This window comes from Streptomyces sp. JH002, from assembly GCF_050916115.1.
Lineage (GTDB): Bacteria > Actinomycetota > Actinomycetes > Streptomycetales > Streptomycetaceae > Streptomyces > Streptomyces xiamenensis.
On sequence record NZ_CP087989.1, the window covers coordinates 4,925,960 to 4,981,982 of the forward strand.

The window sequence follows — 56,023 nt, forward strand, 5'->3', positions numbered from 1 at the left end:
CCCCGCCCGGAGCCCACGGACCCGGCCCTCGCGTTCAAGGAGTCCCGTTGAAGGAGGCCCCCGCGGGCAGCCAGGCCGCCACCGCCCCGTACGACGAACCCGACCTGCTGCGCGACCAGTTCCGGCAACTGCTGCGCTACCGCCTGCTCATCGTCTGCGGCATCGTGCTGGGCCTGGCGGGCGGCGGCTGGCTGGGGCTCACGGCCAACGAGACGTACGTGGCCACCGCCGAGGTCACCGTACGCACCCCCACCGCCGACCCGTTCGCCGGCGGCACCGTCGACCGCGTCGCGATGGGCTCCGAACGCCGCACCGCCGTCAGCGACATCGTCGCCCAGCGCGCCGCCGAGGCACTCGGCGACCCCGACCGCGCCCAGCAGCTCAAGCGCGGACTCCAGGTCACCAACCCGCCCAACACCGAGGTCCTGCGCTTCGCCTACTCGGCCGACGACCCGCATCTGGCCGCCGAGCGCGCCAACGCCTTCGTCCAGGCCTACCTCGGCAACCGGCAGGCCGACGCCGACGCCACCATCGCCGCCGGCGTCGCCTCCCTGGAGAGCCAGCGCGCCCCCCAACTGGAGCGCCGCGACGCGCTGGAGGACGAACTCGGCACCCTCTTCGAGGGCAGCGCCGCCTACGACAACGCCCTCGCCGACCTGTCCGGCGTCACCAGCGCCATCTCCGACCTCAACGCCGCCATCGCCCGCCTCACCTCCCTGGACACCACCGGCGGCCGGGTCATCACCGAAGCCACCCCGCCCGGCAGCCCCTCGGGGCCCGGCCTGCCGCTGCTGCTCGCGCTCGGCTACGTCGTCGGCATCGGCATCGGACTGCTCGCCGCCTGGGTCCGGCTGGTGTTCGACCCGACCGTGCGCTCGCCCGGCGATGTCACCCGGGCGCTGCACGCACCCGTACTCGGCGTGCTGCCCCGGCCCGCGCGCGGCGAGGGCCCGGAGGAACTGCTCGCCCAGGGCCGGCTGGCCGAGGAGTACCGCTCGGTGGCGTTCCGGCTCGCCTACGACGAGGCGTTCGCGCAGCGCCGCCGGCTGCTGGTGGTCGCACCGCGCGGCAGCATAGAGACCCCGCTGGCCGCCGCCGTCAACCTCACCGCCGCCTTCGCCGAGATGGGCATGGACGCCCTGCTGGTGGAGGCCGACCTGCGCACCCCCACCCTGACCGAACAGCTGCGGCACGCGGACGGCGTACGGCCCGGCTGGGCCAGCTCGCCCGGCGGGCGCGGCGAGAGCACCGACTGGCCCAGCGGGCTGCGGGTACCGATCGACGCCGAGGAGTCCGGCATCTTCGACCTGGTGCCCGGCCGCCGCGTGCGCAACGTGCCGCGCGCCCTGACCTCACCGGCCGCCAGCCAGCTGATCAACCACGCCGACGCCAAGGGCGCCGTGGTGGTGGTGCTGGCCCCCGCCGTGCTGCTGTACGCGGACGCCATCGCCCTCACGGACCGGGTGGACGGAGTGCTGGTGGTGTGCGACCCCAGCGAGGTGCACCGCGACGACCTGACCCGGGTACGGGAGTTGGTGGTCGGCGCCGGCGGCCTGCTGCTGGGGGCGGTCCTGCACTCGTGGGGCAGCGGCACCGACCCGCGCGAGGGCGAGGGCGAGGGGGACGGCGCACGTCCGGGGGAACGGACCGGCGAGGCCGAGGGCCGCGAGCGCGAGGGCCGGGCCCTGGCGGTCCGCCCCGTGCCGGGGCAGCCGCACGGGGCACGGCACCGGCAGCCGCCCGGTGGCGTCAACCGGGAGCCCCAGGGGAGCAATTCGGAAACCATGGGACTGCGGATCCTCGATCCCGGCGCGCTGGGTGATCATGAAGGGCACCACTGAGCGACACCAGGGATTCGAGAGAAAGCCGTGAGCAGACCGCAGTGATACGACCCGGGCGCGCCGTCGCCTTCTCCATCGCAGATCAGGGGGTGGCGGCCCTCACCAACATCGCGGTGGTGGTGTTCGCCGCCCGCCAGTCCTCCGCCGGGGCCTTCGCCGATTTCGCCCTCGTCTACGCCGTGTTCGCCGTGCTGCTCGGCGCCTGCACCGCGTACGTCGGCCAATCGCTCGTGCTGCGCGGCGGCGCCGGCCGCGACCCCGCCGAACTGGCCAGGGACTGCCGCTCGGCCGCCCTGTTCGCGCTCGCCGCAGCCACCGCCGTGGGGCTGGTGCTGGCGCTGCCCGCGTACGCGCTGTCGGCCGGGGCGCTGGCGGCGCTGGGCGCGGTGCTGCCGATCGTGCTCACCCAGGACACCCTGCGCTACGCCTTCTCGGTGCTGCGGCGGCCCCAACTCGCGCTGGCGGCCGACGTTCTGCGGCTGGCGGTGGCCGTACCCGCGCTGGCGCTGCTGCCGGCCGGTCCCGGCGCCGCGACGCTCGTGCTGGCCTGGGGTCTTTCGGCACTGCCCGCGCTCGGGCTCGCGAGCTGGCTGCTGTACCGGGCCACCGCGGACGCGGCCGGCCGGCCGCGCCCGGCGGCGCTGCTGGCGCGCGGGCATCTGGGGCAGCGGTTCGTGGTGGAGTTCGGCGTCGGCAACGCCTCCTCGCAGCTGGCGATCATCGGGCTCGGCGCGCTGGCCAACCCGCTGGCCGTCGGCGCGCTGCGCGGCGCCGGTACCGTCTTCGGCCCGCTGAACGTGCTGTTCAACACCGCCACCGGCTTCGGCCCGCCGCTGCTCGGCGAGCAGCGCTCGGGGGCCGGCAAGGCCCGTACGGCGGCGCTCGCGGGCGGTGCGCTCGCGGCGGTGGCGGCGCTGTGGGCGCTGCTGCTGTCCGTGCTGCCGGACAGCTGGGGCCGTCAACTGCTGGGCGATACGTGGCAGTCGGCGTCCGCCCTCATCCCGGCCACCGGCAGCCAGTACGCGGCGATGGCCATGGGTACCTGTGGCCTGCTGGCGCTGCGCGTGCTGAGCCCGCGCGCCACCTTGCCGATCCAGCTGGTGTTCTCGCTGGTCTCGGTGGTGGCTCTGCTGACCGGCTACGCGCTGGGCGGCATCCTGGGCGCCGCCTGGGGCCTGTGCGCGGGCTCGGCGGCGAAGGCGGTGGCGGCCTGGACCCGGGTGGCCTTCGAGGTGCGGGTCGCCGCCGAGCGGGAACCGGAGGCGGAACCGCCGGACGAGGAGCCGGCCCCGGAGCGGGACGGGCGGGTGGCCGGGTAGCCGGCCACCCCCTTGCCGGTCCCGTCGGCTGTCGCTGTCAGCCGAGGATCGGGATCAGGCCGAGCGCGAAGACGACGTAGAAGCCCGCCGTCACCGCCAGCCGCGCCGGGGTCAGCCGGTGCGTCCGCATCGTCAGCAGCAGATAGCCGATCGCGGCCATGGTGATCAGCCCGGACCACAGCAGCGCGCCGTCGAAGTGCCAGCGGGTGAAGATCAGTCCGATCCCGCTGGGCACGGTGGCCTGGATCATCATCGAACCCGAGATGTTGGCGAGCGCCAGCTTGATCTTGCCCTGCCTGACCCAGATCACCGCGTTCATGATCTCCGGCAGTTCGGTGGCGATCGGCGACAGCAGCAGCGCGGTGACCGTCGCGGACAGCCCCAGCATGGGGCCGATGCTGTCGAGCTGACCCACGAACGCGTGGGCGGCGACGAAGATCACCGCGAGGCTTGCCAGGGTCTGGAGCACCACGGCCCAGGTCGCCGGGGAGGCGGCGTGGGGCTGGAGCTTCAGCGGCTCCAGCTCGTCCTCCTCCTCGCCGTCCAGCGAGCCCTCGGCGGCGCGGCTGTTGCGGATCTCGCGCCAGAAGTAGGCGGCGTACGCGGCGAAGAACAGCACGCCCAGCGCGGGCTTGAACGCGAACGCCACCAGGCCGAGTGCCACCTTCACGATGAAGATCGGCAGGAACCACTTCTGGTCCTTGGCCAGCCGCCGCATGTCGCGCTCGTCACCCAGCGCCTCGGACGCGGCGCCCACGCCGCCGGAGCCGGAGCCGCCGGTTGCCACCAGGGCGCGGTCCCGGCGCCGCTTGAGCAGCAGCATCGTGCCGGTCACGCCGTACGCGACGGTCGCCAGCGCGAGCGGGCCGCCCATGGCCGCTCCCACGCCGATGTCCTTGGCCTCGTCGGTGGCGCCGGTCGTCACCGCGACCAGCGTGACCACGGACTCGGGCAGCGCCGTACCGAAGGCGGCGAGGATGGTCCCGACGGCCATCTTCCCCACGTTGAGGCGCTCGCCCAGCCACTCCACGGCATTGACGAACCACTCGCACGAGAGATAGATCGCCACCGCACACAAGATGAGCAGTACGAAATGGATCACGGTTATCGTCCGGCCTTCCCGCGCGACGGCGGGGCATCGAGGACGTCCGGCGCGGGGGAGCGGCGGCAGCTTCGACCCCGCCGACGCCCGCATGACATACGTCGTCGACAAATGGGCCGAAGGTCTCGCCCGCCCGTGCACCGGCCTGGACCGGATGGCGGGCCCGGCCACCGGGAACCCGGGGGTTCCAGTGTGTCGACGACCGGTATCGCGGGGCTACTCCCCTTCGCAGCCGCCCACTGTACCTGACCTGGGCATCCGCTATCCGTGCAGCCAGATCCGCAGCGGGCCCACCGTCTCGAAGCCGTGTGCCAGGGCGGCCGTGAGGTCCTCGCCGTGCTCGTAGCCCACCACCGGCAGGCCGGGGAAGAGGTGGTGCACCGCCTCCAGCACGAACGGCCAGGCGGTATCGGGGGTGGCGTCGTCCAGCCGGAAGACGTTGGAGACGCCGATCACACCGGCGGCGCGGCCGGCCACCGCCCCGGCGACCACCCGGCGGTCACCGGGATGCCGCCCGGCCAGCACGAAGGTGTCCGGGTCGGCGAGCAGCGCGGGCGGGAAGAGTCCGGCGTCCCCGGCGCCGTCGTCCCAGGCCAGTGCCCAGGTACGCAGCGCGTCCGGGTCGCGGACCACCTCCCACCCCAGGCCGGAGGCGGTCTCCGGTGCGCCGGCCGGCCGGTGGATCCACGTCGCCTCGAACAGCACCCGGAAACCCGCCCCGGTCAGGTCCAGGTCCGCGAAGCTGTCCTTGACCGAGGCACCCGGGGTGGCCGTGTCGATCCGGGCCACCACCGCGGCCGGGTCGGCGCCCGGCGTCAGCGTGACCGCGTCCGGGTAGTACGGCGGGGTACGGGTGGGGGCGGTCCAGGAGCGCGGGCCGAAGCCGCCGCCGGTCACGCCGTGGGCGGCGCTCATCACGGCACACCACTCGGCGTTGTTGCGGGCGGCGGCCAGGACCAGGGACGCGGGGATTTCGATCGGTGTCACATCCGCTGATCCTGCTCCGCCCGCCCCCCTTGGTCGAACGGATTTCCGCTCCGGGGAGTCAGGGATACCGGGTCAGGGGTGCCACACTCCCGTGCCCGCCGTCTCGTGGACGTAGTCGGTGATGTCGCGCGGCGCGCGCCCCAGCGCCCGCTGGACGCCGTCCGCCAGGGTGCCGAACCGGCTCTCCGCGATCCAGCCGAACAACTCGTTCAGCAGGTCCGCGTACTCGCCGTCCAGGCCACGGCCGGTGGCGTGGCGCCGGAACTCCTCGGGCGTCAGCGGGCGGTAGCGGAGGTCCCGGCCCGTGGCCCGCGCGATCAGGGCCACCACCTCGCCGGTGCCCAGCGTGCGCGGCCCGGTCAGTTCGTACGCCTGCCCGGCATGGCCGTCCTCGGTCAGCGCGGCGATCGCCACCTCGGCGATGTCCCGGGCGTCGACGTACGGTTCGACGCCCTGCCCGGTGGCCCAGGCGAGCTCGCCGTCCAGGACCTGACTCAGGAAGAACGGATCCTCGCTGAAGTTCTGCGCGAACCAGGCCGGCTTCAGGATGGTCCACTCCGCCCCCGACTCGCGCACCGCGCGCTCGCCCGGCAGCTTCTCCTCGCCCGCCGGCACCACCCAGTCCCGGGCGGACAGGAACACCAGCCGCCGCACGCCGCGTTCGACCGCCAGCTTGCCGAAGGCACGCAGCGGTGTGGCCGCGTCCGCGCGCTGCGAGTCGACCAGATAGGCCGCGCGGACCCCTTCGAGGGCCGGCTCCCAGGTGTTCTCGTCGTACCAGTCGAAGCGGGTCCGCCCGCGGCGCGTCGCCTCCCGGACGGTGTGGCCGCGTTCCCGCAGCCCGGCGGCCACCCGGCGACCGGTCTTGCCGGTGGCGCCCAGGACCAGGACGGGCTGTGCTGTCGTTGTCGCTGTGCTTGTCATGAGGAGAGTCAAACCCGGCAGCGGTGAGCGCGGGAATGGTTCATCGGCTCACTCGGATGTCCGATCGTCCAAACTGGGGAGCATGGACGCACTCGCCCAACTGCTGTACGAGGTACGGTCCGACGGCGCCCTCTTCAGCCGGAACCTGATGACCCCGCCCTGGTCGGTGGGGTTCGCAGCCCGGACCCCGCTGACCCTGGTCACCATGGTTCGCGGCACCGGCCACATCCACCCGGGCGGCGGGGCCGCGCCCGTCGCGGCCGGGCCGGGCGATGTGGCCATCGTGGTGGGGGCCCAGCCGTTCACCGTCGCCGATTCCCCGGATCCCGGCACCGCCCCGCTGTACGTCGTGCACGGCCCCGACCTCTGCACGACGGCGGACGGCGAGGCGATCAGTGACGATCTGCTGCTCTCCCTGCGCACCTGCGGCAACTGCCTGGAGTGCCCGGAGGCGATCCTGCTCACCGGCACCTACCAGGTCGGGGGCCGCGTCTCCGAGCGGCTGCTGCGCGCGCTGCCCCGGGTGCTGGTCGTCCCGCACGGCGACGGACCCCGGCCGATCCTGGACCTCGCCGCGCTGGAGATCAGCCGGGACGACCCCGGCCAGCAGGCCGTTCTTGACCGGCTGCTCGACCTGCTGCTGCTCGCCACCCTGCGCGAGTGGTTCGCCCGTCCCGAGGCCGATCCGCCGGGCTGGTACCGCGCGTTGGGCGATCCGGTGGTGGGCCCGGCGCTGCGGCTCATCCACGACCGGCCCGCCAGGAGCTGGACGGTGGAGGGGCTGGCCGCCGAAGCCGGTGTCTCCCGGGCGACGTTCGCGCGCCGCTTCACCGAACTCGTCGGCGAGCCGCCGATGGCGTACCTGACGGGCTGGCGGCTGGCCCAGGCCGCCGACCTGCTGGCCCGCACCGACGCCACGGTGGAGTCGATCGCCCGGCAGGTCGGCTACGGCAGCGCGTTCGGGCTGAGCGTGGCGTTCCAGCGGGTGTACGGGGTCCGGCCCAGCCACCACCGGCAGGCGGTCAGGGCGTGAGCGGGGCGGCGCTCAGGAACCCAGCTCCCACAGGACGTGCGCCAGCGCATCCGTGTTGAGGTCGAGCGCCGTCTGATCGATGTTGTCGAGGGTGTCGCACGCCCGGTGGTAGCAGGGGTCGAACGCGACGCCCGCCGTACCGTTCCACTGCGCCGCCTGGGCCGCCGTCATCGTGTTGCCCGCCCCGGTGAACAGGCCGCCCACCGGGATGCCGGCGCTGCGGAACGGGACGTGGTCGGAGCTGTTGCGGGCGGCGGTGGCCGGCTCGGTGGGGATGCCGCGCGCCGCGAACCAGTCGTTGAACAGCGCCTCGATCGCCGCGTCGTCGTCGTAGACGAAGTAACCGGCGTTCGGGGAGCCGATCATGTCGAAGTTCAGGTATTCCCCGAAGCGGGCGCGTTCCGTGGCGCTGAGCGAGGCGACGTAGGCGCGCGAGCCGACCATGCCCAGCTCCTCCGCGCCCCACCAGCCGAACCGCAGCTCCTTCTGCGGGCGCAGGTCGGCCCCGGCGACCGCCAGCGCCACCTCCAGGACCGCCGCGGACCCAGAACCGTTGTCGTTGACGCCCGCCCCGGACCGTACCGAGTCCAGGTGGGCCCCGGCCATCAGCACCTCGTCGGTGGCGGCGTGCGGCCAGGTGGCGATGAGGTTCCAGCTGGTGATGCCGGCGTTGGTGAAGGCGTGGCGGCTGGTCTCGTACCCCGCCTCCTCCAGCAGACCCTCGATGTAGTCGAGGGAGGCGGCGTAACCGGGCTGGCCGTGCGCGCGGTTGCCGCCGTGCGCGGCGGCGATGGACTCCAGCTCGGTGAGGTGGCCCAGGACCCGGTCCACCTCGATGTCGGGCGCGGCGGCCGTCGTGGGGGGCGTGGCTCCCGTGGGCGCGGGTGCGGCGGTGGCACCGCCGGCGAGTCCGGCGGCGAGAGCGAGGGAGAGGGCGATGACGGGCACGGCCGGACGGCGGTAGGTCATGGACGCTCCAGAAGCGTGGGGGACTTTTGACGCGTGCACGCTCATCAGACAGATGTGCGGACCGCGCCGTCAAGAGCCCGTCAGCGCAACTGCGTCCGCGGATCCCCCCGCCAACTCGTCACCAGCGCCAGACACAGCAGCGCGATCCCGATCCGCCCCGACGCCTGGAGCAGCGAACCGCGCAGCAGGATGAAGCTGTACCCGGCCAGCACGGGCGCCACCACCGCCAGCACATTGCCCGGCGAGGGATCGTCCAGCGTCCGTGCCACATAGCGGCGGTCCGTGCGCGCCGCCAGGTAGCCCACCGCGACGAAACCCGCCGCCATGCCCAGCGGGCCGAAGTCCAGCCACAGTTCCGCCCACAGCGGCGAGGACAGATTGGCGCTGGAGGTGCCCATCCAGCCGCCCACCAGGAACCCGGTGTCCTCCGGCTTGGACTCCCACACCGTGCGCGGCACGAAGAACAGCGCCGCGCCCACCACCTGGCGGCCCAGCGTGTGCCCGTTGCCGTCCCCCGCGTACGTCACCGTGTTCGCGAACATCCCCACCTGGTCGTAGTCCTTGATGACCAGCGGCTCCATCAGCGACCCGGTCTCCACCGGCTGCCGCCCCTCCTCGTCGTACCGGAACCGGTCGGTGAACGGGAAGACCAGCAGCGCCACCACCAGGCCCAGCGCCAGCGCCGCCCGGTACATCACACTGCTGCGCGGAAAGAGCGTGAACAGCAGCGCGAACAGCACCGTCAGGAACCAGTAACGGGGATTGGAGATCGGGTTGTTGACGATGACGTTGAGGACGAGCAAACCGGCCCAGCACAGCACCAGCCACAGCCGCCGCCGCGCCCGCCGCGAGGTGACCAGCCAGCGGGTGAGGAACAGCAGCGCCAGCAGCGCCGGTACGGTGCCGAAGCCGCGCAGCAGCGCGTTGCCCGCCTCGCCCCCGGCCCCGTCCACGCCGGAGGCCGTCGCCTCGTTCAGCGCGGCGCCCACCTCCTGCCGGCTGCTGAAGAAGACCGCCGGGCCGCCCAGCCGCACGATCAGCAGCCCGCTCGCCACGTACGCCACCGCGACCAGCACGAACAGCCGGCGCCGGTGCACGGTGGCGGCCGGCGCGCGCATGCTGCGCAGCGAGGGCCGGTGCCGGGCCAGCAGCGCCCCGACATCGAAGGCGACCATCCCGGTCAGCACCAGCACGGTCGCCAGCAGCGTGTCCGAGCGCGGGCCCAGCACCGGGGTGGGATCACGGCCGAGCACCGACTGGGCGAGCGGGGCGATGCCCATCGCCAGATAGCAGAACAGCCAGAAAACGCCCTGGACCAGCCGCCGCCGCCCCGACAGCACCATGGTGCACAGCCGTACCCCGGCGTACCCGGCGACCACCAACTGAAGCCAGAACGCGGTGTCCCGCACCCCCTCACCCGGCTGCGCGGCCACCGCGAACGGCAGCAGCCCCACCACCCCGGCCACCAGCGGCACCGACAACGGCCGTGACAGAACGGCCCGTTGTCCGGGCCCGGCCGTCAGGGGAGCCACGCGGCCGTGCCCCCCGGGATCGCCCGGCTCAACGCCCGGCCCCTGCCGGGGTGTTGGTGTGCGATCGTCGGCTCATGGTCCTTGTCGCGGCGCGGCATGGCCTCAGGCTAGCCGCAACTCACCCGCCGTACTCCGAGAAGATCCCGGCCAGTACCCGCCGGGACTCCGCCGCGGACGCCTCGTCGCCCTCCCGGCTCGCGGCCAGCACGATCAGCGCCTTCCACAGCGCCCAGCCGCGCGCCCGGGCCCAGGTCGCGTCGTCCACCCCGAGGACCTCCCGGAAGGCCCGGCGGCTCTCGCCCGTGAACAGCGTCCAGGCGATCACCGCCTCGCACGCCGGGTCCCCGACACCCATGCAGCCGAAGTCGATCACCGCCGACAGCCGGCCGTCCCCGTCGACCAGCAGATTGCCCCACGCGATGTCGCCGTGGAACCACACCGGCGGGCCTGGCCACCCCGCCCCCAGCGCCTTCTCCCAGATCTCGGTGGCGAGCGCGCCGGGCACCTCGCCGTCGCGCAGCGCGTCGATGGCCGTACGGGTGTCCGCGTCGTAGGTCCTCAACGGCCCGCCGCGGAACCCGGTGTGCAGTGCCGGGGCCGGTCCGCCGGTGGGGTCGATCCGCTGGAGCGCGGTGAGGAAGCCCGCCAGATCGACGGCGAAGGCGCGCATGTCGGCGATCCGGTGCTCCCGCGCCGGACGGCCCTCCAGCCAGCGGTTGACCGACCAGGGGAAGGGAAACCCCTCACCGGGCGCGCCCGCGGCCAGCGGCGCCGGGATCGGCAGCGGCAACAGCGGCGCCAGCTCCGGCAGCCAGCGCTGCTCCTTGCGGACCTGCCCCGCGTAGCCGGTGGCGCTCGGCAGCCGTACGGTCATGGTGTCCCCGAGCCGGAACGTGCGGTTGTCGTTGCCTCCGGGCAGCACCTGCTCGACGGGCAGGTGGGCCCATCGCGGGAATTGCGCGGCGATCAGCCGGCGGACCAGTGCCGCGTCGATGTGGGGGCGTACCTCCGGTGCGTTCACCGGGCCCACCGTGCCCGCGCCGCCCCGGGCGGGCAACCGGTTTTCCCGGTCGGCCACGGATGCTGCCCGATCTCTTGCCACCGGGCGGTCGCACTTCTATTCTCCGATGCCAGAAAGCGCTTGCAACAGGCGTCCGGTGAGCCGTAACTGCCGGACACCCGCTGTGTTCTGCGCATCAGCCGCTACTGATCCCGTGTGACTCCGCCCGCCACGGCGCCAACCCGCCGCGGAGGGAAAGGGCGTACTGCGCCATGCCGGGATGTGGCCCCAGCGAGCGGTCGCACCACGTGTCATCCAGTAATGCCCAGCAACGCCCAGCAACCCCCCACGATGTGGAAATGAGAGGCGAGCGGAGCAATGAGAGGATCAGTCGCGCTTGTGCGACTCTGCGTGACCATGGCCCTGACGGCCCTGGTGGTCGCGACCGGCGCGTTCCTGTCGGTGCCGCAGGCATCGGCCGCGGTCGGCACCGCCACCGGTTACGCGTCCCAGAACGGCGGCACCACCGGCGGAGCCGGCGGCCAGACCGTCCGGGCCACCACGGGAACCCAGATCCACGCGGCCCTGTGCGGCCGGGCCAGCAGCAGCACCCCGATCATCATCGAGGTGCAGGGCACCATCAACCACGGCAACACCAGCAAGGTGTCGGGCGGCAGCTGCAACACCGCCGACGGGGTCATCGAACTCAAGCAGATCAGCAACGTCACGCTGATCGGCGTCGGGACCGGTGCCCTGTTCGACCAGGTGGGCATCCACGTCCGCGAGTCGAGCAACATCATCATCCAGAACGTGACCGTGCGGAACGTCAAGAAGTCGGGTTCGCCGACCTCCAACGGCGGTGACGCCATCGGCATGGAGAACAACGTCCGCAACGTGTGGGTGGACCACGTCACTCTGGAGGCGTCGGGCGGCGAATCGGAGGGCTACGACGGGCTGTTCGACCTGAAGAACAACACCCAGTACGTGACCCTGTCCTACAGCATCCTGCGCAACTCGGGCCGTGGCGGCCTGGTCGGGTCCAGCGAGAGCGACCTCTCCAACGGCTATGTCACCTACCACCACAACCTGTACCAGAACATCGACTCCCGCGCCCCGCTGATGCGCGGCGGGATCGCCCACACGTACAACAACCACTTCCTGAACATCAACGACTCGGGGATCAACTCCCGGGCCGGGGCCCGCGTCCGGGTGGACAACAACTACTTCGAGGACTCCAAGGACGTCCTGGGCACCTTCTACACCTCCGAGGCCGGCTACTGGCACGTCAACGGCAACACGTTCGACAACGTGACCTGGTCCAGCCGCGGCGGCACCACCAACCCGGCCGGCCCCAACCCGACCTCCACCACCTCGGTGAGCATCCCCTACTCCCACAGCCTGGACCCGGCCAACTGCGTGCCGGGCGTGGTCGCCCAGACGGCGGGCGCCAACAAGGGCAACCGCGTCTCGGACGGCAGCTGCACCCCGCAGAACCCGGACCCGGGCAACCCCGGCAACCCCGACCCCGGCAACCCCGACCCGGGCAACCCGGACCCCGGCACCCCCGGCGGCACCAACCTGAGCCTTGCCGGTGACTCCGACGGCAGCAGCAAGGCCAGCGGCACCAGCTACGGGAACGTGCGGGACGCCAACATGAACACCTACTGGTCGCCGAACGGCACCACGGGCTCCATCTCGATCAAGTGGAGCTCCGCCACCACCGTCTCCAAGATCAACATCAGGGAGGCGTCGGGCGCCACCGGCCGCATCGGCTCCTACCGGGTGCTGAACGCCGACACCGGCGCCGTCCTGGCCACCGGCAGCGGAGCGGGCGTCATCTCGTTCCCGGCCACCTCGGTACGGAAGATCACCTTCGAGATCACCAGCGCGAGCAGCACCCCCAGGGTCGCGGAGTACGAGACCTACGCCCCCTGACCCGCACAGCACCTGGGCCGGGCCGCTCCCCTGGGGGCGGCCCGGCCCTTCGGCCCACCGGCTCCGCTCAGCGCGGCGACAGGCGCAGGACGGTGCCCTCCCCGTTCGCCGACAGCAACAGCGAGCCGTCCGGCGCCAGGGCCAGCCCCGCGAAGCGCCGTGGCCGGCCCGCCACACCCGGTACCGGATCCGGCTCCTCCCGCTCGATGCCCGGGGGCAGCCCCACCGGCAGCCGCTCCGCCTCCACCCGCCGCCGCCCCGTCTCCAGACAGAACGACACCAGCCGCCGGTGCTCCGTCTCCACCGTGAACAGCTCCGGGCCGCGCACCACCAGACCCTGCGGCCCGCCGAGCCCGCTCGCGAACGTGGTCGGCGCGCCGTTCGACTCGACGCGCAGCACCGTACCCAGCCGCTCCTCACTCACATAGCAGCGGCCCTCCTCGTCGAACGCCACATCCACCGGATGGTCAAGTCCCGCCGCCAGCACCCTGATCGCGCCCGCCGCGGGCACGGCCACCACCCGCCCCGCGCCGGTCTCCGCGACCACCGGCACGCCGCCCGCACCCACCGCGATGCCCATCGGCAGGCGCAGGCCGGCCGCCCGCACCCGCGGGACGCGCTCCCCGAGGTGGTACGTCAGCACCTCGCCCGTCTCGGACGTGAGATGCAGTTCCCGGCCCAGCGCCACCACTCCGTGCGCGCCGTTGAAGATCTCCAGGGTCTCCACGCCGCCGTCCGCCCGGCCCTCCACCCTGCCCAGGCGGTAGTGGTCCGCCGCGTACACGGTGCCCCGCGCGTCCGCCGTCACCCCGAACGGGCCGTTGAGGCTCGGCGGCACCAGTTCCCGGGACCGGCCGTCGCTGCGCAGCACCGTGACGCCGCCGCCCGCGTAGCTGGTCAGGAACATCCGGTGGGCGGCGTCGATGGCCAGGTTGTCGATGCCCCGCACCCCCGTGGCCAGCACCGAACGGCGGCCGTCGCCGAACACGTCGATCCTGGTGAGCTGCCCGGACATCCCGCTGGAGACCCCCACCAGCGTCCCGTCCCGGTCGAACCGCGCCCCGACCGGCCCCGGTACGTCCGAGGCGACCAGTTCCGGGACGCCGCCGTCCGGCGGGACCCGCCACAACTCGCCCACCATGATCTGCGGGTAGTACAGCAGCCCGTCCGGGCCCTGCTGCATCGCGTTGCCCATGGCCAGCCCCTCGGCCACCACCTTCGGCCCGCGCGAACCGTCCGGGAACAGCTCCAGCAGCCGGCCGTCCACCCGCATCTCGTTGACGAACAGCCGGTCGCCGATACAGGTGATGCCGTTCGGCACCACCACCTCGTCCGACACCAGGTGGTACGCGCCGGCCGGGGTACGCCGCCACACCCGCCCCGCCGGCAGGTCGGCGATGTACATCGAGCCGTCCGCGCCGAACGCCAGATCGTCCGGCGCCTGTACGGGGCCGTCCAGCGGGACCACCGTCTCGATCTCGCCGGAGACCGGATCCACCGCGCTGATCTGCCCGGCCAGGAACTGCGCCACGTACAGCCGTCCGTCGGGCCCGAACGCGACCCCGTTCGAACCCCACAGCGGGTTCGGCCGGTTGAGCCGCTCGATCCGCCAGCGGCGGCTGTGCGGCCGGGCCCGCCCCGTCGGATCGAACCGGGTGGGCGCCGCCAGCCCCGCCGGGGCGAGGACGGCCGTCACTTGACGATCACCTCACCGATGCCGCTGTCGGTGCGCCACTGCCGCAGCATCTCGTAGAAGGCGACGGGGCCCGCGGCGTAGGACTCGATGCGCTCGGGCACCTTGCCCTCGTTGTTGTAGTACCCGGGGGTGCACTCGGCGAGGAACTTCAGCCGGGCCGGGACGGGTTGGCGCACCGTGGCCACCCAGGCCGCCTCGGCCCGCGCCGACGGCTCGATCCGCCGGGCGCCGCGCGAGCGCGCCTCGGCGACCACCTCCGCCACGTGCACGGCCTGATCGTCCAGCGCGTGCGTGAAGTTGACGGACACCGCGTTCTGGAGCGTGCCGAGATGGAAGAGGTTGGGGAAGCCGTGGCTGTAGAAACCGTGCAGCGTACGCGGCCCCTCCCGCCAGTGCTCGGCGAGCGTGACCCCGCCCCGGCCCCGTACCGCCAGACCCGCCCGGTCGGCCGGGCGCACCGCCGTCTCGAAGCCGGTGGCGAAGATCAGGCAGTCCAGCTCGTACGCCGTGCCGTTCACCACGACCGCGCGCTCGGTGATCCGCTCCACCCCGTGCCCGCCGGTGTCCACCAGCGTCACGTTGGGCCGGTTGAAGGTGGGCAGATAGGTGTCGCTGAAGGTGGGCCGCTTGCACATGTAGCGGTACCAGGGCTTGAGTGTCTCCGCCGTGCCCGGCTCGGTGACGACGCTCTCCACCCTGGCCCTGATCTCGTTCATCTTGCGGAAGTCGGCCAGCTCGGCGAGGACTTCGGGGCTTTCGCGGCCCGCCACCGGCAGCATGGCGCGCTGGAGTTCGGCGCCCGAGGTCCAGCCGTCCGCCACCAGGTCCTCCGCGGCCTCACCACCGGTGACCACGGTGAGGAAGTTGTCCCGGCGGTGCGCCTGCCAGCCGGGGGACAGCGAGGCCGCCCACCGCGGATCGGTGGGCCGGTTGCCGCGCACGTCGACCGAGGACGGGGTGCGCTGGAAGACGAACAACTCCTGTGCGTCCGCGCCCAGATGCGGCACGCACTGGATGGCTGTGGCGCCGGTGCCGATCACCCCGACGCGCTTGTCCGCCAGCTTGTGCAGATTGCCGTTCGCGTCGCCGCCGGTGTAGCCGTAGTCCCAGCGGCTGGTGTGGAAGGTGTGCCCGGTGAACGTCTCGATCCCCGGAATGCCCGGCAGCTTGGGCCGGTTGAAGGGGCCGCTGGAGACCACCACGTAGCGGGCCTCGACGCGGTCCCCGCGATCGGTGCGCACCGTCCAGCCCTGCGCGTCCTCGTCCCAGTCCAGGGCGGTCACCTCGGTCCGGAAGCAGGCGCCCTCGTACAGGCCGAAGTGCCGCCCGATCGCCCGCGCGTGCTGCCGGATCTCCTCACCCGGCGCGTACTTCCAGCGCGGGACGTAGCCGATCTCCTCCAGCAGCGGCAGATAGACGTACGACTCGATGTCGCAGTGGATGCCGGGGTAGCGGTTCCAGTACCAGGTGCCGCCGAAGTCGCCGGCCTTCTCGATGATCCGGATGTCCCGCAGCCCGGCCTGGCGCAGCCGCGCCCCGGCCAGCAGACCGCCGAACCCGCCGCCGATGATGACCGCGTCCGCACGGCCGGTGACCGGCTCGCGGGTGGCACTCTCCGCGTCGGGGCCGGCGTACGGGTCCTCCTCGTAATATCCGAACTCGCCGGTGGTGCGCAGATACTGCCGGCTGCCGTCCGGGCGGACCCGGCGGTCGCGCTCGGCCCGGTACTTGGCACGCAGGGCGTCCGGATCGAACCCCAGATCGTCTGTCGCTGACACGCGTAACCCTTCTGCTTGCTTCACGGAACGGGGGAGATGGTGCCGGCGGTCGTGCCGGGTGCGGCGTCGCGCAGCGCCTTGTGCCAGGGGGTGCGGGCGGCGACGGCCGCCCGCCACGGGCGGATCGCCCGGGGCGGCATGCCGACGGCGAGCGCGCCGGTGAGGTGGTCACCGGTGCGGTAGACGGCCAGGAACCGGCGTTCGGCGAGATCGCCCGCCACGACCGCGAGTTCGTCGTGCCCGCGCAGGTGCCCGTACGCCTGGACCTTCAGGTCGTACTGGTCGGACCAGAAGTACGGCACCGGCGCGAAGGGGCGGCGCCCTTCGGGGCGCAGCAGATTCCGGGCGGCGGCCATGCCCTGCTCGGCGGCGTGCGTACGGTGCTCGACGCGCAGCGCCGTGCCGAACAGCGGATGGTGCCAGCGCGCGACATCGCCCGCGCCGTAGACGCCGGGGGCGGCGGCGCAGTACGCGTCGCACACCAGGCCGTCGTCCACCGGCAGTCCGCTGCCGGCCAGCCACTCGGTGTTCGGCCGGGATCCGATCGCCACCAGCACGTCGTCGGCCGGGATCTCCTCGCCGTCCGCCAGCCGTACGCCGCGCCCGCCGTCCAGCACCTCGCGGACGGTGACGCCGGTGCGCAGCGTGACGCCGTGCGCCCGGTGCACCGCGGCGAGCAGGTCACCGATCCGCTCGCCGACGGCGTGCGCCAGCGGGACCGGGGCCGGTTCGAGGAGGGTGACCTCCGCGCCCAGGTTCCGGGCCACCGCGGCGGCCTCCGCGCCGAGGAACCCGGCGCCGACGACCACCAGATGGCGGCCGGGGCGCAGCCGGTCCCGCAGTGCCAGGGCGTCCTCCACGGTGCGCAGCACATGGGCGGCGTCCCCGCCGGAGCCGGGAAGCAGGCGCGGCCGTACGCCGGTGGCGATGATGAGTCCGTCGTAGGGCAGGTCGCGTTCGCGCGTGCCTCCGCCGTCCGCGAGCAGGACGGTGCGGGCGGCCGGGTCCACCCCGGTGGCGGCGGTGCCCAGCCGCAGGTCCAGGCCGAGCGCGACGAGATCGGCCGGGGCGCGCAGCGCCAGGCGCTGGGGGGCCCACTGCCCGGCGAGCACCTGCTTGGACAACGGCGGCCGGTCGTACGGCGGGTGCGGCTCGTCGCCGATGAGGGTGAGCGTGCCGTCGTACCCCTCGCGGCGCAGCGTCTCGGCCGCCGCGAGCCCGGCGGCGGAGGCGCCGACGATGACGATCCGGGTCACCGGATCACCCCTGCACCAGCCGGATCGCCGCCGCCGGGCACACGGCGGCGGCCTCCCGTACCGCGTCGTGGAGGGCGGCCGGCGGCGTCTGTTCCAGCAGGATCACGACGCCGTCCTCGTCCCGCTGGTCGAAGACGCCGGGCGAGGCCACGACGCACTGACCGGACGCCACACACTTGGGTTCGTCGACTTCTACGCGCATGATGCGACTCCTCGGAAAGTGAAGGGGGGTCACCAGGTGACGGGCACGGCACGCACGTCGTACGTGGTCCCGTCGGGCACGAACGCGATCTCCTCGAACGGCACGGCCGGCCGCAGCCCCGGTATCCGGCGGTGGAGCGCGCCGTACACGATCTGCGGCTCCGGGCGGTCGAGCGACGGGCCCGGGCACGGGTGCGGGCGGTAGCCGAATGCTGGGGTGTCGGCCATGTCTCTCCTCGGTTGTGGGGTGCACCGGGGCAGGATGGGTTCAGGCAACCCGATGGAGCTGACACCTTGCGGTCAGTTACCTGACGGCAGCCTGACGTGACACAGGTCACAGAGGACGACGGTCTCCGAGGCGCGGCGGCCCAGCCAGTAGCCGAAGCCGCGCCGGGTGTGGATCAGCGGGGGCCCCTCCCGGTCGACCTTGCGCCGCAGTCGGGAGACGAGCTTCTCGATGGCGTTGCCGGCCCGGAACTCCCCCCAGACGTGGCGGCAGATCTGTTCCTTGGAGAGCACCTGCTCGGCGTTGACGAGCAGTTGGCGCAGCAGCCGGTACTCGGCAGGGGTGAGATCGAGCGGGCGTGCCCCGCGCCGGGCCTGACAGGTGGCGTCGTCCAGGACGAGATCGCCGTAGTGCGGGGCGAGTTGATCGGACCGCCCGGCGCCCCGGCCGCGCAGCAGCAGCTGCGTTCTGGCCAGCACCTCGGGGATCCGGACCGGCTTGGTGACATAGTCCTCGGGCGCGGGGCGGGTGCCCAGTCCGGGGAGCAGGCTGAACAGGGAGTCGCAGTCGGTGAGGAAGAGGACGGGCGGCCGTACGGGCAGGGGCCGGCGGTGCTCGGCCAGCCGGTCGAGCCGGGGGAGCGCGACATCGAGGATCAGCAGGTCGTACCGGCGCCGGGTGAGGTACGCGACCGCCTCACGGCCGCAGCCGCCCGTGTCGACCCGGTAGCCCGCCAGTTCGAGGGTGGTGGTGAGGAGTTCGGCGCTCGGCGGATCGCCGGCGAGGACAAGGAGCTGCTCCCCGTCCCCCCTGGCCGGCGGCGCCTTGTCGTGAGTGCTTGCCTGGGGTGCCTGCGATACCAGCATGAAAGACCATTCGGAAGGAGCACTTGGACTTCACGGCGAGTGGGGCGGCGGGGAGGGGGCGGGGTTTCAGTGCCCGTGGGGTCAGGCCCCGTCCGTACTCTCCTCTTCGGTGAGGTTGTCCGCGTGGGCGAGGAAGTCGTCCACCATCTTGTTGAACAGGACGGCGAGCTGGGTGAGTTCCTCCGGTGACCAGCCGGCGAGCGCCACCTCCATGCTCCGGCCGCTGGCGTCCCGGATCTTGCGCACCGCTTCCCGGCCGGCCTCGGTGATCCGGATGCGCTGGGCCCGCCGGTCCTCCGGATCGGCGACCCGGGTCAGATAGCCGGCCCGCTGGAGTTGCTGCGCCTGCCGGGTGACGTGGGACGCCTCCACGGACATCCGCTGGGCCAGCTCGCTGGGCCGCAGCGGCTCGGCCTCCGCCACCTGCCTCAGCAGGGCGGCGCCGGCCCGGTCCAGGGGGACCCCGGCCTGGGACATCAGCCGGGTGTGCTGGCGGGCGCGGGCGGTGAGGTAGGTGATGCGGTTGAGGGCGCTCTCGATGGCCAGCACCTCGGGGGAAGGTGCGCCGTCGGCGGGAGAGTCGCCGGAGGAGGGGGTGGGGACTGGCATGGATCCACTCTAGTTCAGCGTTGCCTGAGTCAAGCAATGTCTTCGCCCATGATTGTTTGACTTAGGCAAGCTCATCATGTTTGCCTGAGTCAAGTAAGCCACTTCCCGGCGAAACGGCGGTTCAGACCCCCGTGCCACCTGGCACACACGTTCCCGGGAGGCCCCGGGGCCGATCCGCTCGGGCCCGGGAACCCGCACCCGCCACCAGAAGGACAGACGATGACCACCACCACAGGACTGCGCGACAAGAGCGTGATCGTCACCGGGGCGGGCTCGGGCATCGGCCGCGCCGCCGCCCTGCGCTTCGCCGGGGAGGGCGCGCGGGTACTCGTCGCCGACCTCGACGGCGAGGCGGCGGAACGGGTCGTCGCCGCCATCGGGGGCGACGGCGGCACCGCCCGCGCCGTCGTCGGCGACCTGAGCGAACAGCGCGTGGTGGACGAGGTCGTCGCCACCGCCGTGGAGGCGCACGGCGGCCTCGACATCCTGGTCAACAACGCCGGGATCATGGACCGGATGTCCGCGCTCGGCGAGACCGGCGACGCCGAATGGGACCGGGTCATCCGCGTCAACCTCACCGCCCCGTTCCTCCTCACCCGCGCCGCCCTCCCGCACCTGCTGGAACGGGAGAGCGCCGCCATCGTCTTCACCGCCTCCGAGGCGAGCCTGCGCGGCAGCGCGGCGGGCGCCGCGTACACGGCTGCCAAGCACGGCATCGCCGGACTGACGAAGTCGCTGGCCGTCATGTACCGCGAGCAGGGCATCCGCACCAACGCCATCGCCCCCGGCGGCACGGCCACCGGCATGCGCCCCCAGGCCGACCCCGAGGCCCACGGCCCCCGCGCCATCGGCCCCTACCTGCGCCTGGTGGGCAAGGTCTCCGAGCCGTCCGAACAGGCCGCCGCGATCGTCTTCCTCGCCTCCGACGCCGCGAGCAACATCAACGGCGCGATCCTCCCGGTGGACAACGGCTGGGCGGCCATCTGAGCACGGCGCCGCCGGGTCGGTGGGTCACCGGGCCCGCCGGCAGTGCAGCGGCCGCCCGGAACCCCGAGCACGCTGAGCGCGCCCGGCCGGCCCCCCGGCCGGCCGGGCGTGATCGGGCGTGGTCAGAAGCGTCCGGCGTGGGCCGTCGCCCACTCCGTGAAGGTACGCGCCGGGCGGCCCGTCACCCGCTCGACCGTGTCCGCGACGGTCGAGGCCTCGGGCGGCGGAGCGGCGTGCCAGTTGATGACGTAGTCGGCGTCCTCCCGGGACACCCCCTCGGCCAGCAGCCTGTCCACCGCCTGTTCGTGCGTGATCGGGACGAACTCCACGGGGCGCCCGATGACTCCGGACAGCACGGCGATCCGCTCCCGCGTGGTCAGCGCCCGGGGCCCGGTCAGGTTGTACGCCCGTCCGGAGTGCCCGTCCTCCAGCAGGGCGGTCGCCGCTACCGCGCCGATGTCGGCCTCGTGGATGACGGCACTGGGCGCGTCGTACGGCTCGCGCACCACGCTCTCGGCGCGGATCGACTCCGTCCAGGTCAGCGCGTTCGACATGAACTCCTGCGGCTCCAGCCGTGTCCACTCCACCCCCGAGTCCGCGACCGCCTGTTCGACCGGTCCCACCCAGCCGCCCCACACCACCGTGATGCGCCGCACGCCCGCGTCGACCGCCCGCCGCACCAGCGCGGGCCCGGCCTCGGCGAGCCCCGCCGTCACCGTGATGTGCAGCCGGTCGGCACCGGCGAGGGCACCGTCCAAAGTCTCGGGCGCGGTGTGCGTTCCGGTCACCACCTCCACCCCGTCCGCCGGAAGCCTTCCCGCCGCCACGGCGGCGGCGGGATCGCGGGTGAGCGCCCGTACCGGTTCGCCCCGGCGGAGCAGTTCCGCCACCACATGCCGTCCGGTGTTCCCCGTCGCGCCTGTTACCAAAGTCGTCACGTGCGGACTCCCTTCATCGCTCACGACCGTAGAAGTTCAAGCCTGGTTGAGGTCAAGTGGCGTGTCCGGAGGGGCCGTTGTGGCCGGTCGCACATGCCGGTTCGCGCGCCGTGTTGACGACTGCGGCACGCGGACGTCCCGGGTGGAGGCGGGCGGCGGGGCAGCGGGGGCCCCGCTCGCCACGGACCGGGGCGTGCACCGTACGGCAGCGCTGTGACCAGCCGGTTCGCCGGGGCGGCCGGCCGAGGTGCAGGACCGGGACGGTGCCGGTCGACCCTGGCCGACCGCGACCGGATGGTGCAATTCCCGGCGGCACGAGGGAATTTCCCCGCACGGCAATGACTCGTGTGAGGGAATTCCCCAGCGGAATCCGTGAGCCGGAAGGGGCCGCCTCTAGCCTGACACGAGGTCAGGCGGACGACTGTGAGGTGGTCGCACCATGAGTGCCGATGGGCATGATGTTCCCGAATTCGAGGGTGGGGAACAGGGAAGCCGCGAGGGCCGGGAGGTTGTCGATCCGTTGTTGCGGGTCGTGGGAAAACAGATCAAGCGGCTGCGCGAGGCGGCGGGATTGACACAGCAGGAGTTCGGTGACCGGATCGGATACGGGGTCGATCAGGTGTCGGCCGTCGAACGCGGACGTCGCGCCCCGAAGGCTCCCTTCATCGACGGCGTGGAATCGGTACTCAACGCCGGCGGGGTACTGAAGGCCATTCAGGAGGACATCGACCGCGCGCGTTTCCCGGCCCGATTCCGTGACTTCGCCAAGTGGGAGCAAGAGGCTTTCAGCCTTTACTCGTACGAGCCCCTGGTCGTCCCCGGGCTGTTGCAGACGGAGCGCTACGCGCGGGCACTGATCAGCGGCCAGTGCCCGCCCGCCGACGAGGAAGTGGTGGAGGAACTGGTCGCCGCGCGTAAGGAGCGCCGGGGGATCTTCGAATGCCACAAGGCGGTCGTCACCGCCTTCGTGATCGAGGAGGCCGTGCTGCGCCGCCCGGTGGGGGGCAGGGAGACGATGGCGGAGCAGTGCGACTGGCTGCTCCGGATGGGCGCACTGCGCAATGTGTCCATTCAGATTATGCCGACGGCCCAGTGGCGACACCACGGCATCTACGGCTCCATCACGCTGCTGGATACCAAGGACGGGCGCAGTGTGGCGTATACCGAGTCACAGGAGATCAGTGCGGTGATCACCGACCGCTTGAGAGTCGGTGTCCAGGCTCAGCGCCATGGCATTATCCGTATGCAGGCGCTGGACGCGGAGCGGTCCGCGCGCCTCATCGAACGATTGGCGGGAGAGCTATGAACGGTGAGCGGCCGGCGTGGCGCAAGAGCAGTTACAGCGATGGCTCCGGTGCCAACTGTATTGAAGTGGCCGCGAGTTGCGATGGTGTGCAGGTGCGTGACACCAAGGCCGCGCAAAGAGCGCGGTTGTCCTTCACCCGTGAGCAGTGGACGGCCTTCATATCGGGGGCCGTGCGTTCGTGATCCGGCGCCGGAGTGGTGCACGGCGACCGTGAGGGTGCCCACCGCGCCGAAGATGTCCGCCCGCCCGCCACGGCCCGCCTCAGCGACACCCGGAACACCTGCGGCACCCGCGACATCGGCCTCCTCGCCGGCCGCTCCCCGACGCCGTGGGCGCCGCCCGTGCGGTTCGCCGCCCGGCGACAGCTGTCCGATTTGTTAGGTTCGGCCCATGCCTCTCCACCACTCGCATCACCAGCAGCACCTTCAGTCGCGGTGGACCGCCGTGGACGACTACTTCTCCGCCCTGCTCGCGCCCGAGGACGAGGTTCTGCGGGCCGCGCTGCTCAACAGTGAAGCGGCAGGGCTGCCCCCCATCCATGTGGCCCCGAACCAGGGGAAGATGCTGCAACTGCTCGCCCAGCTCCAGGGGGCCCGGCGGATCCTGGAGATCGGGACACTCGGCGGCTACAGCACCATCTGGCTCGGCCGGGCGCTGCCCACCGACGGCAGCGGCCGGCTCATCACGCTGGAGTACGACGCGGTCTACGCGGATGTCGCCCGCCGGAATCTGCGCCGGGCCGGCCTGGCCGAGACCGTGGAGGTACGGGTGGGGGCCGCACTCGATACGCTGGCCGCGCTGGTCGAGGAGGGCGCCGAGCCGTTCGACGTCGTCTTCATCGACGCCGACAAGCCCAACAACCCGCACTATCTGGACTGGTCGCTCAAGCTCACCCGCCCCGGCAGTCTGATCATCGGGGACAACGTGGTCCGGGACGGCGCCGTCATCGATTCCGACAGCACCGACGCACGGGTCACGGGCGTACGGCGGTACCTGGAACGCATCGCGCGGGACGAGCGGTTGTCCGCCACCGCCGTCCAGACCGTCGGAAGCAAGGGGTACGACGGCTTCTCCCTCGCACGTGTGATCGGTTAAACGCGCAAAGGGCCTATGTACAGGGGCGGTTCTCCTGATTGGGTGTCCTCCGGCACACACCCGTCACCTCGCGTCACCTCGCGCCACCCCACCCCGGAGCGGTCATGTTCATCGCCTATGGCGTCGTCAGCGCCCTGCTTTCCGCCATACTCATCGGCACGGCCGCCGTATCCCTGTCCGGCAACGCCCAATACCGCGCCAACCTCCGAGCCCTGCGGGTACCGGACGCCTGGCAGCCCCGGCTGGCCCTCACCAAGCTGGCCGGCGGGACCGGGCTGCTCGCCGGCCTGGTGATCGTGCCGCTCGGCGCCGCCGCCGCATCCGGCGTGATCTGCTACTTCATCGGGGCGGTCCTCATCCACCTGCGCGCCGGTGACCGCGGCCTGGTCCCGCCCATCGTCTCCGGCCTGCTCGCCGTCGCCGCCCTGATCCTGCGACTCGCCTCCGCCTGAACCGCCGGTCTGCTTGACTGATGCCCGTGCGGGTTCTTCATGTGGTCACATTGCACACCCCGACGCACGCGTTCGGCGGCCCGACCCGGGTGGCGCTCAACCTCTGCCGGGGTCTGCGCGAACGCGGGCACGAGGCCGTCACGCTCGCGCTCGGCGACGGGTTCCCGCCCGGGGAGCCCTTGCCACGCCGCGTGGACGGGGTGCCGGTGCGGTTGTTCCCGGCCCGGCACGTGCTGCCCCGCTTCGAGGTCAGCGGCATCACCTCGCCCGCCCTGCTGGCCCGCGCCCGGTCCTACATCCGCTCGGCCGACGTGGTCCATGTCCACCTGATGCGGGACCTGATCACCCTGCCCTTCGCACTGATCGCCCTGCGGGCCGAACGGCCCCTCGTCGTCCAGACGCACGGCATGGTCGACCCGACCGACAAGCGCGTCGCCCAACTGGTGGATCTGCTGGGCATGCGCCGCGTGCTCAAACGCGCCGACGCCGTCCTGCATCTCACCGAGCGCGAGCGGCGCGAGACCGCCGCCGTCGTGGCCCCCGACCCGATCGCCCCCGCCCACCGGCTCGTCAACGGGGTGCCGGGGCGCGAGCGGCGGACGCGCCTCCCGGAGCCGGGGCGCCCCCCGACGGTGCTCTACCTCGCCCGCGTGCAGGAGGGGAAGCGGCCACAGGACTTCGTACGGGCCATGCCGGCCGTGCTCGACCGGTACCCGGACGCGCGGTTCGTGCTCGCCGGGCCCGACACCGGGGCGCTCGCCGCGACGCTCGAACTCGCCCGCGAACTGGGGGTGCGCGACGCGCTCGACGTGCCCGGCGGACTCGACGGGCCCGATGTGCTGCGGCAGTTGCGGGCGGCGGACGTGTTCGTGCTGCCGTCCGTCCAGGACGCCTTCTCCGTCTCCGTCCTGGAGGCGATGTCGGTCGGCACCCCCGTCGTCATCACCGCCACCACCGGGCTCGCCCCGGACGTCGCCGAAGCGGGCGCCGGACGGGTGGTGGAAGGGCCCGGGGACGTCGCGGGCGCCGTCCTGGAACTGCTGGACCCGGCGGCCAACGAGAGAGCCTCGCTGGCCGCCTGGGACCTGGTGCGGCGGCGGTTCACCCTCGACGCCGTCGTCGGCGAGCTCCTCGGCATCTACGAGCGCCTCGAACGCCGCCGCTAGAAACGGGACTCGGCCAGCTCCCGGGCCTTCACCCCGATCTGCCAGCGGTAGAAACTCATCGCCAGCGCGTAGTCGAGCCCGGCTCGCCCGTCCAGGAAGCCGCGCTTGCCGACATACGCGTAGACGAAGGAGACCAGCGGCTTGAACGGGGCCCGGTGGAACAGCTGCCCCTGCCGGGTCTTCGCCACCCGGATCTGCTCCCGCACCTCGGGGTTCAGCTCCAGCCACGCCTCCCAGTCCGAATAGCGGTTGTGCCGATCGAACCACGTCCCCACCGGGTCCAGGTCCCGGTGCTCGATCGGCGCCCGCAGCCGGAACGCCGGATGCGCCAACGGCTGGTAGTGCCCCTCCTGTTCACCCATCCCCGGCGCGTCCAGATCGTCCGGCTCGGGGAACCTGGCCCGGGTCCTGTCCAGCAGCGCCCGCTTCACGATGGTGTATCCGTGCCGCAGCCGCCGCCCGCCGAACCAGTACCCCAGCGGTATGTCGAACGCCGCCGGTTTCACCCCGCGACCGTCGAAGAAGATCCGCCGCAGCTCGGCGAGCAGCTCGGGGCTCGGCGTCTCGTCGCCGTCCAGGAACAGCACCCAGTCCCTCTCGCGGTGCACATGGTCCAGGCACCACTGCTTCTTCTTCGGGTACTTCCCGTCCCAGGTGTACGGGACGATCTCGGCGCCCGCCGCCTTCGCCAGCTTGCGGGTGCCGTCCGTGCTGTCGGAGTCCACCACCACGACGGTCTCGAAGTGGTGGATGACGGAACGCACCGTGGAGGTGATGTTCTCCGCCTCGTTCTTCGTCGGGATCACCACGACGATGGGTAGTTTCCGCACCGGTGCGCTCACTCTCCTCGGGCCTGGTCCAGCAGGTCCCCGTACTCGGGGCACAGGTTCTCGATCGCCGCCTCCGCCTGCGGGATCTCGCCGTCGCGCAGCGCGCCGCTGATCTCCTCCCCGGTGGCGTGCCGGTCGAGGTAGCCGAGGCGCTCGCACGCCTCCGTGCCGATCTCCAGCACCGCCGCCGGGTCGGTGCCGGCCGGTACCTCGGGGGTGTCGGACAGCTCGGTCACGAACGCCCGCTGCTCCGCCGTCAGTCCGCCGCCGGACGGTGCCTCCCCGGCGGGCGGGCCCTGCGGCTGCCCCGGTGCGTCCGGCTCCCCTTCCGCCCCGGCCTCCGAGTCCGCTCCGGAATCCGCGTCCCCCGCCGTGTCCCGTTCCCCGGCGGCGTCCGGCTCCACCGTCCCGTCCGCCCCCTCCGTTCCCTCCGCCCGCTCCGTCGCCCCGGGCTGCCCGGCGCCGACCGTCACCTGTCCGCCGCCGCTGCGCGCCGAGCACTGGTTCAGCACCAGCAGCCCCGCCATCGTCGCCAGCAGCCCCAGCGTGAACAGCAGCTTGTACCTCCGCAGCCACGCCATCAGGGCGCCCCGAACGTCAGCAGCAGCTGCGGACGGTTGGCCTCGGCGCCCGACTCGCGCGCGTACAGCCACAGACTGTCGTCCCCGTCCCCGACCAGCGCCACGTTCAACTGCCCGCCCAGCGAGCCGCGCACCGTCGCCGTTGTCAGCGGCACCGTGTACGTGCCGCCCACCGACTCCGGCGCGCTCAGCGTGCCCAGCGCGCCCGTCCCCAGCGCGGGTCTGCCGGTGTACGTGGTGCCCGTCTCCGTCCAGCTCCCCGTGACCGGCAGCACCGTGAAGTCGTCCACCGACCCCGCCACCGCGTCCGTCGTCACCCGTACCCGCAGCGCGGCGCTCTTGAGCACGGTCCCGGAGGGGGCGGCCGGCAGATGGAAGCGCAGATACGCCTCGTACCCGGGGGTGCCGCGCACCGCCAGATTCTGGTGCGTGCCGTAATTGGCGCCGGCCGCCGCCGCGTTGACGTAGGTGTCGGCCACCGGCGTCAGCTGGGTGACGGTGTCCACCGGCTGCGACGCGGCCTGGTAGTGCGCGGTGACCCGGGCCGCCGACAACTGCGCCCCGTACACGGCCGTCTCGTCCAGCTGGCCGTTGAAGAAGTCGCTGGCGGGGCGGGAGGCCAGGCTCGCCGTGCTGTCGCCGCCGACGCGCCACCAGCCGGTGCGGTTCCGTACCTGGGTGATGGACGTGTTGCTCGCGACCTGTGTGCCGTCCACGTACAGCCGCATCCCGTTCGCGCCCACCGAGGCGACGACATGGTGCCACCGGCCGTCGTTGTACCGCGCCGTGCCGCCGCTGGTGATCGTGCGCAGCGCCGTGTCGTACACCCCGAACGACAGCCGGCCGTCGTTGAGCATGTACAGGTTGTTGTCGCGCACCGAGCTCGGCTCCAGGGTCCGGTTGCCCAGCCCGATGATCTTGCCGCCCTGCGTGGTGGTGGTCTTGAACCAGGTCTCGACCGTGAACCGGGTCAGCCCCGAGTAGCTGCGGTCGCTGTAGGTGTACGTGGCGGACCCGTCGTGGCCCACGCCCGCCGCGCCGGGCCCGGGTACGGCGCCGGGGGTGACGCCGCGCTGCGGGCCGTTGCGGTGCACGCCGTTGGCCCGGTTGTTCGCCGAGGCGTCGGTGACCAGGTTTCCCCAGGTCTCGTCGAACCGCCAGTACAGCAGCGGGTTGTCGGCCCGCACCGCCTGCACGTACGGCTGGGTGCCGGAGGCGACCGTCGCCGACACCGGGGTGGACAGCGCCGTGGTGTTGCCTGCCCCGTCGGTCGCGGTGACCCGGTAGCTGTGGGTCTCGCCCGCCGTCACCGCCGTGTCGGTGAAGGTCTGCTGCGGGCGGCGCCAGGGCACCGACTCCACCTCACTGGTGTGGATCGGGGTGGCGGCGCCGTCGCGGTAGACGCGGTACGTCAGCAGGTGGTCGTCCAGGTCGATGCTGGGCCGCCAGTGCACCTCGATCTGGCCCGGTGTGTGCGAGGAGGCGTACACCTCGGGCACGGACGGATTCCCGGTGTCCGGGCGGTCGGCGAACCGGGTCAGGCCCCACTGCGGCTGCCCGTTGACGGTGGTGAATCCGCCGCCCACCCACAGGAAGTCGCGGTCGTCGGTGGGGTGGTCCGGGACGGCCTGGAGCACGCGAGGCCCCAGCGCCTCGCCGAGGCCGTCGTTGGTGTTGGGGAACCAGCCCAGCAGCTTGGGGTGGTTCACCGACTGCGCGAACAGGTGGTAGCGCGGCTGGTCGGGGAACTCGCCCATGCTGGAGCAGTCATGGGCGTGGTGCCCGCTGTAGAGCACGTCCTGGTACACCTCGACCGCCTGGGTGGCGCCCAGGCAGGTGTCGCGCCAGCGTTCGTTGAGGTCGCTGTGGTTGAGGGCGATCCGCCCGTCGAACACTCCCGACCCGGTGCCCTCGTTGCCGGTGTAGAAGCCGGTGGCGTCCACCGCGATGTCCTGCACGGTGGAGGTGCGCTCGATGAACCCCAGCGGGTACGTGCGGACGTTGGCGCCGGTGTCGGCCCGTACCACCGCCAGCGCGTGCGAGTCGGCGCCGTTGACGGTGAAGAAGTCGCCGCCCAGGATCACCCGGCTGCCGTCCGGGGTCAGTTCCACGGCCTTGGCCGGCTCATCGGCGTTGGCGACCCAGTCCGTCAGTGTGCCGTCCGGGGTCACGGCGGCGAACCGGGACCTGGCGGTGCTGTTGATCTGGGTGAAGTTGCCGCCCAGATAGACCCGGTCGTCGCTGACCGCGAAGGAGCGCACCATGCTGTTGGCGGCGACCGGGAAGTTCTTGCGGGTGCAGCTGGGCAGGTCGAAGGCCGCCACCGAGGAGGCTCCGACGCCGTTCACCGAACCGAAGGTGCCGCCCACGTACAGGGTCTGGCCGTCGGGGGAGACCTCCAGGGCGCGGACCGTCGCCGTCCCCGACCCGACGGTGAACCGCAGATCGCACGCCACCGGCTCGCCGGTGGCTGCGTCCAGGGCGACGAAGTTGTCCACGGCCTGCTCCTGGGTGCCGGACGCGGCGCCCGGGGGACGGATCGTGGAGAAGGTCCCGCCCACGAACACCGTGCCCCCCGCCTCCGCCAGGGCGTGCACGATGCCGTTCGTCTGCCAGGTCGGGAGCTCGTCCGCGGTGAACCCCACGGGAGCGGTCAGCGCGTGCGCGCCGCCGCTCTCGCCGCCGACCCCGCCGCCGGCTCCCACCAGGGCCCCGGCGGCCAGCGCCAGGGCCGTTCCGTACACGGTGGCCCGCCGCCACCCACTCCGGTTCTGCCGTGCTGTCATCGCGCCCACTCCGCCTCGCCGTCCTTCACCGGTCGCTCCCCTTCACCGATCCATCCGTGGCCAGCCGTCCGGCGGTGGTCACGGTCCCCGCCTGTTCACGCCGCCGTCGCGGTCACCGGTCCACCCGTACCCGGGCCCCGCTCAACTCCTCCTCCAGTGCGGCGATATCGGCCTTCACCATCAGCCGGGCCAGCTCGCGCCAGCGCACCGTCGGCTCCCAGCCCAGCAGCTCCCGCGCCTTGCCCGCGTCCCCGATCAGCGCGTCCACCTCGCTGGGGCGTTCGTACTTGGGGTCGAACCGCACGTGGTCCGCCCACTCCATGTCCGCCGCCGCGAACGCCTCGGCCAGGAAGTCCCGCACGGTCGCCGCGTCACCGGTGGCCACCACGTAGTCGTCGGGCACCTCGCGCTGGAGCATCCGCCACATCGCCTCGACGTACTCCGGCGCGTAGCCCCAGTCCCGTACCGCGTCCAGATTGCCCAGATACAGCTTGTCCTGGAGCCCGGCCCCGATCCGGGCGACGGCCCGGGTGATCTTGCGGGTCACGAAGGTCTCACCACGGCGCGGCGACTCATGGTTGAACAGGATGCCGTTCACCGCGAACATGCCGTATGCCTCGCGGTAGTTGACGGTCGACCAGTAACTGAACACCTTGGCGCAGCCGTACGGGCTGCGCGGGTGGAACGGAGTCCCCTCGTGCTGCGGCGGCGGGGCCGCGCCGAACATCTCCGAGGACGACGCCTGGTACACCCGGGCCGGTACGCCGCTGGCCCGCAGTGCCTCCAGCAGCCGCAGCGAACCGAGCCCGGTGACGTCCCCGGTGTACAGCGGCGCGTCGAACGACACCCGCACGTGCGACTGGGCGCCGAGGTTGTACACCTCGTCCGGGCTGACCTCCCGCAGCAGATTGACCAGCGCCACCCCGTCCGACAGATCGGCGTGGTGCAGGATCAGCCGCCGCTCGAAGTCCTGCGGGCCCTGGTAGATGTGGTCGATCCGCTCGGTGTTGAAGGAGGAGGAGCGGCGCACCAGCCCGTGCACCGTGTACCCCTTCCCCAGCAGCAGTTCGGCCAGGTACGAGCCGTCCTGTCCGGTCACCCCGGTGATCAGCGCGGTCCTCGGCATCAGCGGTTCCCCCAGTGGGATGTGAAGTCGGCTTGTGTGAAACGGCGTTGCCGTGTGCGGGCGGGCTGGCAGAATCCGGGAGCGTGACGTCGCCCGCGCCTTCGCCCGCGCCCCCGCTGCTGCTGCCGCCCGCCGCCCGGATCTTCGTCGCCGGCCACCGCGGTCTGGTCGGCTCCGCCCTCACCCGCCTGCTGACGGCCGAGGGGTACGAGGTCCTCACCCGTACCCGTGACGAGCTGGATCTGCGCGACGCCGGGCGCACCGGCGTCTTCCTGCGCGAGGCCCGACCCGACGCCGTGGTGCTCGCGGCGGCCCGGGTCGGCGGGATCATGGCGAACTCGCGCCATCCGGTGCCCTTTCTGGAGGACAACCTGCGCATCCAGCTGTCCGTGATCGCCGGAGCGCACGCGGCGGACATCGACCGGCTGCTGTTCCTGGGCTCCTCGTGCATCTACCCCAAGCACGCCGCCCAGCCGATCACCGAGGACGCGCTCCTCACCGGCGCGCTGGAGCCGACGAACGAGCCGTACGCCCTTGCCAAGATCGCCGGGATCACCCAGGTACGCGGCTACCGGCGGCAGTTCGGGCGCGCGTACATCTCGGCGATGCCCACCAACCTCTACGGGCCCGGCGACAACTTCGACCCCGAGACCTCGCACGTCCTGCCCGCCCTGATCCGCCGCTTCCACGAGGCGCGCACGGCCGGCCGCCGGGAGGTGGTGCTGTGGGGGAGCGGCACCCCGCGCCGGGAGTTCCTGCACAGCGACGACCTGGCGCGCGCCTGTCTGCTGCTGCTGCGCCGGTACGACGGGGACAGCCCGGTCAACGTCGGCTGCGGCGAGGACCTTTCCATCGCGGAGCTGGCCGGACTGGTGGCGGATGCCACCGGGTTCACCGGGGGCATCGGCTGGGACACCGGCAAGCCGGACGGCACCCCGCGCAAGCTGCTGGAGGTCTCCCGGCTGCGCGCGCTGGGATTCGCCCCGGCCGTGCCGCTGGCGGAGGGCATCCGGGACACCTACCGCTGGTGGCGTGCGCAGGGCGGGCGGGACCAGCGGGCCCGGGGCGGTGAGCGGGCGGCGCGGATCGCGTAGAGGTGTCATCACCCGTGCCGCCCCTCAGTACGCGCCCCGGCCGTCGACGACGGCGCGGAACGTCCTGGCCAGCACGTCCAGATCGCCGGTCAGCGACCAGTTGTCGGCGTAGGACAGATCCAGCGCCAGGCTCTCGTCCCACGACAGTTCCGAGCGCCCGCCGACCTGCCAGGGGCCGGTGAGACCCGGTTTCACCGACAGCCGCCGCAGCGCCGCCGATCCGTAGCGCTCCACCTCGTCGGGCAGCGGCGGGCGCGGGCCGACCAGGGACATCCGGCCGGACAGCACGTTGAGCAACTGCGGGAGTTCGTCCAGCGAGCTGCGCCGCAGCCAGCGCCCGACCCGGGTGACGCGCGGATCGCGGCGCATCTTGAACAGCGGGCCGCCGCAGTGGTCGTTGGCGGTCTCCAGCGCCGGGCGCAGCCGTTCCGCGTCGGTGACCATGGTGCGGAACTTCCACATGGTGAACGGTTCGCCGCGCAGCCCGACCCGGGTCTGCCGGTAGAGGGCGGGGCCGCTGGAGTCGAGCCGTACGGCCAGCGCCACCGCCGCCAGCAGCGGGGCGAGCAGCAGCAGGCCGAGGGCCGCCCCGGTACGGTCCAGGGCCGCCTTGAGGAACGGCTGCGGGCCGCGCCGCAGGGGCGGGACGACATGCAGCAGGCTCAGTCCCGCGGTGGCCTGGACGCGTACCCGGCCCGGCGCCACCTCGCTCAGCCCGGAGGCGATGACGAAGCCGAGCCCGGCGTCGTGCACCGCCCAGGACAGCCGGCGCAGCCGGTCGCCGGTGAGCAGCGAGCCGGGGGCGACCAGGATGAGGTCGGCCTCCAGCCGGCGGGCGGCGTCGAGCACGGTGGAGCCGTCCGGGCCCTCGGGAAGCACCTCGGACAGGGCGAGGGTGAGGGTGGGTTCGTCGGCGGTGAGCCGGCCGGTCTCCGGGGCGCCGCAGGTGAGGTGGCCGCCGCCGACGGGGACGGTGCCGATGACGACGTAGGCGTGGTCGGTGCGGGCGGCGAGCTGTGCGGTGACCGCGTCCACCGGGCCCGGTTCGCCGACGACCAGGACCCGGCACAGGGCTTGGGCGCGGCGGCGGCTGCGGGTGAGATGGCGGTGGGTGAGGGCGGCGGCGAGCGCGGTGAGGAACGGGGCCGGGGCGAGGGAGCCGACGGCGGTGAGGAGGCTGGAGGACTCGCCGGTGAGGACGCGGAGCGCGGCGAGCAGGCCGAGCAGGATGAGCCAGTCGTGCAGGGAGCTGAGCAGGCCCCGGGTCTCCCCGAGGGTGCGTAACGCGTAGCGGTGGTGGGCCGCGCGGACGCCGGCCCAGGCGGTGGCGGCGGTCGCGGCGGCGGCCAGCGGGCGGGGTTCCCCCGTGGCGGTGTAGGCGGCGAGGACGGGGACGAAGACGCCGAGGGCGTCGGTCGCCAGGGCGGTGGGGGCGTACCAGGCGGGTTTGTCGCGGCGCCGGGTGGGGGGCGGCGCGCTCGCGGCGGACGGTCTTCGGACGGCTCCGGAGCGTGAGGTACCCAGTGGACGCATGGACCCCCCAGGTGATGCGCGATGGTGGACGCGGTGCGACGTACGGCGGTGCTGAGTTGCGGAAGTGCGGCGGTGCGGCGGTGCGGCGGTACGGAGGCGGTGCGCGGGAGTGGTGGCGCCCGGCCGGCCGGGCGGACGGTTGTGCGGGTGTGGTGAATCAGCCGTGAACAGGGCGCGTCCTCACCTCCCCGTGAGTCGCGCCCGTGCAGCAGCAGAGAGCTTAGGGGAAAGGACCACCGTTTGGCGGTTGTTGGTCGAATCTTTCCCGATGTGCCGGTGTCAGCGCCTGGATTCAGTCGCTCTGCGGGGAATCACCAACCGCACACCCGTACGGGGGTGCGGCAGCACGTCGACGGGGTACTGATAGACGGATGACAGCAGTCCGCTTGTGAAGATCTCCTCGGGTGGGCCCTCGGCGGCGATCCGCCCGCCGTGCAGCACGGCGGCCCGGTCGGCGTACGCGGCGGCGAGCCCGAGGTCGTGCAGCACGACCACCACGCCCTGCCCGGCCGCGGCCCGTTCGCGGCAGATGCGCAGGACCAGTTCCTGGTGGCGCAGATCCAGTGCGGCCGTCGGCTCGTCGAGCAGCAGCAGCGGGGCGCGCTGGGCCAGGACACGGGCGAGCGCCACCCGGGCCCGCTCACCCCCTGACAGCGCGGAGAACGGCCGGGCCGCGAACGCGGTCACCTCCGTCGCCGCCATCGCCTCCGCGACCACCCGCTCGTCGTCGTCCGCCTGCGGTGTCCCCACCCACGGCGCGCGACCCATCGCCACCACCTCGGCCACCGCGAACGGGAACGACAACTCGGCCGACTGCGGCAGCACCGCGCGGCGCAGCGCCAGATCGCGGGCGTCCCAGTCACCGGCCGGCCGGTCCGCGATGAACAACTCGCCCGCGTCCGGGCGCAGATCCGCGGCGAGCGCCGCCAGCAGCGTGGACTTGCCCGCCCCGTTCGGCCCGACCAGCGCCACCACCTCACCGGCGGCGACCGACAGATCCACGCCCTCCAGCACGGCACGCCCGCCCAGCCGTACGGTCAGCCCGGCGGCGTGCGCCAGCGGCCGGCCCGGCGCGGGCGGCGCCGGGGGCCGCGGGGCGCGGGCGGTCAGTCCGGTGAGCAACTGGCGGATCACGCCCAGCCTCCTTGCCTGCGACGAGTCCTGCGCAGCAGCCAGAAGAAGAACGGGCTGCCGATGAGGGCGGTGAGCACCCCGAGCGGCAGCTCGGCGGGTGCCACGAGGGTGCGGGCGCCGAGATCGGCGGCCAGCAGGACGAGCGCGCCGCCCAGCGCGCTGCCCGGGATGAGGAAGCGGTGACCCGGCCCGACCGCCATCCGCAGCAGGTGCGGCACCAGCAGCCCGACGAAGGTGATCACCCCGGCCACGGCCACGGCGGCGGCGGTCAGCAGCGCCACCACCAGGATGAGGGTGACGCGCAGCCGTTCGACGTCCACCCCCAGGTGGCGCGCCGGGCGTTCGCCCAGGGCCAGCAGATCCAGGCGGCGCGCGTACAGCGGGGCGACGAGCAGCCCGGCGAGCGCGCAGGGCAGGACGGCCAGCACCTTGGGCCAGGTTGCCTGGGCGAGCGAACCGAGCTGCCAGAACGTGATCTGGCTGACCTGGGCGTTGTCGGCGAAGAAGGTGAACAGGCCGACGAGCGCGCCCGCGAAGGCGTTGACGGCGATACCGGTGAGGATGAGGGTGACGACCTCGGTGCGCCCGGCGGAGCGCGAGAGCGCGTACACCAGCAGGACGGTGAACAGACCGGAGACGAACGCGGCGGCCGTCACCGTCCAGTTGCCGAGGAACGTCCAGCCGAACGCGATGGTGGCGACCGCGCCCACGGCGGCGCCGAGCGAGATGCCGATCACGCCGGGTTCGGCGAGCGGATTGCCGAACACCCCCTGCATCAGGGCTCCCGCGCAGCCGAGCGAGGCGCCGACCAGCAGCGCGAGGACGACGCGCGGCAGCCGGACGTTCCACAGCACGCTCTCGGCGGTGCGGTCCATGGCCTGGCCGCCGAGCCCGGTGCGGTGGGCGACGGAAGAGAGGATGTCGGGCAGCGCGATCCGGTAGGCACCGGTGCCGGTGGCGATGAGCGCGAGCAGCACGAGGGCGGCGAGCAGACCCGCGGTGAGCAGGGCGGCGCGCCGGCGCCTGACCGGCGACACGGGCGCGGCGCCCGGTGCCACCCGCGCCGCGGCCTCGTCCACCGGCCGTCCGGCAGTGGACCCGGCGGCTTGTCCGCGTCCGTCCCCCTGTCCGTGGCCGCGATCGCGGTGGAGGTCGTGAGCGGTCATGCGGCGTCGGCCCCGGCGTGAATCTGGGCGGCGAGGTCGGCCAGCACCTCGTCCGTGCGGGGGCCGTAGTTCAGCAGGACGCCGTCCGGGATGTCGGCGATCCGCCGGTCCGCGCCGGCCGGGGTCTCGGCGATGCCGGGGATCTCCAGCAGCCCGTCGATGCCACCGACGGAGTCCAGTCCCTTGGTCATCACCAGGATCACCTCGGGCGCCGCCGCCACCAGCGCCTCGCTGGTGATCGGGGTGAAGTCCTTCGTCAGCCCCGATTCCTTGCCCGCGTCGATGCCGCCGGCCGCCTCGATCAGTGAGGAGGCCCCCGACTCGGCACCGCCGATCAGATAGACGGAGGCCGTGCCGCGCAGGTAGAGGAACGCCACCCGGGGCCGGTCGCCGCCGGAGGGAAGGTCCGCCCGCACGGCGGCGATCCGCTGCCCCGTACGGTCGTTCAGGACGTCCCCGGCCTCCGGCACGCCCAGCGCGCCGGCCACCGCGGTGATCCGGGCCGCCACGTCGTCCAGTTCCCCGGCGGCCTCGAAGACGACCACGGGGACGCCCGCGCCGCGGATCTGGCCGATGGCCTCGGCCGGCCCCGTGGTGGACTCGATCAGCACCACGTCCGGATGGAGCGACAGCACACTCTCCGCCGAGACCTCATGGCCCCGGGTGACGACCGGGAGATCCGCCGCTTCTTCGAAGGTGGCGGTCACGTCCCGGCCCACGACGCGCTCGCCGAGGCCCAGGGTGAAGACGATCTCGGCGATGGAACCCGACAGCGGGATGATCCGCTCGGCGCTCTCCACCGTGATCTCCACGCCGTCCGCCGAGTCCACCGTGACCGGCAGGGCGGGCGCGGGGGCGGGCCCTTCCAGGGGTTCGAGGCGGTCGGCGGGGTCGCCGGCCGAGCCCGCCGGCCCCGTGCCGGCCTGCTCCCCGGTGCCGCTGCCGCCTCCGGTGCTCGTCGCGCATCCGCCGAGGGCGAGTGTGGCGAGCAGCAGCAGTGCGGCAACCGGGCCGCGCAATAGATGCCGTTGTGTCACGGGGAGTCCGCCTTTCGGGCCCGGGGTTTCCGATCCGGCCACTCGTAGCTTAGGTTAGCCTAACCTCAGTTCATGGCCCCGGGTCTGCTGGAAGGAACCCGTCGATGCTGCCCAGATCCCAGCGTGCCCGCGCCCTCGTCCTCGCGCTGCTCGCCCTCCTGCCGTCGCTGGTGGCGGTGCTGCTGCTGCCCGGCACGGCCCAGGCCGCCGAACGCTCCGTCTCCGGCGGCCGGCTGGACTGGGGCATCAGGTCCTCCTTCCTCACCTATGTCACCGGGCCCATCGCCCAGGGCAGTTGGTCGCTCAGCGGCGGGGCCTCCACGGTCGGCACCAGCCAGTTCCGCTTCCACTCCGCCACCGGCTCCTACGACCCGGACAGCGGCGCGGCCACCGCCGGTTACTCCGGGGGCGTGCGCTTCCTGGGGCACCAGCAGCCGGACGGCTCCTACGAACTGGACCTGACCATCTCCAACCCCACGCTCTCCCTCTCCGGCGGCACCGGCACCCTCTACGCCGACGTGCGCGGCAAGGCGCGCGGCAGCGGCGAGATCACCGACCGCGCCCAGGTGCCACTCGCCTCCCTCGACCTCTCCGGCGTCGACCTGCGCGGCGGCACCCGGTTGGCGGTCTCCGGCATCCCCGCCACCCTCACGCGTGACGGCGCGACCGCCTTCGCCGGTTACTACGAGGCGGGCGACGCGCTGGACCCGGTGACCTTCACCGCCGACACCCCGGACCCCGCCGCCCCGCCCGCCGAGGACCCCGAACCCGGCCCCGAGCCGGATCAGGAGCCCGGGGACGGGCAGGAAGAGGACCCCGCCGCCCGGGAGATCACCGACGCGGCCGTCGACTGGGGGGTACGGCGCACCTACCGCGAGTACGTCACCGGTGACATCGCGGCCGGACGGTGGGAGCTGAGCGACGGGGCCCAGGACGGCGGCGCGCTGTTCCGCTTCCCGGCGGGCGAGGGCACCGTGGACCCCGAACAGGGCACCGCCGAGGTGCGTTTCAGCGGAACGCTGCGCTTCACCGGCAACGACCTCGAACTCGAACTGAGCGCTGTACGCGTCGACATCGCGGACGGCACCGGAACCCTGTCGGCCGATGTCACCACGGACGAGGGCGCCCGCGAGCGGCAGCCGCTGGTCACCTTCACCGCCGGCCCGGAACACCTGGCCCCGGCCGAGGGCCTGATCCTCATCGAGGAGACCCCCGCCCAACTGACCGACGAGGGCGCCGACATCTTCGGCCTGTACCAGCCGGGCACACAGATGGACCCGGTCACGGTGGCCTTCGCCCTCACCGAGGACGCCGAACTCCCCGCCCTGCCCGACATCGGCAGCGACCCGGTGGAGACGGAGACGGCCGCCCCCGCACCGGAGAGCGACGCGGAAACCGAGCCCGAACCGGCCGCCGCCTCCTCTTCCTTCCCGGCCTTCCTCATCGCGGCGGGCGCCTGCGCGGTCCTCGTGCCGGCCGCCCTCACCGCCTACCTCATGTCGAGGCGCCGCAGCGCGCGGCACACAGAAGATCCTTCCGGAACACCCGAGGAGTCAACGCGATCATGACGACCGCAACCCGAGCCCGTACCCGTACCGTGCGGCGGGGCGGCATGCTGCTGGCGGCGGCGACCGCCACCGTGCTGTACACCACCAGCTTCGCGGCCCCGGCCTTCGCCGACGAGCGGCCCGGCGCGAGCTCCTTCGAGCTGATCGACGGCACCCTGGACTGGGGCGTCAAAGCCTCCTTCAACCGCTACATCTCCGGTCCGATAGCCGGCGGTTCGATCACCACCGCCGACGGCGCCGAGACGAACGCCGACTCCACCTTCCGCTTCACCAACGGCACCGGCAGCTACGACCTTTCCACCCACGGCGTGGACACCGCCTTCGACGGCAGCGTCCACTACGAGGGGCACCACGGCGCGCTCGACGTGAAACTCTCCGATCTGCGGGTCGTCACCGAAGGCACCGCGGGGGCCATCGTCGCGGACCTCACCGTCGCCGGTGAGGTCACCGAGGATGTGGAGGTGGCCGGCCTCGACCTGTCGGGCGTCCGGCCCGGCTCGGGCGACGGCGGCGCGATGGTCTTCGCCGACATCCCGGCCACGCTGACCAAGGCGGGCGAGCAGGCGTTCTCGTACAACGGCAGCCCGATGTACCCGGAGGGCACCGAGCTGGACCCGGCCACCCTGACCGTCACCCCGAAGACGGCCGAGCCGGAGCCGGAGCCCGAGCCCGAACCGGAGCCGGAGAACCCGGAAAAGCCGGCGAACCCGGAGAAGCCGGAGAAGCCCGAGAAGCCGGACGGTGAGAACCCCGTCGACGACGAGCCGGACGCCGAGGACCCGATCCCCGCCGGTGTCATCCACGACGGCACCCTGGACTGGGGCGTCAAGGAGTCCTTCCGCACCTACATCAACGGACCCATCGCGCACGGCGATGTGGAGCCGGCCGACGGCGCCGTCCACAGCGGTGACGGCTACCGCTTCACCGACGCCGAGGGCGAGTTCGACACCAACGAGGCGACCCTCGGCGCCGCCTTCGACGGCAGCGTCCGCTTCTTCGGCCACGCCGAGGCCGGCGGCGGGTACGCCCTCGACCTCACCTTCTCCGACCTCGCGGTGGAGATCGACGGTACCCAGGGCGAGTTGATCGCCGACGTCGTCACCAAGGACGGCACGTACGACGCCGTCACGGTCGCCGACCTCGACATCCCGGCCGGCGCCCTCACCTCCGAGGACGACGTCATCGTTCTCACGGACATCCCGGCGACGCTGACCGCCGAGGGCTCCGAGGCCTTCGCGTACAACGGCACCCCGATGTACCCGGCCGGCACCGCGCTCGACACGCTCACCGTCACGGTGGCCCTGAGCGAGGACGCCGAACTGCCCCAGGGCGAGAACCCCGGTGGCACCGACCCCATCACCACCCCGGCCGGCACCACCCCCCAGGGCGGCGCCTCCGGCGGTGCCCTCGGTGGCGCACTGGCCAGCACCGGCAGCGGCATCCCGCTCGCCGAACTGGCCGGTGGCGCCGCCGCCCTGAGCGCGGCAGGCGTCGCGGCGTTCTACGCCGCCCGCCGCCGCAGGCTGTCGCTGGGCTGACGGTCCAGCCCGCGACAGACAGCGTGCCCGCCGGTCAACGCCCGGCCGGCGGGCACGCACCTCCCCACCGGCCGTCATGGCCCCGGCCGGTCAGCGACGGCCGAGCAGCCTCTCGATGTCCATCAGCTGCTCGGCCGTCAACGGACCGAACTCCATCGCCGCCGCGTTCTGTTCGGCCTGCGCCACGGTGCGGATGCCCGGGATCGGCACCGCGGCCGGGCTGCGCGCCCACAGCCAGGCCAGCGCGCCCTGCGCCGGGGTACGGCCTCCGCCGGTGAGCACGTCACGCACCGCCTCGAACTTCGCCCGCCATACGGGCTCCAGCCGGCCGTCCTTGAAGTACCGCAGCCAGGCCGGCGGTTCGGCCCGGATGTCCCCAGGGCTCAGGCTCGCGCCGCCGCCCGGGACACTGTCGTACTTCCCCGTCAGCACCCCCATCGCCAGCGGCCCGCGGTTGATCGCCGCCAGCCCCTCCGCCTCGCACAGCGCCAGCAGTTCGGGCGCGTCCTCCAGCACATTGCAGTTCAGCTGCACGCTCGCGCAGTGCTCGCCGGCCGCGAACACCTTCGCCCGGTCGGGGAGATCGGTGGACCAGCCGTACGCCCGGATCAGCCCCTCGGCCACCAGCTCCTCGCACACCTCGCGCAGTTCCTCGCCCACCTCGGGCGGCGCGTGGCCGATGTGGAACTGGTAGAGGTCCAGATGGTCCGTGCCCAGACGGCGCAGGCTCGCGGTCAGCGCCCGCCGCACGTAGCCGGGGCTGACATCCGGATCCCGCGCCATGGTGCCGGTGGCCGGATCGAAGACGTTGCCCCACTTGGAGGCGAGCACCACCTCCTCGCGACGCCCCTTCAGCGCCCGGCCCAGCACCTCCTCACTGTGCCCGGTGCCGTAGCAGTCGGCGGTGTCGAAGAAGGTGACACCCAGCTCCAGCGCCCGCCGTACCGCCCGCACCGACTCCTCGTCGTCCACCGCGCCCCAGCCCAGCGGCAGGCCATCGGTGTCCTGCCACGGGCCGCCGATCGCCCAGCAGCCGAAGCCGAGCGGGCTGACAGCGATCCCGGAGCGTCCCAGTACCCGTTGTGTTGTCGTCATGCGGGGAGTCTGCACGCTGGAGTGGGCTCCAGCGGAAGGGCCGTTGCCCGGGAGTCCTACAGCGCGAAGATCCCGAACCCGAAACCGTCCGCGCTGATCGCACCGTCCCTGATCCGCACCCCGCTCACTTCCAGCGGCCGCGGTGTGCCCCCGTCCGTCCGGTACGGGAAGGTGACCGGCGCGAGCCCCGGGTTGACCGCCACCAGGTAGCGCCCGCCGCGCACGTACACCAGCGGATAGCCGGTGGAGAGCACCTCCACCGAGCCCCGGCCGCCCAGTTCGGGCGTGCCGGCGCGCAGCGCGATCAGTCGCCGCACCAGGTGCAGCAGCGAGTTCTCGTCCGCGCGCTGCGTGGCGACGTCGGGGCGGTCCGGGTCCGGGTCGAGCGGCAGATAGAACCGGTCGGCGGGAGCGGTGGAGAACCCGGCGCCCGGCGTCGCGTCCCACTGCATGGGGGTACGGGAGCCGGCCCGGTTGTACGTGGCCTCCAGCACGCTTCCCTCGTGGTCGGGCAGCCCGGGGAGGTAGCGCATGCCGATCTCGTCGCCGTAGTAGATGGCGGGCAGCGTCGGCCAGGTCAGCTGGAAGGCGAAGGCGGGCGGCAGTTGCTCGGCGGTGCGCGGGCCGCAGCACAGCCGGGAGAAGTCGTGGTTGGCGGTGGGCAGCGAGATGAAGCCCTTGTCCCCGATGAGCGCGGTGGCCGAGCGCCACGCCGATACGAACGTCTCGGCGCTGCCGCGCGCCCCGGCGTCGAAGTAGCAACTGTCGCGCTGCTCCCAGTGCTGGTGGACGGTGCCGGTGCCGTTGTTCCACAGCGAACGCATCGGCAGCCCGTCGGAGGGACCGCCGAACTGGAGCAGGAAGTCGGCGTGGAACCCGGCGGGCACCGACATCTGCGGGTCGCCCCACTCGGCGAGCAGCGCGGCCTGCCGGTGGGTGGCGTCCAGCCAGGTGCGCAGTTCGCCCCACAACCGGCAGGTCTCCACCAGGCCCGGGTCGTCCTTGACGAGGGAGTGCGCCATGTCCACCCGGAACCCGGCCAGGCCGAGCCGCAGCCAGTGGTCCATCACCTCGCGCAGCGCGGCCCGGTTGGCGCGCGGCCCCTCGGCGTCGACCGGCTGTCGCCAGGGCTCGGCCGCGTCCTGGCGGGCGTAACCGAAGTTGAGGGCGGGCTGGCTCTCGAAGAAGTTCGGCAGATAGCCGCCGGGGCGCGAGCCGGGGGAGCGGACGAAGCGGGGCGGCAGGGTGCCGTCCGCGCCGGGCTCCGCCCAGATGTACCGGTGGTCGCCGGGGTCCCGTGCCGAGGCCGTGAACCACGGGTGCTCGTCGGAGGTGTGTCCGGCGACCAGGTCCAGCATCACGCGGATGCCCAGCCGGCCCGCCTCGTCCACCAGGCGCGCCAGGTCCTCTTCGGTGCCGTAGCGCGGGGCGGGGGAGAGGTAGTCGCTGACGTCGTAGCCGGCGTCCCGGAAGGGGGAGGCGAAGCACGGGTTGAGCCAGACGGTGTTGACGCCCAGCCAGGACAGGTGCTCCAGATGGGCGGTGACGCCGGCGAAGTCGCCGATGCCGTCCCCGTTGGAGTCGGCGTAGCTCTGCGGATAGATCTGGTAGAGAACGGCGTCGGCCAGCCAGGACGGTGGGGGGCTGAAGGGCGGCATGCCCCTCACGTTAACGGCAGGCGGTGGCCAGATCCTGGAAGACGGCGGAGTTGAGCGCGAAGGCCCGCTTGCACTCCTCCACGATGCGCAGCCGCTCCTGGCCGTCGGCGGCGATGTCGTCCAGGGACTGGCGGTACTCGCGCTTGAAGGCGGCGGGGTTGCCGATGGCGTCGAAGACGTAGAAGTGGACGCCGGGGCCCTTGCGGGTGAAGCCCCAGGTCTTCTCGGCGGTGCCGCGGATGATCTGGCCGCCGGAGAGGTCGCCCAGGTAGCGGGTGTAGTGGTGGGCGACGTAGCCGGCCGGCCAGGTGGCGGCGACCTCGGTGACGCGGGCGGCGTAGGTCTCGGTGGCGGGCAGCGGGGTGATGACGGTGCGCCAGCCGGGGCCCTCGTGCAGGTGGTCGAGGTCGGCTTCGAGGGCGGCGGTGCGGGACAGCTCGGGCCGGATGAACGGGCCGGCCACCGGGTCGGCGGCGAGGTCGGCGCTCCTGGCTTCCAGGGAGCGGTACACGAACCACAGCTGCTCGGTGTAGCGGCGGTAGGCGGCGACGCCGAGCTTCCCGCCGAGCATGTCGCTCATGAAGGAGGAGTTCTCCGCCTCGGTGTGCGCTTCGTGGGAGGCCTCGCGGATCTGGGCGGAGAACGGGGTGACGGCGAGCGGCGTGGTCAAGAGGGCCTCCGGGGACGCTGGCGCGGGGCACGGCATGCTGCCGTGCCCCGCCATACTCCCTACTTAGGCTTACCTAAGTCAAGCTCTTGCCGACATGTTGTCGGTAAATGTGCGGGCTCAGGGAAGCGTCAGCACCTCCGCGCCGGCCTCGGTGACGACCAGCGTGTGCTCGAACTGGGCGGAGCGCTTGCGGTCCTTGGTGACCACGGTCCACTGGTCGTCCCACATCTCCCACTCGTGGGTGCCCAGGTTGAGCATCGGCTCGATGGTGAACGTCATCCCGGTGCGCATCACCGTCGTGGCGTTCGGGTCGTCGTAGTGCGGGACGATCAGGCCGGAGTGGAAGGAACGGTTGATGCCGTGCCCGGTGAAGTCCCGCACCACGCCGTAACCGAACCGCTTGGCGTACGACTCGATCACCCGTCCGATGACGTTGATCTGCCGGCCGGGGCGCACCGCCTTGATGGCCCGGTTGAGGGCCTCCCGGGTGCGCTCCACCAGCAGCCGCGACTCCTCGTCCGCGGCCGCCTCGCCGCCCACGAAGAAAGTGGCGTTGGTGTCACCGTGCACGCCGCCCACATAGGCGGTGATGTCGAGGTTCACGAGATCGCCGTCGCGCAGCACGGTGCTGTCCGGGATGCCGTGGCAGATGACCTCGTTGACCGAGGTGCACAGCGACTTGGGGAAGCCCCGGTAGCCCAGGGTCGAGGGGTAGGCGCCGTGGTCGCACAGGAAGGTGTGCGCGATCTCGTCCAGCTTGTCGGTGGTGACCCCGTCCGCGATGTGTGCCGCGGTCTCGGCCATGGCCCGCGCGGCGAGCCGCCCGGCCAGCCGCATCCGCTCGATCGTGGCATCGTCCTGCGCCTCGGGACCCGTGTACGGGGTGGGCCCCTTCTTGCCCACGTACTCGGGGCGGGGGATGACGGAGGGGACGGACCGCTGCGGCGAGACCGTACCGGGAACAAGAAGAGACTGGCCAGACATGCCAGCGAGTCTACGGGCGGGCAGGATGGGGGTATGGCTGCGCTCTTCCGACGACAGACCCCGACCGGCAAAGCCGGCGAGTGGTACTACTGCCTCAAGCACCAGAAGGTGGAAGAAGGCCCCGAATGCCCGGCCAAGGACCGGCTCGGCCCCTACGGCACACCGGGCGAGGCCGCCCGGGCGATCGAGACGGCCCGCACCCGGGACGAGGAATGGCGCAAGGACCCCCGCTGGCGCGATCGCGAGCCCGAGCCGCTCAAGGACGAGGAAGACCCGCCGGCCTGACCCGGCGCCACCGGGCAGGCGGGGACGGGCAGGCGGGGGCGGGCGGCGCCATCGGGCGCCGCACGCCCGGCCCCGGGATCGGGGACCTGCCGACCGGCACCCCGCTCGTTCGCCGGGACGGGGTGGCAGGATCGGGCCCATGACTTCTCACGATGCCGCCGCCACCCCCAAGCCCGCCCCCAAGGACCCCTGGGAACTGCCCGATGTCTCCGGTCTGGTCGTCGGAGTGCTCGGCGGAACCGGCGACCAGGGGAGGGGACTCGCCTACCGGCTGGCCCGCGCCGGACAGCAGGTGATCATCGGCTCGCGCGCCGCCGAACGGGCCGAGACGGCCGCCGGTGAACTGGGGCTCGGGATCCGCGGCCTCGACAACGCCGGCTGCTCCCGCGAGAGCGACATCGTCATCGTCGCCGTCCCCTGGGAGGGCCACGCCAAGACCCTCACCGCCCTGCGCACCGAACTCGCCGGCAAGCTCGTCGTCGACTGCGTCAACCCGCTGGGCTTCGACAAGCGGGGCGCCTTCGCCCTCGTCCCGGAGGAGGGCAGCGCCGCCGAGCAGGCCGCCGCCCTGCTGCCTGAGTCCCGGGTCACCGCCGCCTTCCACCACCTGTCCGCCGTCCTGCTTCAGGACCCCGCGATCACCGAGATCGAGACGGACGTCATGGTGCTGGGCGAGGACCGCGCCGACTGCGAGATCGTCCAGGCGCTGGCCGGCCGCATCCCCGGCATGCGCGGCGTCTTCGCCGGGCGGCTGCGCAACGCCCACCAGGTGGAGTCGCTCGTCGCCAACCTGATCTCCGTCAACCGCCGCTACAAGGCACACGCCGGGGTCCGGCTCACCGACATCTGACCCGCTCGGGGACAATGGGGAGCATGTCTTCCAGCACCCCCGCGCCCGACACCACCACACCCGGCCCCGACCCCGCGGCCGCCCGCTCCTCACGGCGGCTCGCCCTGTACGCCCTGGCCGTCTGCGTCCTCGCGGTGGCCGCCGCGGTGGTCTCCTTCGCCCAGGCCAATTTCCTGGGCATCGTCTGGGTGCTGATCGCCGGGCTGTCCTCGAACATCGCCTGGTTCGCGTACAAGAGGGCCGCCACCGTCCGCTGACCGCGGCCGGCGGCGGCCCTCCCCGGGCCGTGCCCGGCGCCTACACCTTCTTGCGGAACTTCGAGATCGCCAGCGGCGCCGTCACCAGCGTGATCGCCACCGACCACAGCACCACCGACGCCGCCGGGCCGGCCACGTCACCGGCACCGTTGATCAGGTTCCGGGACGCCTCCGCCAGCTGCGAGAGCGGATTGACGTTCGCGAACGCCTGCAGCCAGCCCGGCATCGTCTCCGTGGGCACGAAGATCGACGAACCGAACTGCAGCGGCATCATCACCATGAACGCCATCCCCTGAATCGCCTGGGCGCTGCGCATCGTCAGCCCCAGCAGAATGAAGATCCAGGTCAGCGAGGCCCCGAACAGCGCCGCGAGACCGACCGCGGCCAGCAGCTCCACCCACCGGCCGTTCAGCTCCAGACCCACCGCGAGGCCCACCACCAGCAGCACCGCCATGGTGACCAGCAGCCGGCCGAGCTCCACGATCACCTTGGCGATCAGTACCGAGGAACGGGCTATCGGCATCGACCGGAACCGGTCCATCACGCCCTTGCTGAAGTCCTCGTGCACCCCGGTGCCCACGGACATCGCCAGGCTCAGGCCCATCATGGCCATCAGCCCGGGCACGATCCAGTTGGGGTAGCCGCCCGCCTCTCCGGCGATCGCCCCGCCGAAGACGTACACGAACAGCAGGGTCATCACGATCGGCATCAGTAGCGCGTCGGCCATCGATTCCGGGTTCTGCTTGATCTGGAGCGCGTTGCGCCGGATCAGCGCCGAGATGTGCCGCAGATTCGCCCGCGCCCCGATCCGGCCGTCGTCCGACTGCCGCTCCCCGGCGGGCACCGGCTCCGGGCGCGGCTCCGGCCGTGCCTGTGTCGTCGTCGCACTCATGCCGTGGCCGCCTCTTCTTCCTTCTCGTCCGCCTCGTCCGCCGTCACGGCCGGCTTGCCCGTGATGGACAGGAACACTTCGTCCAGGCTGGGCAGATGGGTGCTGATGTCCGCTATCCCGAAGCCCCGTGCCCCCAGCAGCCCGACCACGGCCGTGAGCTGCTCGTCGCTGATGATCGGCACGCTCAGCGCCTCGCCCGCCGCGTCGGTCCCCGCCCCGGCGATGCCGTCCAGGCCCGCCTCGGTCACCGCCGCCGCCATCAGCGGCAGCTGCGCCCGGTCCACCGGGCGCACCAGCAGCGTCCGCCCGCCGACCTTCGCCTTCAGCTCGCGCACCGTGCCCTCGGCGATGACCTTCCCGTGGTCCACCACCGTCAGCTCGCTCGCCAGCTGCTCGGCCTCCTCCATGTACTGCGTGGTGAGCAGCACCGTGTTGCCGTCGGCGACGATCCGCTTCACCTCGTCCCACACCTCGTTGCGGGTCCGGGGATCCAGGCCGGTCGTCGGCTCGTCCAGGTACAGCACACGGGGGCGGCCGATCATCGACGCCGCCAGGTCCAGCCGGCGCCGCATTCCGCCGGAGTACTTGCCGACCGGCCGCCGGGCCGCCTCGGTCAGGGAGAACCGCTCCAGCAGCTCGTCCGCCCGCTTGCGGGAATCGGCGCGGGAGAAATCGAGCAGCCGCCCGATCATGTACAGGTTCTCCCAGCCGGAGAGCTTCTCGTCCACCGAGGCGTACTGGCCGGTCAGCCCGATGGTGCGGCGCAGCTGGCGCGCCTGGCGCACCACGTCGTAGCCCGCCACGACCGCCGTGCCGGCGTCCGGTATCAGCAGGGTGGACAGGCAGCGCACCAGCGTGGTCTTGCCCGCGCCGTTGGGGCCGAGCACGCCCATCACGGTGCCCTCGCGGACGTCGAGATCGATGCCGTCGACGGCCCTGGTCTCCCCGAAATGCTTGACCAGGCCGCGGACCTCGACGGCGTTCCGCCCGCGGCCGGGGGTGTTTTCTCGCGTCATGCGCCCCAGCCTGCCAGGGACCACCGACAAACCACCGACAGAGTGACGACACCCCCGGCCGCGGGCGATCGGCCGGTCAGGGAACGCTCAGGAACGGAAGCTGTGCTCAGGCGCCGGGTACGTGCCCGCCACCACATCCTCCGCGAACGCCTTGGCGGCGTCCCCGAGCGCCCCGCGCAGCTGCGCGTACTGCTTGACGAAGCGCGGCATCCGGCCGCCGGGCCAGTCCGTCATCCCGGCCATGTCGGTCCACACCAGCACCTGCGCGTCGCACTCGGCGCCCGCCCCGATGCCGACCGTCGGAATGTGCAGCGACCGCGTGACCTCCGCCGACAGCTCGGCCGTCACCAGCTCCAGCACCACCGCGAACGCCCCGGCGTCCTGGACCGCCTTCGCGTCGCGCAGCAGCTGCTGGGCCGCCTCCTCGCCGCGGCCCTGCACCGGGTGGCCGCCGAAGGCCAGCACCGACTGCGGGGTGAGGCCCACGTGCGCCATCACCGGGATGCCGGCCTCCACCAGCAGCCGGATCTGATCGGCCGAGCGCTCACCGCCCTCCAGCTTCACCGCCCCGACACCGGCCTCCTTCAGCAGCCGGGTGGCGCTGCGCAGTGCCTGCGCCGGGCTCTCCTGATACGAGCCGAACGGCAGGTCGCCCACGATCAGCGCGCGCTTGGTGCCGCGCACCACGGCCGCCGACAGCATGGTCATCTCGTCGAGGGTGACGGGCACCGTGGAGTCGTACCCGAGGTGGGTGTTGCCCATGGAGTCGCCGACCAGCATCACCGGGATGCCGGCCTCGTCGAACACGGAGGCCGTCAGCGCGTCGTACGCGGTGAGCATCGGCCACTTCTCGCCGCGTCGCTTCGCGGCCGCTATGTCACGTACGGTGATACGGCGGCGGCTCTTGCCCCCGTACAGTCCCGGTTCGCGCGGCTCGCGCGGAGCCTGGGCAGCGTGCTGCTGCGTCATCGTTGTGCTCCATTCATCGTCTCGAAGCGCCGTACGGCGTCCCCGGATCGCTTCCCATGGTCGCACCGATCCCCGGGCACGGGAAGCAGACGGGGCGGAACCCGGCACGGTCGTGTGAACGTCCTTGCTGTGAGCCGGATGTACACCCCGGCGGCCTGCACGGATGCGCTTCGGGAGTCCCGGTTCGCGTAAGGTTCCGAGGGCACAGAGCGACGGTTGGCGAGGGCGGCGCATGGCAGTGGTGGACACCCCGGGTGACGACGACGAGAAATCGCCGGAGCCGCCCAAGGCGCCCCGGGAGCCCGCGCGCTGGAGCGATCGGGTGGGCCGCTGGCGACGTGGTGTGATCATCGCCGTGGCGGCGGTGGTGCTGGCGCTGGTGATGCTGCTGCACTCCCGGGTCCCCAACCGGATCGGAAACCTCGGCAGCCTGCTGGAAACGTTCCTGCCGTGGGCCGGCCTGGCCATCCCGGTGCTGGCGGCCTGCGCCGCGCTGCGCCGCTCGGCCACCGCGCTGGTGGCTCTCCTGGTGCCCCTGCTGGTGTGGCTGAACCTCTTCGGCGGACTGCTGCTGGACAAGACCGGCAGCGGCGGCGACCTGATGGTGGTCAGCCACAACGTGGACGCCGACAACCAGGACCCGGCCGGCACCGCCGCGGCGCTGGCGGCGAGCGACGCCGACCTGATCGCCCTCCAGGAGCTGCCCCAGCGGCACGTGGCCACCTATGAGGAAGCCCTGGCCGCGGAGTACCCGTACCACACGGTGGCGGGCACGGTCGGGCTGTGGAGCCGGCTGCCGCTGAGCGAGACCACCGAGCTGGACACCGGCATGGGCTGGACCCGGGCGCTGCGTACCTCCGTGCACACGGACAGTGGCGAGGTGGCCGTCCTGGTGGCGCACCTGCCCTCGGTACGGGTGCAGTTCCGGGCCGGGTTCACCGCCGAGCAGCGCGACGACGCCGCCGAGATGCTGGGCCGTGCCATAGCGGACGAGCCGCTGAGCCGGCTGCTGGTGCTGGGCGACCTGAACGGCACGGTGAACGACCGCGCGCTGGCCCCGCTCACCTCCCAGCTGCGCTCGACCCAGGGCGCGGCGGGCGCGGGCTTCGGCTTCAGCTGGCCGGCGAACTTCCCGGTGACCCGCATCGACCAGATCCTGGTGCGTGAGCTGGAGCCGGTCTCCTCCTGGACCCTGCCCGCCACCGGCAGTGACCACCTCCCGGTGGCGGCCCGGCTGGACTTCTGACCCCGGCGGCGGCCGGCCGCCGGGCGGGACACGGGCGCCGTCCGGGCGGGGGAGCGGGCGGCTTGCCGGTGCTCCCGGTGGCCCCGGTCCGCTCCGGTTCGCCGCCCGGCGGTCTATGTTTGATGGCGGGGACCGCCCCCGTCAGGAGGACACGACAGACATGGCCCGTACCCGTTTCGCCCCGGACCGTGGGCTCACCAACCGCATGGTGACCACCATGTTCCTGCTCGGGCTGCTGTATGTGGTCTTCGTCGGGGTCATGATCGTCCTGCTGGGCAAGGCCTGGCCGCTCATCGTGATCATCGTGGGCGCCGTTTTCGTCGCCCAGTTCTGGTTCAGCGACCGGATCGCCGCCTACAGCATGGGCGCCCGCGAGGTCACCCCCGAGCAGGCCCCCGAGCTGCACGGCGCCGTGGACCGGCTGTGCGCCCTGGCGGACATGCCCAAGCCCAAGGTCGCGATCGCCGACACCGATGTCCCCAACGCCTTCGCCACCGGGCGCAGCCAGCACAAGTCGATGGTGTGCGTCACCACGGGGCTCCTGCGCCGCCTGGAGCCCGACGAGCTGGAGGGCGTGCTGGCCCACGAGATGTCCCACGTGGCACACCGCGACGTCGCGGTGATGACCATCGCCGGGTTCCTCGGGGTACTGGCGGGGCTGATCACCCGGATGGCCCTGTGGGGCGGCCTCGGCCGCTCGCGCAACAACCAGAACATCGCGCTGCTGCTCATCCCGCTGATCAGCGCCGTCGTGTACGTCCTGAGCTATCTGCTGACCCGGCTGCTGTCCCGCTACCGGGAGCTGGCCGCCGACCGGGCCGGCGCGCTGCTGACCGGCCGTCCCTCGGCGCTGGCCTCCGCGCTGACCAAGATCTCCGGCCAGATGGCGCGGGTGCCCACCCGTGATCTGCGGCAGGCCGAGCCGTTCAACGCCTTCTACTTCGCCCCCGCGGTCTCCGGCCAGAGCCTGAGCAATCTGCTCTCCTCGCACCCCAGCCTGGAGAAGCGCCTGGACCAGCTGGGCCGCATCTCGGCGGAGCTGGGGCGCCCGTAGGATCGGCAGCGCCGTCGCCAGCCGTCAACCGTGAAGGTGCTGATCCTCCCGTGGGCTTCCTCGACATCATCCTGGGCCGCAGCAAGCCGGTGAAACCCGATCTCGATCAGCTGTTCGCGGTGCCGTCCGCGGCGCTGACCCTCGAAGCGGGCGCCGGGTTCACCCCCACCGGGCTCGGTTCGGTGTGCTTCGCCAGCGTGGAGGGCGGGGCGTTCGCCCGCATCCAGGACGACGTACGCGGGCTGCTGGACGCCGACACCCCCACCGGCGGGGTGCCGGTGAAGTTCAGCCAGGACGGCTACGGCTACACCTGGCTGCTCGCCGAGCACGACCCCTCCGACGCGGCGGGTCTGGTCAACGATCTGCACGCGGTGAACACCCTGCTCCAGGACGGCGGCTTCGGCCCGCAACTGCTGTGCTCGCTGATCGGCTTCAAGGACGACCGGGGCCGCCCGCTCGCCCTCGTCTACCTGTACAAGCGGGGCACCTTCTACCCCTTCGCGCCGGTGCCGGGCGGCGGCGAGCGGCGGGACACCCCGCTGGAGCTCCAGATGCGCGGACTGCTGGAGAACGATCTGCGGCTGGAGAAGGACCTCAGCCGCTGGTTCCCGGTCTGGGGAGCCCCCGGCCTGTAACCGGGCCCCGGCCTTACCTCCTCCACCTCCACCTCCACCTGCGCCCCTGACCCGGCCGATACCGCCAACCGAGGTCACATAAGCGGAATGATCCGTTCCAAACGCAAACATTCGGTCAGGATCATGCGGGCATAGATTGCCGGAAAAGGGAGCAGGGCAAGGAACTTCACGCCCCAGGAATGAACACCTGTTCATGGGAGGGGCTGAAGAGAGGAGGTCTCATGCCACAGAACGTCACCTTCCACCTGCCGTTCCAGGCCGGATCGAATCCAGAGTCAGCCCGTGCCGGGGAGCACCACCTCGCCTGGATCCGCGCCCATGGACTGGTACGCGGCGAGCGGGCCCTGAGCCGCTACCGGGAGTGGCTGCTCACCGATCTCGCCGGATACGCCTACCCGGAAGCCCGCGGCGCCGACCTCGACCTGGTCACCGACGCGGTCTGCATCGGGTTCCCGCTGGACGACCAGTTCGAGGGACCACGCGGCAACGATCCCGAGCACGTCGCCCGGCTCAGCGCCGAACTGGCCGCCATCCCCTACCGCGTCCCCGGCACCCCGCCCGCCCTGGACACCGCGCTCACCCGCGCCTACACCGACGTGTGGGAGCGCAGCGCCCAGGGCATGTCGGCCGCCTGGCGCACCAGGGCCGCCGCCACCTACACCCGCTTCTTCCGCGCCTACGTGGAGGAGGCCCACAACCGCCGCTCGGGCGCCGTCCTGGACGAGAAGACCTACATCACCCTGCGCCGCGAAGCCGTGGGCACCGGACCCTGCTTCGACCTCATCGAACGCGCCGGGCACTTCGAGCTCTCCGAGGAGCTCTACTGGAGCACGGGCGTGCAGACGCTGCTGCGCTGCGCCACCGATGTGATCTTCCTGTGCAACGACGTGCACTCCCTGGAACGCGAGGAGGCCCAGGGCGACCCGCACAATCTGGTGCTCATCACCCAGCGCAGCCGCGGATGCTCCCGCGCCGAGGCCCTGGAGCGGGTCGGCACCCTGGTGGGGGACGCCGTGCACCGCTTCCAGGACACCGCGCGCACCCTCACCGAGCGGCATGCCGCCGGGCCCGAGGGCCGGCGGCTCGCCCGCCACATCGCGGGACTGCGGCACTGGATGACGGGCAATCAGCGCTGGGGCACCGCCTCGGCCCGCTACGCCACCGAGAACATCGGCATCGAGGTGATCCCGGGCGACATCGGCTCCACCCGGCGCGAGGACGCGCTCAGCGGCCCCACAGCCGGTTCCACCAGCCGCGCCGCTCGTCCCTGAGCGCGGCGGAGCGGGACCCGGCGCCGGCTTCGGCCGGGTCCCGCACCGCCGTCAGCACCCCCGACTCCGTACGCGCCCCGCGGGCCAGCCGGTCCTGCACCGCCGCGTGGGCCACCGCCCGGTGCCCCAGCTCCTCCGGCGTGAACCGGATGGGCGCGATCGGGTTCGGCGCGTCGCGCGGGGTGAACCGCACCGGCAGCCGCTCCAGATGCCGCGACCAGGTCGACGCCGACCAGCTCAGCTCGTCCGCCTCGATGGTCAGATGGATGTCCGGCAGCCGGTACAGCAGCGCCTCGATCGCCGAACCGGTGATCGCCCGCCCGATGTCCGCGCCGGGGCACTCGTGCGCCCCACTGGTGAAGGACAGATGCGAGCGGTTGCCGTACATCATCGCCCCGGGCGAGGGCCGGACCACCGGGTCCACATTGCCGGCCGCCAGGCCCAGCAGCATCGCGTCGCCCTTCTTGATGTGCTGTCCGCCCAGCTCCATGTCGAACATCGCGAAGCCGCCGGGGCACACCGCGATCGGCGGCTCGTCCCACAGCACCTGCTCCACCGCCGCAGGCAGCGTCATCCGGCCACCGTGCAGCGAGCCGCGGAAGCGGGGATGGGTGAAGACCACCCGCAGCGTGTTGACGATCAGGTTGGTGGTCGTCTCGTTGGCGGACACCAGCACCAGCCGCAGATGGTGCAGCACCTCCTCGTCCGACAGACCGGCCGGGTGCTCGATCAGCCAGCTCGCCAGGTCGGACCCGGGGGCGTCGTGCTTGGCCGCCACCAACTCCCGCAGCCGCCGCTGGATGAACTGATCCGCCGTCACCGCCTTCTCGGTGCCGATCAGCAGCTGCCGCGCCGCCTCCGTCATCGGCGGCCCGTCCTCCTCCTCCAGACCGGCCAGCCGCCCCATCACCCGCATCGGCACCTGCTGCGCGTACTGGGCGAGCAGTTCCGCCTCGCCCGCGTCCACGAACTCATTGATCAGATGATTGGAGTACCGGGCCACCAGACGGCGGATCGCCCGCCGGTCGAACCGTTCGAGGGACTCGTTGACGGCGCCGCGCAGCCGGTGGTGGACCGAGCCGTCCTGGTGCGTGGCGTCCGGCCCCCAGGCCAGCACGGGCGCGATCGCGTCGTGCGCCCCCACCACCCCGTTCTGCCAGTCCCGCCAGTTGCGGCCGTCCCGGCTGTAACGGCGCGGATTGCGGCACACCTCCAGGATCTCGTGGTAGCCCAGCACCAGCCAGGCCGGCACATCGCCCTCCAGCAGCACCGGGGCCACCGGCCCGTGGTCCGTCCGCAGCCGCTCGTAGAGGCCGACCGGATCGGCCGACGCCTCGGGGCCGTACAACCGGACCACCCCGCCGGGCCCGTACGGCCCGACCGGGTACCCGCGCCCCACCGGGGCGCCCCCCGCGTGCGCCGGACAGCCGGGTGGCGGCTGCGCGCCCGTCGGCCCGAAACCGGACGGATCGGCGGCTGGCGCGCTCATCGTGTGACCTCCGACGGTGCTTGGGTGCCTCGGGTGGCATTGGTGTACAGATGACGCATCAGGGTCAGCAGCACGTCGCGGCTGGACTCCAGCATGCGCGCGTCGCAGTTGACCAGGGGGACGTCCTCGCCCAGGTCGAGCGCGGAGCGCAGCGCCGCCACCGAGTGCAGCGGCGCGTCGGGGAAGTTGTTGACCGCCACGACAAAGGGCACGTTGCCCGCCTCCAGCCGGTCCATCGCCTGGAAGCTGTCCTCGAGACGGCGAGTGTCCACCAGCACCACGGCTCCCAGCGCCCCCTCGATCACGCCGTTCCACAGGAACCAGAACCGCTGCTGACCCGGGGTGCCGAACAGGTAGAGCACCAGCTGCTGGTTGAGGGTGATGCGGCCGAAGTCCATGGCGACGGTCGTCTCCGTCTTGCGCTCCACCCCGTGCAGCGAGTCGACGCCGACACTGTCGCGGGTCATGGTCTCCTCGGTCGTCAGCGGGCGGATCTCGCTGACCGAGCCGACCATCGTGGTCTTGCCGACGCCGAAGCCACCCACGATCACCACCTTGACGGACTTCTCCGTCGAGGCGGGCAGCAGATCCTCCGGCCGTGGGCCCAGGGAAAGGTCAGAGCCGTTGTAGTCCATCGATCAATGCCTTCAGGGTGTCGATATCGGGATCCGTCGCGGTGCGCTGGGGCGCCGCACTTCTCGCTTCCCTGACCTCCACATGGGAGTTGGCCAGCAGATCCGCCAGCAGCACATTGACCGCGCTGAACGGCAGATCGATGTACGCGGAGATCTCGGCCACGGACAGGGGGTTGCCGCACATCCGCAGAATGGCCGCCTGCTCGGGGTGCATACCGGAAGTGGGAGCGGATCGGGACACGACCAGCGTGACCAGATCCAGGACTAAATGGTCCTCCTTGCCCTCGCTGCGCCCGCCGGTGATGACATACAGCGGTACGGGTGCCTCTTCCTCCTGGCCGCCCGCCCCACCGCTGTCCTCCCGCCGTTTCCGGCTCATGGCGCCGCCTGTTCGGGGGCTCGCACCGCGCTGGACAGGTGCTCGCCCAGCCGCAGCACCAGGTCCCGCATCCGCTGGCTGACCATGGCGGCACTCACCTCGGCGCTGGCGGTGACCGCCAGGTACGAGCGGGAGCCGGCCGACATCAGATAGAAGAAGCCGCCGGTCAGCTCCAGCACCACCATCCGTACGTCGTTCTCCTCGTCGGGGAACTCCATCGCCACGGACTGCGCCAGGGACTTGATGCCGGATCCGGCGGCGGCCAGCCGTTCACCGGCGTCCCGGTCGTCTCCGTGCTGGGCCATGCACAGGCCGTCCGCGGACAGCAGGACGATGTGCCGGATGCCGGGGACGGTGGCCGCCAGGTCCTTCAGCATCCAGTCCATGTTCATCAGCCGCTGTGTCACGTGCTCTACCACCTGTTACACCCTTTACTTCCGGAGGTCTTTGCCGGTCGGCTGATCGGCGGAGGAATGGTCGGTGCCGCTGGGGTGCCCGCCGTCGGCGGCGGCCAGACCGGCGAAGAAGTCGGAGACCCACAGCCCCGACTCGACCTGCCGGGCCGGTTTGCCCGCGGCCCGGTCCCGGGCGTCCACCGGATCGGGCGCGGGCGCCGGGGCGGGCTGCTGGCGGGCGGCCTGCGTGGCGGCGGCGCGCCGTGGGTTGTCGAAGGCACGGTTGCGGTGCCGTTGCGGCAGCCCGTTCTCGTTGCGCTCGTACTCGATCTCTTCGTCCTCGTCGACCGGCCGGGCCAGGCCCGGTGCCATCACCGGGTGCGGCTTGGGGCGCATGCCGGGGATCGGGTACTTGGGCTCGGGCAGCTGGGTGAGCAGCTCCTGCGGTACGAAGACCACCGCCCGTACGCCGTTGCCGGTGGAGGGGCGCAGGGTCAGCCGCAGTCCGAACCGGTTGGACAGGATGGAGGCGACCCGCAGCCCGACCCGGGCGGTCTCGCCGAGGTCGGAGAGGTCCAGGCCGTCGGCGGCCTGCTTCATCAGGAACTCGGCGTGCTTGCGGGACTCCTCGG

The 56,023-nt window shown here is 72.4% G+C and carries 54 protein-coding genes and 1 pseudogene (2 of these 55 cut by a window edge); 21 read left to right on the plus strand and 34 right to left on the minus strand.

Features of this window, described 5'->3' with window-relative positions; genetic code table 11:
- The 3 genes and pseudogenes from H7827_RS22650 to H7827_RS22660 all read left to right on the plus strand — a co-directional run.
- Positions 1-51: pseudogene (locus H7827_RS22650) on the plus strand (glycosyltransferase) (it extends 1,219 nt beyond the left edge of the window).
- Positions 48-1,841: a lipopolysaccharide biosynthesis protein gene (locus H7827_RS22655; protein ID WP_432747156.1), complete on the plus strand. Its 1,794-nt coding sequence runs from the start codon at positions 48-50 to the stop codon at positions 1,839-1,841. The pseudogene H7827_RS22650 and the gene H7827_RS22655 overlap by 4 nt, the downstream one beginning before the upstream one ends.
- Positions 1,842-1,885: 44 nt before the next feature.
- Positions 1,886-3,160 (plus strand): hypothetical protein, encoded by a 1,275-nt coding sequence (locus tag H7827_RS22660; RefSeq protein ID WP_432748036.1) that lies wholly within the window; start codon positions 1,886-1,888, stop codon positions 3,158-3,160.
- Between the two features lie 37 nt (positions 3,161-3,197).
- On the opposite strand, the gene H7827_RS22665 is transcribed toward H7827_RS22660, so the two are convergent.
- From H7827_RS22665 to H7827_RS22675, 3 genes are all read right to left on the minus strand, one after another.
- Positions 3,198-4,229, minus strand: coding sequence for a sodium:calcium antiporter (locus tag H7827_RS22665; protein ID WP_246156840.1), 1,032 nt, complete (start codon positions 4,227-4,229; stop codon positions 3,198-3,200).
- Between the two features lie 294 nt (positions 4,230-4,523).
- Positions 4,524-5,177, minus strand: coding sequence for a hypothetical protein (locus tag H7827_RS22670; RefSeq protein ID WP_432748037.1), 654 nt, complete (start codon positions 5,175-5,177; stop codon positions 4,524-4,526).
- A 144-nt stretch (positions 5,178-5,321) separates the two neighbouring features.
- The gene (locus H7827_RS22675; protein ID WP_432747158.1) at positions 5,322-6,173 is read right to left on the minus strand and encodes an NmrA family NAD(P)-binding protein; all 852 of its coding nucleotides are present in this window, start codon (positions 6,171-6,173) and stop codon (positions 5,322-5,324) included.
- 82 nt (positions 6,174-6,255) lie between these two features.
- On the opposite strand from H7827_RS22675, the gene H7827_RS22680 reads away from it, so the two are divergent.
- Positions 6,256-7,206, plus strand: coding sequence for a cupin domain-containing protein (locus H7827_RS22680; RefSeq protein WP_432747159.1), 951 nt, complete (start codon positions 6,256-6,258; stop codon positions 7,204-7,206).
- A gap of 12 nt (positions 7,207-7,218) precedes the next feature.
- Here the strand turns inward: H7827_RS22680 and H7827_RS22685 are convergent, their stop codons facing one another.
- From H7827_RS22685 to H7827_RS22695, 3 genes are all read right to left on the minus strand, one after another.
- The gene (locus tag H7827_RS22685) at positions 7,219-8,175 is read right to left on the minus strand and encodes a M28 family metallopeptidase (protein WP_432747161.1); all 957 of its coding nucleotides are present in this window, start codon (positions 8,173-8,175) and stop codon (positions 7,219-7,221) included.
- An 80-nt stretch (positions 8,176-8,255) separates the two neighbouring features.
- Entirely contained in the window at positions 8,256-9,707 is a 1,452-nt protein-coding gene (locus tag H7827_RS22690) for a hypothetical protein (RefSeq protein ID WP_432747162.1), read from the minus strand.
- A 118-nt stretch (positions 9,708-9,825) separates the two neighbouring features.
- On the minus strand, positions 9,826-10,728 hold the full coding sequence (locus tag H7827_RS22695) for an aminoglycoside phosphotransferase family protein (RefSeq protein ID WP_432747163.1): 903 nt from the start codon (positions 10,726-10,728) through the stop codon (positions 9,826-9,828).
- Positions 10,729-11,085: 357 nt separating this feature from the next.
- Between H7827_RS22695 and H7827_RS22700 the strand changes: the two genes are divergently transcribed.
- Positions 11,086-12,642 carry a pectate lyase family protein gene (locus tag H7827_RS22700; RefSeq protein WP_432747164.1) on the plus strand — a complete coding sequence of 519 codons (1,557 nt, stop codon included), beginning with the start codon at positions 11,086-11,088 and terminating at the stop codon, positions 12,640-12,642.
- Positions 12,643-12,709: 67 nt separating this feature from the next.
- On the opposite strand, the gene H7827_RS22705 is transcribed toward H7827_RS22700, so the two are convergent.
- From H7827_RS22705 to H7827_RS22735, 7 genes are all read right to left on the minus strand, one after another.
- Positions 12,710-14,338, minus strand: coding sequence for a virginiamycin B lyase family protein (locus tag H7827_RS22705; RefSeq protein WP_432747165.1), 1,629 nt, complete (start codon positions 14,336-14,338; stop codon positions 12,710-12,712).
- Positions 14,335-16,116, minus strand: a complete 1,782-nt coding sequence (locus H7827_RS22710; protein WP_432747166.1) for a flavin-containing monooxygenase — start codon at positions 16,114-16,116, stop codon at positions 14,335-14,337. The genes H7827_RS22705 and H7827_RS22710 overlap by 4 nt, the downstream gene beginning before the upstream one ends.
- 20 nt (positions 16,117-16,136) lie before the next feature.
- Positions 16,137-17,372 (minus strand): NAD(P)/FAD-dependent oxidoreductase, encoded by a 1,236-nt coding sequence (locus tag H7827_RS22715; RefSeq protein WP_432747167.1) that lies wholly within the window; start codon positions 17,370-17,372, stop codon positions 16,137-16,139.
- Between the two features lie 4 nt (positions 17,373-17,376).
- The gene (locus H7827_RS22720) at positions 17,377-17,574 is read right to left on the minus strand and encodes a ferredoxin (RefSeq protein ID WP_432747168.1); all 198 of its coding nucleotides are present in this window, start codon (positions 17,572-17,574) and stop codon (positions 17,377-17,379) included.
- A gap of 29 nt (positions 17,575-17,603) precedes the next feature.
- Positions 17,604-17,801, minus strand: a complete 198-nt coding sequence (locus H7827_RS22725; protein ID WP_432747169.1) for a hypothetical protein — start codon at positions 17,799-17,801, stop codon at positions 17,604-17,606.
- A 72-nt stretch (positions 17,802-17,873) separates the two neighbouring features.
- Positions 17,874-18,665, minus strand: coding sequence for a response regulator transcription factor (locus H7827_RS22730; RefSeq protein ID WP_432747170.1), 792 nt, complete (start codon positions 18,663-18,665; stop codon positions 17,874-17,876).
- An 81-nt stretch (positions 18,666-18,746) separates the two neighbouring features.
- Entirely contained in the window at positions 18,747-19,274 is a 528-nt protein-coding gene (locus tag H7827_RS22735) for a MarR family winged helix-turn-helix transcriptional regulator (RefSeq protein WP_432747171.1), read from the minus strand.
- Positions 19,275-19,493: 219 nt separating this feature from the next.
- On the opposite strand from H7827_RS22735, the gene H7827_RS22740 reads away from it, so the two are divergent.
- A complete protein-coding gene (locus tag H7827_RS22740; protein ID WP_432747172.1) occupies positions 19,494-20,261 on the plus strand; it encodes an SDR family NAD(P)-dependent oxidoreductase in 768 nt (255 codons plus the stop codon).
- Between the two features lie 122 nt (positions 20,262-20,383).
- On the opposite strand, the gene H7827_RS22745 is transcribed toward H7827_RS22740, so the two are convergent.
- Positions 20,384-21,199 (minus strand): NmrA family NAD(P)-binding protein, encoded by an 816-nt coding sequence (locus tag H7827_RS22745; protein WP_432747173.1) that lies wholly within the window; start codon positions 21,197-21,199, stop codon positions 20,384-20,386.
- Between the two features lie 439 nt (positions 21,200-21,638).
- On the opposite strand from H7827_RS22745, the gene H7827_RS22750 reads away from it, so the two are divergent.
- The 5 genes from H7827_RS22750 to H7827_RS22770 all read left to right on the plus strand — a co-directional run bounded on the left by H7827_RS22750 (position 21,639) and on the right by H7827_RS22770 (position 25,218).
- Complete coding sequence (locus H7827_RS22750) at positions 21,639-22,505, plus strand: helix-turn-helix domain-containing protein (RefSeq protein WP_432747174.1); 867 nt, start codon at positions 21,639-21,641, stop codon at positions 22,503-22,505.
- The gene (locus H7827_RS22755; RefSeq protein ID WP_386536106.1) at positions 22,502-22,687 is read left to right on the plus strand and encodes a DUF397 domain-containing protein; all 186 of its coding nucleotides are present in this window, start codon (positions 22,502-22,504) and stop codon (positions 22,685-22,687) included. The genes H7827_RS22750 and H7827_RS22755 overlap by 4 nt, the downstream gene beginning before the upstream one ends.
- Positions 22,688-22,895: 208 nt before the next feature.
- The gene (locus tag H7827_RS22760) at positions 22,896-23,600 is read left to right on the plus strand and encodes an O-methyltransferase (protein ID WP_432747175.1); all 705 of its coding nucleotides are present in this window, start codon (positions 22,896-22,898) and stop codon (positions 23,598-23,600) included.
- 104 nt (positions 23,601-23,704) lie between these two features.
- A complete protein-coding gene (locus tag H7827_RS22765) occupies positions 23,705-24,052 on the plus strand; it encodes a DoxX family protein (RefSeq protein ID WP_432747176.1) in 348 nt (115 codons plus the stop codon).
- Between the two features lie 26 nt (positions 24,053-24,078).
- On the plus strand, positions 24,079-25,218 hold the full coding sequence (locus H7827_RS22770) for a glycosyltransferase (RefSeq protein ID WP_432747177.1): 1,140 nt from the start codon (positions 24,079-24,081) through the stop codon (positions 25,216-25,218).
- Here the strand turns inward: H7827_RS22770 and H7827_RS22775 are convergent.
- The 4 genes from H7827_RS22775 to gmd form a co-directional block, all read right to left on the minus strand.
- On the minus strand, positions 25,215-26,048 hold the full coding sequence (locus tag H7827_RS22775; RefSeq protein WP_432747178.1) for a glycosyltransferase family 2 protein: 834 nt from the start codon (positions 26,046-26,048) through the stop codon (positions 25,215-25,217). The genes H7827_RS22770 and H7827_RS22775 overlap by 4 nt on opposite strands.
- Positions 26,049-26,056: 8 nt before the next feature.
- Positions 26,057-26,629 carry a hypothetical protein gene (locus H7827_RS22780; protein ID WP_432747179.1) on the minus strand — a complete coding sequence of 191 codons (573 nt, stop codon included), beginning with the start codon at positions 26,627-26,629 and terminating at the stop codon, positions 26,057-26,059.
- Entirely contained in the window at positions 26,629-29,415 is a 2,787-nt protein-coding gene (locus tag H7827_RS22785; RefSeq protein ID WP_432747180.1) for a DUF7594 domain-containing protein, read from the minus strand. The genes H7827_RS22780 and H7827_RS22785 overlap by 1 nt, the downstream gene beginning before the upstream one ends.
- A gap of 112 nt (positions 29,416-29,527) precedes the next feature.
- The gene (gene gmd / locus H7827_RS22790; RefSeq protein ID WP_200367741.1) at positions 29,528-30,541 is read right to left on the minus strand and encodes a GDP-mannose 4,6-dehydratase; all 1,014 of its coding nucleotides are present in this window, start codon (positions 30,539-30,541) and stop codon (positions 29,528-29,530) included.
- 83 nt (positions 30,542-30,624) lie between these two features.
- On the opposite strand from gmd, the gene H7827_RS22795 reads away from it, so the two are divergent.
- On the plus strand, positions 30,625-31,635 hold the full coding sequence (locus H7827_RS22795; RefSeq protein ID WP_432747181.1) for a GDP-L-fucose synthase family protein: 1,011 nt from the start codon (positions 30,625-30,627) through the stop codon (positions 31,633-31,635).
- Between the two features lie 24 nt (positions 31,636-31,659).
- Here H7827_RS22795 and H7827_RS22800 read toward each other — a convergent pair whose 3' ends face one another.
- The 4 genes from H7827_RS22800 to H7827_RS22815 form a co-directional block, all read right to left on the minus strand.
- Positions 31,660-33,168: an exopolysaccharide biosynthesis polyprenyl glycosylphosphotransferase gene (locus H7827_RS22800; RefSeq protein WP_432747182.1), complete on the minus strand. Its 1,509-nt coding sequence runs from the start codon at positions 33,166-33,168 to the stop codon at positions 31,660-31,662.
- A gap of 279 nt (positions 33,169-33,447) precedes the next feature.
- Complete coding sequence (locus H7827_RS22805; RefSeq protein WP_432748038.1) at positions 33,448-34,299, minus strand: heme ABC transporter ATP-binding protein; 852 nt, start codon at positions 34,297-34,299, stop codon at positions 33,448-33,450.
- Positions 34,299-35,468: a FecCD family ABC transporter permease gene (locus tag H7827_RS22810; protein WP_432747183.1), complete on the minus strand. Its 1,170-nt coding sequence runs from the start codon at positions 35,466-35,468 to the stop codon at positions 34,299-34,301. Before H7827_RS22810 ends, H7827_RS22805 begins: the two co-directional genes overlap by 1 nt.
- A complete protein-coding gene (locus H7827_RS22815; protein ID WP_432747184.1) occupies positions 35,465-36,505 on the minus strand; it encodes a heme/hemin ABC transporter substrate-binding protein in 1,041 nt (346 codons plus the stop codon). The genes H7827_RS22810 and H7827_RS22815 overlap by 4 nt, the downstream gene beginning before the upstream one ends.
- A 104-nt stretch (positions 36,506-36,609) precedes the next feature.
- Between H7827_RS22815 and H7827_RS22820 the strand changes: the two genes are divergently transcribed.
- Entirely contained in the window at positions 36,610-38,073 is a 1,464-nt protein-coding gene (locus H7827_RS22820; protein WP_432747185.1) for an HtaA domain-containing protein, read from the plus strand.
- On the plus strand, positions 38,070-39,611 hold the full coding sequence (locus tag H7827_RS22825) for an HtaA domain-containing protein (RefSeq protein WP_432747186.1): 1,542 nt from the start codon (positions 38,070-38,072) through the stop codon (positions 39,609-39,611). Before H7827_RS22820 ends, H7827_RS22825 begins: the two co-directional genes overlap by 4 nt.
- 90 nt (positions 39,612-39,701) lie before the next feature.
- Here H7827_RS22825 and H7827_RS22830 read toward each other — a convergent pair whose 3' ends face one another.
- From H7827_RS22830 to map, 4 genes are all read right to left on the minus strand, one after another.
- Positions 39,702-40,706 carry an aldo/keto reductase gene (locus tag H7827_RS22830; protein ID WP_432747187.1) on the minus strand — a complete coding sequence of 335 codons (1,005 nt, stop codon included), beginning with the start codon at positions 40,704-40,706 and terminating at the stop codon, positions 39,702-39,704.
- A gap of 56 nt (positions 40,707-40,762) precedes the next feature.
- Complete coding sequence (locus H7827_RS22835; RefSeq protein ID WP_432747188.1) at positions 40,763-42,364, minus strand: alpha-amylase family glycosyl hydrolase; 1,602 nt, start codon at positions 42,362-42,364, stop codon at positions 40,763-40,765.
- A 10-nt stretch (positions 42,365-42,374) separates the two neighbouring features.
- A complete protein-coding gene (locus H7827_RS22840) occupies positions 42,375-43,070 on the minus strand; it encodes a heme oxygenase (biliverdin-producing) (RefSeq protein WP_432747189.1) in 696 nt (231 codons plus the stop codon).
- An 81-nt stretch (positions 43,071-43,151) separates the two neighbouring features.
- Positions 43,152-44,018 (minus strand): type I methionyl aminopeptidase, encoded by an 867-nt coding sequence (gene map / locus H7827_RS22845; protein WP_432747190.1) that lies wholly within the window; start codon positions 44,016-44,018, stop codon positions 43,152-43,154.
- 33 nt (positions 44,019-44,051) lie between these two features.
- Between map and H7827_RS22850 the strand changes: the two genes are divergently transcribed.
- From H7827_RS22850 to H7827_RS22860, 3 genes are all read left to right on the plus strand, one after another.
- Positions 44,052-44,303 carry a hypothetical protein gene (locus tag H7827_RS22850; protein WP_386536148.1) on the plus strand — a complete coding sequence of 84 codons (252 nt, stop codon included), beginning with the start codon at positions 44,052-44,054 and terminating at the stop codon, positions 44,301-44,303.
- Positions 44,304-44,442: 139 nt separating this feature from the next.
- Complete coding sequence (gene npdG / locus H7827_RS22855) at positions 44,443-45,153, plus strand: NADPH-dependent F420 reductase (RefSeq protein ID WP_386538042.1); 711 nt, start codon at positions 44,443-44,445, stop codon at positions 45,151-45,153.
- Between the two features lie 23 nt (positions 45,154-45,176).
- The gene (locus H7827_RS22860) at positions 45,177-45,410 is read left to right on the plus strand and encodes a hypothetical protein (RefSeq protein WP_043177987.1); all 234 of its coding nucleotides are present in this window, start codon (positions 45,177-45,179) and stop codon (positions 45,408-45,410) included.
- Between the two features lie 40 nt (positions 45,411-45,450).
- On the opposite strand, the gene H7827_RS22865 is transcribed toward H7827_RS22860, so the two are convergent.
- The 3 genes from H7827_RS22865 to panB form a co-directional block, all read right to left on the minus strand.
- Complete coding sequence (locus H7827_RS22865) at positions 45,451-46,302, minus strand: ABC transporter permease (protein WP_030734735.1); 852 nt, start codon at positions 46,300-46,302, stop codon at positions 45,451-45,453.
- Positions 46,299-47,318: an ATP-binding cassette domain-containing protein gene (locus tag H7827_RS22870; protein WP_432747191.1), complete on the minus strand. Its 1,020-nt coding sequence runs from the start codon at positions 47,316-47,318 to the stop codon at positions 46,299-46,301. Before H7827_RS22870 ends, H7827_RS22865 begins: the two co-directional genes overlap by 4 nt.
- Before the next feature lie 87 nt (positions 47,319-47,405).
- Positions 47,406-48,287, minus strand: a complete 882-nt coding sequence (gene panB, locus H7827_RS22875) for a 3-methyl-2-oxobutanoate hydroxymethyltransferase (protein WP_432747192.1) — start codon at positions 48,285-48,287, stop codon at positions 47,406-47,408.
- A 232-nt stretch (positions 48,288-48,519) separates the two neighbouring features.
- Between panB and H7827_RS22880 the strand changes: the two genes are divergently transcribed.
- The 4 genes from H7827_RS22880 to H7827_RS22895 all read left to right on the plus strand — a co-directional run bounded on the left by H7827_RS22880 (position 48,520) and on the right by H7827_RS22895 (position 52,493).
- Positions 48,520-49,533 (plus strand): endonuclease/exonuclease/phosphatase family protein, encoded by a 1,014-nt coding sequence (locus H7827_RS22880; protein WP_432747193.1) that lies wholly within the window; start codon positions 48,520-48,522, stop codon positions 49,531-49,533.
- A 160-nt stretch (positions 49,534-49,693) separates the two neighbouring features.
- A complete protein-coding gene (htpX, locus tag H7827_RS22885) occupies positions 49,694-50,587 on the plus strand; it encodes a zinc metalloprotease HtpX (RefSeq protein WP_030734723.1) in 894 nt (297 codons plus the stop codon).
- Positions 50,588-50,637: 50 nt separating this feature from the next.
- A complete protein-coding gene (pspAB, locus tag H7827_RS22890; RefSeq protein ID WP_386538051.1) occupies positions 50,638-51,222 on the plus strand; it encodes a PspA-associated protein PspAB in 585 nt (194 codons plus the stop codon).
- 221 nt (positions 51,223-51,443) lie between these two features.
- Positions 51,444-52,493, plus strand: coding sequence for a terpene synthase family protein (locus H7827_RS22895; RefSeq protein ID WP_432747194.1), 1,050 nt, complete (start codon positions 51,444-51,446; stop codon positions 52,491-52,493).
- Here the strand turns inward: H7827_RS22895 and H7827_RS22900 are convergent.
- The 5 genes in view from H7827_RS22900 to H7827_RS22920 are tightly spaced (at most 24 nt apart) and all read right to left on the minus strand, a layout consistent with a single transcriptional unit that may run on beyond the window.
- A complete protein-coding gene (locus H7827_RS22900) occupies positions 52,447-53,982 on the minus strand; it encodes a cytochrome P450 (RefSeq protein ID WP_386538055.1) in 1,536 nt (511 codons plus the stop codon). The genes H7827_RS22895 and H7827_RS22900 overlap by 47 nt on opposite strands.
- Positions 53,979-54,617: a GTP-binding protein gene (locus H7827_RS22905; protein ID WP_030734711.1), complete on the minus strand. Its 639-nt coding sequence runs from the start codon at positions 54,615-54,617 to the stop codon at positions 53,979-53,981. The genes H7827_RS22900 and H7827_RS22905 overlap by 4 nt, the downstream gene beginning before the upstream one ends.
- A complete protein-coding gene (locus tag H7827_RS22910; RefSeq protein ID WP_386538057.1) occupies positions 54,598-54,996 on the minus strand; it encodes a DUF742 domain-containing protein in 399 nt (132 codons plus the stop codon). Before H7827_RS22910 ends, H7827_RS22905 begins: the two co-directional genes overlap by 20 nt.
- Entirely contained in the window at positions 54,993-55,403 is a 411-nt protein-coding gene (locus tag H7827_RS22915) for a roadblock/LC7 domain-containing protein (RefSeq protein ID WP_234306915.1), read from the minus strand. Before H7827_RS22915 ends, H7827_RS22910 begins: the two co-directional genes overlap by 4 nt.
- A gap of 24 nt (positions 55,404-55,427) precedes the next feature.
- Positions 55,428-56,023, minus strand: partial view of an ATP-binding protein gene (locus tag H7827_RS22920; RefSeq protein WP_052385341.1) — the 3' portion only. 835 nt of this gene lie beyond the right edge of the window; only the last 596 of its 1,431 coding nucleotides appear in the window; its start codon lies off the right edge, out of view; the stop codon is at positions 55,428-55,430.

Bases quoted from the DNA above. Each gene is read 5' to 3' on its own strand.
- H7827_RS22835 (WP_432747188.1), bottom strand. From the start codon at position 42,364: ATGCCGCCCTTCAGCCCCCCACCGTCCTGGCTGGCCGACGCCGTTCTC.
- H7827_RS22720 (WP_432747168.1), bottom strand. From the start codon at position 17,574: ATGCGCGTAGAAGTCGACGAACCCAAGTGTGTGGCGTCCGGTCAGTGC.
- H7827_RS22675 (WP_432747158.1), bottom strand. From the start codon at position 6,173: ATGACAAGCACAGCGACAACGACAGCACAGCCCGTCCTGGTCCTGGGC.
- map (WP_432747190.1), bottom strand. From the start codon at position 44,018: ATGTCTGGCCAGTCTCTTCTTGTTCCCGGTACGGTCTCGCCGCAGCGG.
- H7827_RS22905 (WP_030734711.1), bottom strand. From the start codon at position 54,617: ATGGACTACAACGGCTCTGACCTTTCCCTGGGCCCACGGCCGGAGGAT.
- H7827_RS22865 (WP_030734735.1), bottom strand. From the start codon at position 46,302: ATGAGTGCGACGACGACACAGGCACGGCCGGAGCCGCGCCCGGAGCCG.
- H7827_RS22785 (WP_432747180.1), bottom strand. From the start codon at position 29,415: ATGACAGCACGGCAGAACCGGAGTGGGTGGCGGCGGGCCACCGTGTAC.
- H7827_RS22700 (WP_432747164.1), top strand. From the start codon at position 11,086: ATGAGAGGATCAGTCGCGCTTGTGCGACTCTGCGTGACCATGGCCCTG.
- H7827_RS22840 (WP_432747189.1), bottom strand. From the start codon at position 43,070: ATGCCGTGCCCCGCGCCAGCGTCCCCGGAGGCCCTCTTGACCACGCCG.
- H7827_RS22880 (WP_432747193.1), top strand. From the start codon at position 48,520: ATGGCAGTGGTGGACACCCCGGGTGACGACGACGAGAAATCGCCGGAG.
- gmd (WP_200367741.1), bottom strand. From the start codon at position 30,541: ATGCCGAGGACCGCGCTGATCACCGGGGTGACCGGACAGGACGGCTCG.
- H7827_RS22680 (WP_432747159.1), top strand. From the start codon at position 6,256: ATGGACGCACTCGCCCAACTGCTGTACGAGGTACGGTCCGACGGCGCC.
- npdG (WP_386538042.1), top strand. From the start codon at position 44,443: ATGACTTCTCACGATGCCGCCGCCACCCCCAAGCCCGCCCCCAAGGAC.
- H7827_RS22735 (WP_432747171.1), bottom strand. From the start codon at position 19,274: ATGCCAGTCCCCACCCCCTCCTCCGGCGACTCTCCCGCCGACGGCGCA.
- H7827_RS22670 (WP_432748037.1), bottom strand. From the start codon at position 5,177: ATGAGCGCCGCCCACGGCGTGACCGGCGGCGGCTTCGGCCCGCGCTCC.
- H7827_RS22685 (WP_432747161.1), bottom strand. From the start codon at position 8,175: ATGACCTACCGCCGTCCGGCCGTGCCCGTCATCGCCCTCTCCCTCGCT.
- H7827_RS22725 (WP_432747169.1), bottom strand. From the start codon at position 17,801: ATGGCCGACACCCCAGCATTCGGCTACCGCCCGCACCCGTGCCCGGGC.
- H7827_RS22910 (WP_386538057.1), bottom strand. From the start codon at position 54,996: ATGAGCCGGAAACGGCGGGAGGACAGCGGTGGGGCGGGCGGCCAGGAG.
- H7827_RS22800 (WP_432747182.1), bottom strand. From the start codon at position 33,168: ATGCGTCCACTGGGTACCTCACGCTCCGGAGCCGTCCGAAGACCGTCC.
- H7827_RS22850 (WP_386536148.1), top strand. From the start codon at position 44,052: ATGGCTGCGCTCTTCCGACGACAGACCCCGACCGGCAAAGCCGGCGAG.
- H7827_RS22860 (WP_043177987.1), top strand. From the start codon at position 45,177: ATGTCTTCCAGCACCCCCGCGCCCGACACCACCACACCCGGCCCCGAC.
- H7827_RS22825 (WP_432747186.1), top strand. From the start codon at position 38,070: ATGACGACCGCAACCCGAGCCCGTACCCGTACCGTGCGGCGGGGCGGC.
- panB (WP_432747192.1), bottom strand. From the start codon at position 48,287: ATGACGCAGCAGCACGCTGCCCAGGCTCCGCGCGAGCCGCGCGAACCG.
- H7827_RS22750 (WP_432747174.1), top strand. From the start codon at position 21,639: ATGAGTGCCGATGGGCATGATGTTCCCGAATTCGAGGGTGGGGAACAG.
- H7827_RS22820 (WP_432747185.1), top strand. From the start codon at position 36,610: ATGCTGCCCAGATCCCAGCGTGCCCGCGCCCTCGTCCTCGCGCTGCTC.
- H7827_RS22755 (WP_386536106.1), top strand. From the start codon at position 22,502: ATGAACGGTGAGCGGCCGGCGTGGCGCAAGAGCAGTTACAGCGATGGC.
- H7827_RS22810 (WP_432747183.1), bottom strand. From the start codon at position 35,468: ATGACCGCTCACGACCTCCACCGCGATCGCGGCCACGGACAGGGGGAC.
- htpX (WP_030734723.1), top strand. From the start codon at position 49,694: ATGGCCCGTACCCGTTTCGCCCCGGACCGTGGGCTCACCAACCGCATG.
- H7827_RS22730 (WP_432747170.1), bottom strand. From the start codon at position 18,665: ATGCTGGTATCGCAGGCACCCCAGGCAAGCACTCACGACAAGGCGCCG.
- H7827_RS22895 (WP_432747194.1), top strand. From the start codon at position 51,444: ATGCCACAGAACGTCACCTTCCACCTGCCGTTCCAGGCCGGATCGAAT.
- H7827_RS22830 (WP_432747187.1), bottom strand. From the start codon at position 40,706: ATGACGACAACACAACGGGTACTGGGACGCTCCGGGATCGCTGTCAGC.
- H7827_RS22765 (WP_432747176.1), top strand. From the start codon at position 23,705: ATGTTCATCGCCTATGGCGTCGTCAGCGCCCTGCTTTCCGCCATACTC.
- H7827_RS22870 (WP_432747191.1), bottom strand. From the start codon at position 47,318: ATGACGCGAGAAAACACCCCCGGCCGCGGGCGGAACGCCGTCGAGGTC.
- H7827_RS22780 (WP_432747179.1), bottom strand. From the start codon at position 26,629: ATGGCGTGGCTGCGGAGGTACAAGCTGCTGTTCACGCTGGGGCTGCTG.
- H7827_RS22900 (WP_386538055.1), bottom strand. From the start codon at position 53,982: ATGAGCGCGCCAGCCGCCGATCCGTCCGGTTTCGGGCCGACGGGCGCG.
- H7827_RS22740 (WP_432747172.1), top strand. From the start codon at position 19,494: ATGACCACCACCACAGGACTGCGCGACAAGAGCGTGATCGTCACCGGG.
- H7827_RS22760 (WP_432747175.1), top strand. From the start codon at position 22,896: ATGCCTCTCCACCACTCGCATCACCAGCAGCACCTTCAGTCGCGGTGG.